Source organism: Ruegeria sp. CDSC051, assembly GCF_059610665.1.
Window position 1 is genome coordinate 1013827 of record NZ_JBXWOC010000001.1, and the last position, 56410, is coordinate 1070236.

Genomic DNA, 56410 nt, shown 5'->3' on the forward strand with positions numbered 1-56410 from the left:
TGACCTCAAAGAAAAACTGCGCGAACCAGTCGCGCAGTAAACTTTCAGCATGTCACGGCAGTCAGCCGCTGGCAGCCGCACAAAGCTGATCTTTGACCATGGGCCCAACTTTCCCAAAGTCCATCTGGCCAGTATAGCGTGTCTTGAGCTCGCCCATGACCTTGCCCATATCCCGGATCGACCCGGCACCAGTGGCCGTAATCGCTGATTGGATGGCTTTCGTCACCTCATCGTCGTCCAGTTGCTCGGGCAGGAATTCTTCTATGACTTCTATCTCGCGCAGTTCACGCTCCGCCAGATCGAGGCGTCCACCCTCTTCGTAAGCACGCGCACTTTCCTTACGCTGCTTGGACATTTTCCCTAGAATTTCAAGAACTTCGGCATCACCGCAACCCTTGGCTTCCTCGTTGACCGCAGCACGAGACGCGATATCCCGGTCCTTGATTGCTGCATTGATCAGACGTAGGGTCGACAGACGCTCGGCGTTCTTGTCTTTCATTGCTTGCTTCAGGGCGGAATTCACCCGTGATCGCATATCCATTTAGTTTGTCCATCCCCATGACAAAAGGAACCCCGACCATATCGAAACAAAAAGCGTGATACAACCGGGGGCCTCAACATCTAAGTCATTGATATTACTCAATAGCCCAAAAATTGAACACACTTGACCCAAGCGCATAACCCCCTTAGGTATGCGCCGATTTACCCTGCAGGAGAGTCGCGCTATGGCCCAGAACGCCCCGTCCAAGCCCACCGCATGTCTGGCTTTGGCCGATGGAACACTGTTCTACGGGGTCGGTTTCGGCGCCACAGGCCAGACCGTGGCCGAGCTGTGTTTCAACACCGCAATGACCGGCTATCAAGAGATCATGACCGATCCTTCTTATGCCGGACAGATCGTAACCTTCACTTTCCCTCATATCGGAAATGTTGGTGTGAACCCCGAGGATGACGAAACCGGTGATCCTGTCGCGGCCGGAATGGTCGTCAAATGGGACCCAACCGAACCGTCCAGCTGGCGGTCTGCTGAAGAGCTGAAATCATGGCTTGCCCAGCGTGGGCGTATTGCCATTGGCGGTGTCGATACCCGCCGGTTGACCCGCGCAATTCGCCAGCAAGGCGCACCTCATGTGGCATTGGCCCATGATCCTGAGGGCAATTTTGACATCGAAGCTCTGGTTTCGGCTGCGCGTGGCTTTGCCGGGCTTGAAGGTATGGATTTGGCCAAGGAAGTGACTTGTGCGCAAAGCTATCGCTGGGATGAGATGCGTTGGGCCTGGCCAGATGGCTATAAACGGCAAGAGGCCCCAGTACATAAGGTTGTGGCACTGGATTTCGGGGCAAAGCGCAATATCCTGAGATGCCTTGCCTCGACCGGGTGCGATGTCACTGTGCTGCCCGCAACGGCCACCGCGGCTGAGGTTCTGGCCCATAGTCCCGACGGCGTATTCCTGTCCAATGGCCCCGGTGATCCAGCGGCTACGGGTGAATACGCAGTACCGATGATCAAAGAGGTATTGGACACCACCGACCTACCCGTATTCGGGATTTGCCTTGGTCATCAGATGCTTGCGCTGGCCCTTGGCGGTCAGACTGTCAAGATGAATCACGGCCACCACGGGGCGAACCACCCGGTAAAAGATCTCGAGACTGGGAAGGTGGAAATAACGTCTATGAACCATGGGTTTGCGGTAGACGCTCAAACCCTTCCCGACGGTGTCGTTGAGACTCATCGTTCGTTGTTTGATGGTTCAAACTGCGGAATTCGCATGACGAATAGACCGGTCTATTCGGTACAGTACCACCCAGAGGCATCTCCAGGTCCACAAGACAGCTTCTACCTGTTCGAGCGGTTCTCGCATGCGATGGCCGCCCGGAAGGCACAGGCATAATCATACAGCCTTAACGGCCTGTTAACCTTAATCGCTCCACCCTGACGCAGATTACCACGTCTGGGTTGATTGAATGGTTGAACTGAACCTGCAGCATTTCGCATCGGCCGCGCCGATTTCTACAACGGTGCGCAAGCCTTTGGGGGCTTGCCTGATCGACCGCGGGCTACTTTCGAACCATCAGTTGCAAAAAGCCCTGCACCTGCAATCCAGACAAAATGTTGCACTGGGCGAAATCCTGGTCGGCGAAGGCTGGGTAGATCGGTCCGAGGTTCTGACGGCGCTGTCTGAACAAACAGGATTGCAGATCGCGGACCTGGATCTGCATCCACCAAATCCGGACCTTTGCAAAACCCGCCCCGCCAGCTTTTGGCTGGATCACAACATCATTCCCTGGATGCGCATCGGTCCCATTCTGCTGGTCGCTACCGCCAATCCCGATCAATTCGACGCAGTTCGCAAGCAGTTGGCAAAGGAAAAGCAAACGATCATACCCGTGCTTGCCGATGCGGACCGGATCGACGGTGCAATCGCCAGCATTTTCTCGGAAAGCCTTGCTGAAAAGGCTGAAACCCGTGTGGCAATAGCTCAGAGTTGCCGGTCCTGGACTCGGCACTCGCGTATTGGGCCGATTGCCATAGTGCTTGGCCTCGCCACACTGTTCCTGGCGCAACCCATTCCGGGGCTGCTGGCTCTGGTCGTTTTGGCCGTTACGTCGCTTGTATTATTCCTGACATTGCGACTCGCGGGATTGCTCTCGTTTCTGTGTTACAAAGGAAAACGCCACAGTCAGACCGCCACCACGCTTCCTCTTCGACTGCCTCGCGTTTCCATCATGGTCCCTTTGTACAAAGAGCGAGAGATTGCTGGCGCTCTGATCCGCCGATTGCGACGTCTGACATATCCCAAAGCTCTTTTGGACGTCATTCTGGTTTTGGAAGAAACGGATATTGTAACCCGTGCAACCCTGGCCAAAATCGAGCTGCCCTGTTGGGTCCGCACGATCGAAGTACCGGCATTAAGCGGGCTGACGACAAAACCGCGCGCGATGAACTATGCGCTGGATTTCTGTCGTGGTGACATTTTGGGCGTTTGGGATGCCGAGGACGCCCCGCTTCCCGATCAAATCGAACGCGTCGTCGGACATTTCACCCAAGCCAGTGAAGACGTCGTCTGCTTGCAAGGCGTTCTGGACTATTACAACCCGCGCACCAACTGGCGGTCTCGCTGCTTTACCATCGAGTATAACAGTTGGTTTCGGGTCATCCTGCCTGGCATTGCCAGGTTGGGATTGGTGGTTCCACTTGGTGGTACAACCTTTTTCTTTCGTCGCGAAAAGCTGTTGGAACTGGGCGGTTGGGATGCCCATAATGTGACCGAAGACGCGGATCTGGGCGTCCGCCTCAGCCGCGCGGGTTATCGGACCGAGATGGTTGATACCGCCACTTTCGAAGAAGCAAACTTTCGGGCCTGGCCTTGGGTCAAACAGCGTTCACGATGGCTCAAGGGCTTTATGGTCACATATCTTGTCCACATGCGCGCGCCGATCCATCTGCTGAAAGAGCTGGGTGTGCTGCGCTTCCTTGGGCTTCAGGCGTTTTTTCTGGGCACCGTCGGACAATTCCTGCTGGCCCCGGTTTTGTGGCTGTTCTGGCTTACCACATTCGGATTGGCCAGCCCGCTGGATCCCGTCATTCCGGGCAAGGTCATGACCATACTGATAGCTCTATTCGTATTTGCAGAGATCACGAATGTGACCATCGGGATACTGGCTGTCTCTGCCCGTGAAAGACGGTTTCTGATGCCGTGGGTGCCGACAATGCCGTTGTATTTCCCCTTGGGTGTGCTGGCAGCTTACAAAGCCCTTTGGGAATTGGCTATCAACCCGTTCTTCTGGGACAAAACCCAACACGGTCAAGCTAGTGAAGAAGCCTTCGACATGTGACCGTCAGCTTTCGCGACGAACCGCATCCTGCTTGAGACGCGTCATGAAAGCGACCGAGATATGCTCTTTCAACGCACGTTCCGCGGCTTGCTCGTCACGGGCGGCAATAGCCTCGACGATGCCTTTGTGTTCACTTTGCGCGATCTCACCGCGCCCGGAAACCGCAAGCGATGTCGTTGCCATCAAGGCCATTGTACGGTGCACAAGGTTCAGCTGTTGCACCAAATAGCGGTTGTGCGAGGCCAGATGGATCTGTTCGTGAAACCGCCGGTTCGCCCGAGACAGGGCGTTTGGATTGTCCACCAGCGCATCATCTTCGGCAACCATTTCCTGCAGCACCTTGATCTCTTCCTCGGTCGCGTGCTTGGCGGCCAAACTTGCAGCGAGACCTTCAAGTTCACGGCGAACGACATATAGCTCTGCCATCTGATTGTGGTCCAATGAGGCCACAATCAGCGAACGCCCGTCGCGTTCAAGCAAGGATTGGGTCTCTAACCGCTGCAATGCCTCGCGGATTGGCGTGCGCGAAACACCGAACCTTTCGGCCAGCTCGCTTTCGACCAGCCTGTCACCGGGCTTGTAGATGCCCACATCAATCGCTTCGAGAATAAGGCTGTAGGCGTCGCTGTTGGACTGCTTGGATTGGGGCATCTTTTGTTTTTCTCCTCGTTCGGACATGTCTATCCGTCTGCAGTGCGCACAATCAAGTACTGCATTGAAAACCTGCGCTGCGCGGCTTAAACGGCAGGCATGGTCAAACCTGCCTTCAGCCATGTCTCCCAATGGGTGTTCGATCTGGACAACACCCTGTACCCGCCGCATATGCGCCTGTTCGATCAGATCGAGGTGCTGATGACGGATTATGTGGTCCAGGCCATCGGCGTCGACCGGGCCGAGGCCGACCGGCTGCGATCCCATTACTGGCGCGAATATGGCACCACGCTGGCCGGGCTGATGGCCGAACATGATCTGGATCCCGACCCTTACCTGCATGCCGTGCATCAGGTGGATATGAGCCATATGGACCCGGACGTGGATCTGGCGGCACATATTCGTGCTCTGCCCGGGCGCCGCATTGTCTACACCAATGGCAGCGCGCCCTATGCCGAACGCGTCCTTGCGGCGCGTGGCCTCAGCGGTTTGTTCGATGCCATCTATGGGGTTGAGCATGCGGGATACCGTCCTAAACCCGAAAAGGCCGCATTCCAGGCCATCTTTGCGCAAGACGGAATCAAGGCAGAAAAAGCGGCCATGTTCGAAGACGATCCGCGCAATCTGGCGGCCCCGCATGAGATGGGGATGCGCACGGTTCATGTCGCGCCCGAACCGCACATGGCCGATCACATCCACCATCATACAGACGACCTGACCGCCTTTCTGGCCCGCCTGCGATAGGCTGTCACACTGCGACGATCTGCACGTACTGCGACCCGGGCGCCGCCCCTATATCCCAACTGCGACGAACAGAACGGAGACCCAGATGTCCGCAATCGAAATGCCCCCGCGCTCACCCATCTGGCAGCGCCTGCTATTTGCTGTTCCTCTGTTTGGCTGGATGGCGCGCGATGCGGCCGATGCAGATGGGGACGACTGGTATTACACCGCCGCCGCCATCTTCAGCATGTGGGGCTGTTCAGTGATGCTGTTTGGCTTGCCGGGCCTGTATATCCCCGCCGTCGTGATGGTGCCCGTGATATTCCTAATCCTCATCCTGATCTCGCGCGGCTGACCTGCGAGACAGGATGTCACTTGGCGCAGGCAGCGGAACCGCTCTAGGGTCGGCTCAGAACCAAAGAGGGCGCCATGAACGACCAGTGTGACATCCTGATATCCGGCGGCGGAATTGCCGGTTTGACCGCAGCGGCGGCCTTTGGCGCGGCTGGATTCAATGTGGTCTGCGTTGATCCCACCCCTCCTGTGACCCAGCGGGACGTGGACGGATCGGATTTACGGACTACCGCGTTTTTGCAACCAGCCCACGGTCTTTTGGAACAATGCGGGCTGTGGGAAAAACTCGACGCGCATGCCGCCCCTCTTCAGATCATGCGGATTGTGGATGCAGGCGGAGATGTGCCCGAGCCGCGCGTGGTGCGCGACTTCAATGCCGCGGATATCTCGGATCAGCCCTTTGGTTGGAACCTGCCAAACTGGCTCTTGCGGCGCGAAATGGTGGCCCGTCTCGCTGAACTGCCCAATGTCGATTTTCGCCCCGGAACGGGCACGGTCAGCTTGTTCACCCGTACAGCCGAAGCCCGCGTTGGCCTGAGCGACGGGACGCGCATCCGCTGTCAACTGGTGATCGCCGCAGATGGTCGCAACTCGCCCATGCGAGAGGCCGCCGGGATCAACGTGCACACCACGCGCTATGGACAAAAGGCGTTGGCCTTCGCGGTTACACACTCGATCCCGCATCAGAACGTCTCGACCGAGATTCACAGGTCCGGCGGCCCGTTCACGCTCGTTCCCCTGCCCGACTGGCAGAGTCAGCCCTCGTCCGCGATTGTTTGGATGGAGCGTGGCCCGCGCGCAGTAGAGCTGTTGAACACCGATCCGGAAAGCTTTGAAGCGCTGATGACCGAACGGTCCTGCGGGTTGTTCGGTCCGTTGAAACTGGCTTCACGCCGAACAATCTGGCCGATCATCAGCCAATCGGCAGAGCGCCTTTCGGGCGAACGCGTGGCCCTGATGGCCGAAGCCGCCCATGTCGTGCCCCCCATCGGTGCGCAGGGGCTGAACATGTCCTTGGGTGATCTGCGATGCCTGCTGGATTTGGCACAGGCCCGTCCCGAGGGCCTGGGTGACGCGCAGATGTTGGATGCCTATCACAAAGCGCGTCATGCCGAGATCGAGGCCCGGGTCAAGGGTATCGACTTGCTGAACCGCGCCTCGATGATCGAAGCGCGGCCTTTACGGGACATACGTGCAATGGGGTTGAACGCGCTGTACTCGCTGCCGACCGTGCGCAAGACGCTGATGCAGATGGGCCTCGGCGTCCGCTAAAGCCCGATCGTCACAAAACCTGGTCCAGCACGCGCTTTAGACGCGCGATTGTGCCGTCAACATCGTACAGCTTGTCCAGACCGAACAGGCCCAGACGGAAGGTGCTGAACCCGTCTGGCTCATCACATTGCAAGGGTACACCAGCAGCGATCTGCATGCCCAAGGCGGCGAATTTGCTGCCGTTCTGGATATTGGGATCCGAGGTATAGCTGACCACCACACCCGGCGCACCAAACCCATCGGCAGCGACAGAAACAATGCCCTTCTCTTTCAGCATTGCCCGTACACCGTCCCCCAATGCCCACTGGGCGTCACGCAGTTTGTCAAAGCCATAGTCTCGAGTCTCAGCCATCGTGTCGCGGAAGGCTTTCAGCGCATCTGTTGGCATCGTGGCGTGATAGGCGTGACCGCCATTTTCATAGGCTTGCATGATCTGACGCCATTTCTTCAGGTCGACGGCAAAACTGTCCGAAGTCGTCTCCTTCAGCCTTGCCTCAGCCTGTTCGGACAGCATGACAAGACCCGCGCAAGGCGATGCGCTCCACCCTTTCTGAGGGGCCGAGATCAGGACATCCACACCCGTCGCCTTCATGTCCACCCATGCGCAGCCCGAAGCGATGCAATCCAGAACCATCAGCGCCCCAACCTCGTGGGCTGCGGCTGCCATCGCCGAAATATAGTCGTCGGGCAGAATGACCCCGGCCGCCGTTTCGACATGCGGCGCAAAGACCACATCCGGGCGCCCATCGCGGATCGTTTCGATTACTTCCTCGATCGGAGCAGGCGCAAATGGGGACGTTGCCGAGTTGCCGGTCTGGCGCGCCTTCAGAACTGTTGCCGACGCCGTCAACCCACCGGACTCGATGATCTGGCTCCACCGATAGGAAAACCAGCCATTCCTGACCACCAGAACATTGGCATTGCGGGCAAACTGGCGCGCGACTGCTTCCATTGCATAGGTACCACCGCCCGGGATAACGGCCACACCGTCAGCGTTGTAAACGCCTTTCAGCATCTCAGAGATGTCGCGCATCACATGCTGAAACTGAACCGACATGTGATTAAGCGAGCGATCGGTGAAGACGACCGAAAACTCCTCTAACCCATTGGGGTCAATTTTGTCCAAAAGCGGGGGCATTGGTATTCCTTTCAAATTTCACGAAACGAGCGGGTGTTCGCAACTTCGCTCACTGCCTCTCAGTTATTACTGAAAATTGACCCGACGGAACCCGGTTTCCTAAGAAAATTTTAACGCCTCAAAGGCCCTATCGACAACTAATGACGCCAAACAGTGTCAGCAACCCTTTACACCCCTACGTGTTTCTGACCAGATACATACACTTTGGAGAAGAAAGGTATTTTCACTCGTGACTGCGCATAAGCGGATCAGTTTTCAGTTTGTACGTGACGAAGTAAAACGACGAATAGAAACCAGAGTTTGGCCACAGGGGTCGGTGCTGCCGACAGAAACCCAGTTGGCAGAAGAATTTAATTGTGCCCGTGCCACGGTAAATCGTGCTTTGCGGGAACTGGCAGATCAGGGCTTCGTTGAAAGAAAACGTAAAAGCGGAACGCGGGTCAAAAAAGAACCCAGCAAACACGCAAAACTGGAATTTTCCCTGACCCGACTGGATGTCGAGGGGCAGAACTCCACCTATCGTTATGCGCTGGTCGAGCGTAATATCGTCTCCAGCCCCGGATGGCTTGCCTCTCAGTTAAGCGTCTCGCAAGAAGCGCGTGTTTTGCATATTGTCTGCATGCACTATGCAGACAACCGGCCGTTTCAACTGGAAGAGCGCTGGATCAATATCGACGCAGTTCCTGAAGTGGAACATGCTGACCTCGACACCAAAGGCCCGCATGAGTGGCTGTTGCACGCCGCCCCCTTCACCGATGCTGAAGTCGCCTTTTGCGCGATTTCGGCAGATGGACGGCTGGCTGAATTCATGGGGACAACCTCGGGGACGTCCATGATCCAATTAGAGCGCACGACATGGAAAGACGGGCAGCCAATTACCTTTGCGCGCATGACACATCATCCCGGATATTACATCCGCACTAGGTACTGAAACGGACCTAGCCGATAGGCCCGGGTAACCTCTCTTCGCTCAGCAATACATTGGCTTCGACATCTCCGGCCCCGGGCAAAGTCATTATCCGGCGGCGCAGAACACGTTCAAAGTCCGAGAGATCCCGTGCCACGACGCGCAAACGGTAATCATATAGGCCCAACACATGTTCAACGGTTTGAACCTCGGGGATCGCACTGACGGCGCGTTCGAAATCTTCAAGGCTGACCTGACCTTTCCGCGCTAACTTGACCCCCAGAAAGACTGTCACCCCAAACCCCAACGCTTCTGCATTCAAACGCAGGTGGCGCCCCTTTATGATCCCCGTCGTTTCAAGCCTCCGGATACGGCGCCACATCGCGGGCTGAGACAGGCCGAATTTACGCCCCAAGGCACCCGCGCTTTGCGTTGCATCCTGGATCAGAGCGCGCAGAATTTTGCGGTCGAGCTCATCCAATTCGGTCATAGCGGCAGCACCTCATCGCTTTTGACCCGCGCGATATGCATCAATGCCTCGATATCTGCGATATGCGGTAAAGTCAGGATACGGTCACGATACAGCTGCTGGTAATGTGCCATATCCTTGGCAAGCACAGATAAGCGCACATCCACACGGCCCAAAAAGGTCTGAATCTCGATCACCTCGGGAACCTCACGCGCGACACCCATGAACTCGTCGAATGCACGCGGTTGGGTCTTATCCAGCGTCACCCGCAATGAAACCTCGACCGCATATCCCAATGCGGCCCAGTCAATGATCGCCCCTTGGGCTTGAATAATCCCGGCCTCTTGCATTTTTTCGATTCGCCGCCAGCAGACACTTGTGCTGATACGGCAAAGCTCGGCCAGCTCAGCGGTTGTCAGCGTCGGGTCGGCCTGGAAATGACGCAGAAGCCTGCGGTCAACATCATCAAGCATGATTTTTTCTTTTTTACTATAATTTAAGAATAGATACTCGAGTTATCCTTGATAATTCAAGGATAACAGTATCGCTATCCTTGGAAAACCGCCTTAAAACCCACAGCAATCGAAACAGAAAGGACCAGCATCATGCGCGTCTATTACGATCGCGATTGCGACATCAACCTGATCAAAGACAAAAAAGTGGCCATCCTGGGTTATGGCAGCCAGGGTCATGCACACGCGCTGAACCTGCGCGACTCGGGCGCGAAGAATCTGGTCGTTGCCCTACGCGAAGGCTCGCCTTCGGCTAGGAAAGCCGAAGCCGAAGGCCTGGCGGTCATGGGCATTGCAGAAGCGGCAGCCTGGTGTGATGTCATCATGTTCACCATGCCCGATGAATTGCAGGCCGAAACTTACAAGAAATACGTGCATGACAACATCAAGCCGGGTGCTGCGATTGCGTTCGCCCACGGCCTGAATGTTCACTTTGGCCTGATCGAACCGAAAGCAGGCGTAGACGTCATCATGATGGCCCCCAAAGGCCCCGGCCACACCGTCCGTGGTGAATACACCAAAGGTGGCGGCGTTCCCTGCCTTGTGGCTGTTGACACTGACGCAACCGGCAAAGCGCTGGAAATCGGTCTGTCCTATTGCTCGGCCATCGGTGGCGGCCGTTCGGGCATCATCGAGACCAACTTCCGCGAAGAATGCGAAACCGACCTATTCGGTGAACAGGCGGTTCTGTGTGGTGGTATCGTCGAGCTGATCCGCTGCGGCTTTGAAACTCTGGTCGAGGCTGGTTATGCACCCGAAATGGCCTATTTCGAGTGTCTGCACGAAACCAAGCTGATCGTGGACCTCATCTATGAAGGCGGAATCGCCAACATGGATTACTCGATCTCGAACACTGCTGAATACGGTCAGTACGTCACTGGTCCGCGCATTCTGCCTTATGAGCAGACCAAGAAGGCAATGAAAGAGACCCTGTCGGACATCCAGAGCGGCAAGTTCGTACGCGACTTCATGCTGGAAAATGCTGTGGGTCAACCCACCATCAAAGCCTCGCGCCGTTCCAATGACGAGCACCAGATCGAAGTGGTCGGCAAAAAGCTGCGGGACATGATGCCCTGGATTTCGGCCGGTAAACTGGTCGATCAGGAAAAGAACTGATCCTATCGTGACGCCGCCCCCCGGGGCGGCGTCATTCATTTAATGGGCGTCAAAAATTTCTATCGACGGCCCGCCAACAATATCCACATGGGTATACATCGGGTTCGAATGCTGCTCGAACCGCACCGGCTTGTCGACAACCACCGAGGGCCATTTCCCGGGCTTCTGACAGAGGAAGATGTTGAGCAGCAAATGGCTGGGATTGATCCCCTGCGGATTGGCGATAACCAACATGGGCTCGACCCCTGGATTACCAACCGTGACAATGCCCGTCACAATCAACCTAGCGGGCCCCGGAGGCATCTTGTTGTTCCAAGCATACCAATCTCGTGAAGCCACATCGTCTCCGGGCTGGCAAACAGCATTCACTTCTTTGTAGTCCATAATTTGTCTCCAAATTCTTTTTCCAATACCCCTACAATACCACACTCGCAGCTAATTGTGACGAAGCAGGCAATACCATGAGCGAACCCTCTGAAATCACCAACAAAAACTGGCTTATGGTCGCTGTACTTGGCTTCATCTGGGGCGGCACATTTATGGTCGTAGCCATCGCACTCGAAGGGTACGGGCCCGTCACAGTAGCAACAGCGCGCACGACTCTGGGCGCGCTCACCCTTATACTGCTGATGGGGGCGACGGGTCGCAAATTGCCAACATCCACGCGGGGCCTTTGGCCCTCAATCATCGTGATCGGCATTCTGTCGACGGCCCTACCTTTTTTGCTTCTCAGCTGGGGCCAGCAATATGTTCCGTCCGCCTTTGCGGGCCTTTCGATGGCGGCCATCCCGTTGATGGTGTTGCCACTGGCACATTTCTTTTCGGATGAGCCCCTCAACGCGCGGCGTTTTGTTGGCGTATCACTTGGATTTGCAGGCGCGCTGGTGCTGATTGGCCCTGGCCTTGCACAGCTTGGTCAAGGTGCGGAACCACTGGCACAGCTGGCCTGTATTGGTGCTGCACTGTGCTATTCCTGCGCTTCTATATTCACGCGCAGATGCCCTCCGGTCGATCCGGTTGTTCTGGCTGCGCTCACTTTGCTGGTCGGCGCGGCGATCTTGTTGCCCATCATGCTGGTAACCGAAGGGGTGCCAAATTGGCATGGCGCACGGCCTAGCCTCGCCATAATCGCATTGGGCCTTGTTCCGACCGCCTTTGCCACGTTGTTGCGCGTCTCGATTATTCGCAGCGCCGGGTCTGTTTTTCTGACGCTGGTCAACTACCAAGTACCGATATGGTCGATGGTATTTGGCGCGTGGATTCTGTCCGAGGCATTGCCGATACGGTTTTACGTTGCTCTGGCGATGATCCTGACCGGACTAGCGATCAGCCAGTGGTTCAGCCTGCGCAGAATGCTGGCCGGTCGCTAGCCTGCAACCGCCGCGACCTCAGCAACGATACTGTCAACGACTTGGGCCAACAGCTGATCATCTTCACACTCCGCCATGACGCGGATCAGAGGTTCAGTGCCGGATTTACGGATCAGTAATCGGCCTTTTCCTTTTAGACGCTCTTCGGCATCCGAGATTGCGGCTTTCACACCAGCTGTTTCCAGCGGGGCCTGCCCCTCGCCATAGCGCACGTTCTTCAACAGTTGCGGTACTGTTTCGAACTGAACCGACAGTTCGGATGCGTTGCGCCCGGAATGTACCATTTCAGCCAGGAAATGCAGGCCCGCCATGAGGCCATCGCCTGTGGTCGCATAGTCGCTCATGACGATGTGGCCAGATTGTTCACCACCCAGGTTGAAATCTCCTTCACGCATCCGCTCGACTACATAGCGGTCGCCTACGGCCGTTCGTTCAAGCCTGAGCCCCTGCGAACCGAGATGGCGTTCGAGACCAAGGTTGGACATAACTGTCGCGACCAAGGCGCCGCCGCGCAGGCGGTCGGCCTTGGCCCAAGAGGTCGCCAACAACGCCATCAACTGATCGCCGTCGGCCACGTGTCCGTGCTCATCCACGATCACAACCCGATCGGCATCACCATCCAGGCAGATCCCGACATCGGCCCCGTGCGCCACCACTGTTTCAGCTGCAAGCTGAGGTCTGGTCGAACCGCAATTCAGGTTGATATTCTTACCGTTAGGAGATGTGCCTACAGGAATGACCTCGGCCCCAAGTTCCCACAAAACTTCGGGCGCAGTGCGGTGCGCGGCGCCATTGGCGCAATCCACCACCACTTTGAGACCGTCCAGTCTAAGATCGCGGGATAGCGAAGATTTCACCCGCTCGCCATAGCGAAACCGCGCATCGTCTACCCGGCGGGCCCGACCGATATTTTGCGCCTGCGCAGGCTTAACCCCTTCTTCGATCAGCCGTTCGATTTCAATTTCCGCCTGATCCGACAGCTTGAAGCCATCAGGCCCGAAAAACTTGATCCCGTTGTCTTCGGCGGGGTTGTGACTGGCCGAGATCATCACGCCCAGATCGGCGCGCATTGACCGCGTCATCAGGCCGACAGCCGGCGTTGGGACCGGTCCCAGCAGCAAAACATTCATCCCGGTCGAGGTCAGCCCCGCCGTCAGCGCGTTTTCCAGCATATACCCAGACAGGCGCGTATCCTTGCCAATAACAACACGGTGCACGCCGGATTGGTCACGTCGGAAGTACCGCCCAACCGCGGCCCCCATGCGCAGGGCCATCTCAGCCGTGATCGGATGCGTATTGGCGGTGCCACGCACCCCATCGGTTCCGAACAGCTTGCGCATTGGTATCTCTCCGTAAATTCTTGCTTGTTGTGACCGGATTACCGGACGGCGGCCCATAGACGCAAGGCCTGAGCGGTTTCAGCGACGTCATGAACACGCAGGATCTGCACACCCTGTGCCAATCCGGCCAGCCCCACGGCGATGGATCCCGGCGCACGCGCGTCTTTGCGGGGCTCTTTGCCTATCTGCCCGATAAACCCCTTTCGGGATACGCCCAGCAGGATCGGACACCCCAAACAGTGAAACAGGCTGAGATTCTGCAGAAGGATAAGATTGTGCTTTTCGGTTTTGCCAAATCCTATGCCAGGGTCGATAATGATCTGGTCCCGGCTCATGCCGAGGTCTTCAAGAAAACCAACCTGCCCATGTAGGAAGTCATAAACATCCAGCAAAACACTGTCGTAAGTCGGGTCGTCCTGCATCGAACCGGGATCGCCCTGCATGTGCATCACGCAGACAGGGGCCCCAACCTGGGCACAGAACGGCGCAAGGTCCGGGTCGAAGGTAAAGCCCGAGACGTCATTGATCAGCCCTGCCCCGGCTTTCCAGGCGGCTTTGGCGACGGCGGCTTTGCGGGTGTCTATGGAAATCAGCGCATCGGTGGCCGATCTGATCGCTTTGATCAGCGGTTCGGTACGGGCGATTTCCTCGTCTTCAGGAACAAAACTTGCGCCGGGGCGTGTCGACTCGCCTCCGATATCAAGAATACTGGCGTCCTGCGCGACCATGTCCCGCGCCGCAGCCTGTGCCGCCTCGACCGAGTTATGCACCCCGCCATCCGAGAAACTGTCCGGCGTGGCATTGAGGATGCCCATGATCTGGGGCCGATCCATCGCAACGCCAGAAATAGCGGCCCGTGGACGTGTCAGCCGATCCAGCACATCGCCGGGAACCTGCGCAGCCGGGAGGATGCGCGCGGCTGCGGTCCGGCTGAGGCGTTCGACATGGGTGAACCACAGCCCCTGACCGGCCAAGGCGACCGCCCCCTCGGGGCGCGCCTCACCATGCTGAACCAAAGGGCGGTAGTAAGCAGTCACAGGGTCGCCTGATCCACCGGCACAGCGCGCAGCGGAATCTGCGGCGAGTCCGGCAGGGCGCCTCCGAAAACCAACAGCTCACTTGCTTCGAAAGTCGCGGCAAACCATGCCGCCAAAGCGACCGCGTCAGAGGGTGCGGCAGATGGCCCATCCACCGCATCAAGAACGATCTTGGACGGTGCCCAAACGCAAATCTGTCCGTTCTTCATGGCCCAATCCAATTCAGTCCGCGTGGAAACGACGACACAGCGCAGGTCACGCGCGGCCAATACCCAGGCGTTTTGCTCGATGGCTAAAAGGTCGATCCGGCGTTGTGTCATGGCGTGCCCAGTTTGTGAAACGGCCATCTCCGCCGCCCCAACGCATAGGATCAAGGGGCGTTTCCGATTCTCCAACTGGTCGATCCAACCGGTCAGATTGTCCGAAGCGATTGCTTCGTTTGACAGGAAGGCCAAACGCGGGTGCGGACGCTCTTCCTCGACCAGATCGTGGTGAGATGCATCTTTACCGCGCACGATCTCGACGCCCAAAGCGCCGGGTCCTCGGTCCAGCTTTTCTATTCTGACAAAAGCCCTTACGGCCTGAGGCTCAAGCAAAATTCTTTCCGCAATCCGATCTGCCAGAGTTTCCAGCAGGTTCAACCGCTCGGCTGACAGTTCAAAGGCGATAGCCTCGGTCACACGATCATATGACAAAATGCGATCAACATCGTCGTCAATCGGATCGGTCAAAGGGCGCACCTCGACAACGATATTAAAGCAAATGCGTTGCGTCGTTCCGCGCTCGGCCTGAAAAGCGCCAATTTCGACCTCGACAATATGGTCCCGCAGAGAAATGCGATCCAGAGGTCCCCGCGTGGCTGTCGCTTCGGACCGCTCGGAGGGGTGCGCAAAGGCAAGACGGATTTCAGAACTCATGCGGTTGACCCTTTGGGCTTGGTGGACTTTTCGGACCTATTTACACATTGCAGGCCCTATAACACTGCAACAAGCGCCATTCCAGTCTTCGAATGCGGCGTCAGCTGACGCGAAACCAGCTCATCATTCCCGATGCTGAATGACCCAGCATGTGGCAGTGTAACAACCAGTCGCCTGGATTGTCAGCAATCAGCGCGATTTTACGGGTCTGACCCCGCCCTATCAGTATCGTGTCGCGCCAGGGGCCCAGCGTGCCGTCATCCAGGATGATGCGGAAATGGTGCCCATGCAGGTGCATAGCGTGGGGAAACGCCGTTTCATTGACAAACTCAATCTGATGAGCACTTCCCAATCGCGCATCCAGAAACGGCTCATCCGGTCGATCAGAATAGCCATTCAATGCCCAAAACCTCCCGAGTTGGGCCAATTCACGGCCTGATAGCTCGGTCTCGCCCAAATTGGCGGAATCCAGCCAGCGCATGGCCCCGCCTTGCAGCGTCATGCGATGGATCAGTGCGTCGTCCAGCCGAACCTTAGGCATCTCATTTGCTGGCAAAGGGCGGATTCCAGTCCTGTTTGCCGCCGCCTGACCGGCCACCGCAAGCCGAACCAGACCGAAGCTGTCACCGCGTTCTTGACTTACAAGCCCGGCAATCTGACCCTCATCACTTTGCACATCCACGATCAGATCCATCCGCTGAGCAGGTGCAAGCGGGACGTTCCCGGAAACCGGCAAAGGGTCAACCAGAGGCATTCCATCCAAAGCGACGATCCAACCTGTCAGACCATCAAGCCCCAGATCGAATATCCTGGCATTTGCCGCATTGATCAGCCGCAGCCTCAGGCGCGCGCCGCGCGCCACTGCATATTCTGGATCAAACTGGCCATTAACTGTGACGAGATTACCCAAACGCCCGGCGTGGCTGAGGTCGTGCTGGTTATCAAAATCTTCTACGATCTGCCCGGTTTCCGGGGTCAACCGCCAGTCGTCCAGGACAAGGGTCAAATCCTGATCCACATCAGGCAGATTATCTTCTTCGACAATCAATGGGCCGTAGAGGCCACGCGCAACCTGCTCCATGGATCGGTTATGGGCATGATACCAATATGTTCCCGCATCCGGGACCACAAAGTCATAGGTAAAACTGTGGCCAGGCTGAACAGCGTCCTGCGTCAGACCCGGGACTCCGTCCATTGCATTGACAATCCGAATGCCATGCCAGTGGATCGTAGCGGGTTGGGGTAAATCGTTTACCAATCTGCGCCGGACGCTTTGCCCTTTGCGCAGGCGAATTTCTGAACCGGGCACATTTCCACCAAAGGACCAAACCGAGGTCTCGGGGTACCCGTCAGGGGCCAGCTGTCGGGAGACGATCTGGGCAACCAAATCATCTATTGCGGCATGCACTGCCTTGGGCAACAGCAACATTGCTGTACCGGATTGCAAAATCTGTCTGCGTGATAACACCAATACGGGCCTCCTGGACCCGCAATCTAAACCGATTTTCGTCCCGCGCCAGTAGGGTTCCAGCGCGGGTGCGTCAATCAGTTACTCGCCGTCTGATAGTTGTGACGGTAGAAAATATGGACACCGATACGCGCGGTTTCCTTGTAGACCTTGGCCCAAGACGGGCGCACTGCAGTCGTGTGATAATGCGTAGCCCCTTCGGTGAGCTTTTTGGCAGCCCCGTCGATGGCTGTACGCGCGACTTTCGCTACACGCTCATAGGCCTTCTTTTCACGGATCACTTCCTCTTGACCGTCACAGGTATAGGTGAACTGGCACTGGTATTTCTTACCTGTGCCCTGATTGATCACACCACACAGCGTGTCGGGAAAGCGGCTGCTGGCAACACGGTTGAGGATTACTTCCGCCACAGCAAACTGACCGCGCACGCCTTCGCCGCGCGCTTCAAAGTACAACGCCTCGGCCAGGCACTTGAACTGTTCGCCTCCGGTGGCGGTGGGTTGCTCGTCCAACCAGCTCTTGGAGTAGGACACTTCTTTCGGCTCAGGCTCCTGTCGGGGCTTGAACAAATTCAGATAATCGCGAAAATTCTGACCGGGCAGTTCGCTACGGGCGACCAGCTCACGTTTCGCAGTATCGGTTGCTTCCCTCTCAGCGAAGGACACACTAGGCAGCATGGTTGTCGCCATAACGGCAACAGCCAGAATATATCTTAGCATCAGATAACCTCGCACAGGCACATTCTGCGCCATACCCTCCCCCGGCGGGCGCGATGAGGCTCATACCGAATTGAATCGGAAACGTCCAGATCAGAAGAAGATGCAAGTGGAAAATCGCCGTAACGTCAAAATAAGTTGACGACGGCTACCTTCTTTTCCCACTAATCCTTGGGTCGGCCGTTACTGTCAACCCCCAAGTCTGGACGAAATCGCCAGTTGAGCGGCAGCCAGCCGAGCGACAGGTACCCGGAAGGGTGAACATGACACATAGTCGAACCCCAAATCCCGACAAATTGCGATTGATTCGGGGTTTCCGCCATGTTCACCACAGACCGACAGGGTCACGTCCGGCTGAACCCGGCGTCCGCGTTCAGACCCCAGCTTCAGCAATTCCCCTACACCATCGGGATCTAGCACGTGGAACGGGTCCTCGGCGAAAACACCCTGACGCACATAAGCAGACATGAAACGACCAGCATCATCACGAGACAATCCGTAGGTCATTTGGGTCAAATCATTGGTGCCGAAGCTAAGGAACGCAGTTTGTGGAGCGATTTCGTCCGCCCGCAGGCAGGCACGCGGCGTTTCCACCATGACCCCCAGCCGATATTCGAACTCTTGCCCTCGTTCAGCGGCTACCGACGCCGCAACCGTGTCTATCCGAGATTTGACAAGCTCAACCTCGCGCTTGGCCGAAACCAGCGGTATCATCACCTCGGGGACCACCAGAGCGCCCTCTTTGCTGGCCTCAAGCGTCGCCTCAAAGATTGCCCGGGCCTGCATATCATAGATTTCCGGCACCGTGATGCCCAGCCTGACGCCGCGCAATCCCAACATCGGATTATATTCGGTCATCTCAGCGACACGGCGTTCCACATCCGAAACCGGCAGATCAAGTGCCTCTGCTAATTCACGCTGGCCACTGCGAGTCGTGGGCAGGAACTCATGCAACGGCGGATCGAACAGGCGGATACAGACCGGTTGACCTTCCATAATTCGAAAGAGTTGCACGAAATCTGCGCGTTGCATCGGAAGCAGACGTTCCAGAACCGCCGCACGACCGGAAGAGGTTTGGGCAAAGATCATTTCGCGCATCACGATCAGGCGGCCGGGATCAAAGAACATATGTTCCGTCCGGCACAGGCCGATCCCTTGTGCCGAAAAGTTCCGAGCGGTCTGCGCATCCGCAGGCGTATCGGCATTGGCGCGGATCTCAATATCACGTTCGGCGTCTGCCCAGCTCATAAGCGTCTGAAAACAATCGTCTAACGCCGCCTCAAGCATCGCGGGCTGCCCCGCCAGAACCTGCCCCGAAGTTCCGTCTATCGTCAGCTTGTCGCCCGTTTTGAAAACGCGGCCATCCTGAGCTGTCAACATCTTCTCTTTGGTCTGAAACCGCATTTCAGAGGCGCCAACGATGCAAGGCAGGCCCAAGCCGCGACCGATCACGGCCGCATGGCTGGTCATCCCACCCTTTTCGGTCAGAACAGCCACTGCGGCGTGCATTCCCCGGACATCTTCCGGGGACGTCTCTCGGCGCACCAGAATACAGGGCTCGCCCCGCGCGGCACTGGCCTGCGCCTCGGCCGCAGTAAACACAAGCTTTCCGGTTGCCGCCCCTGGACTGGCTGCAATGCCTGTGGTCAGCACATCGCGGCGCGCGTCGGGGTGAACCTGCCGGTGCAGCAACTCGTTCAGAGAATGCGGATCGACCCGCATCACCGCCTCTTGCTGAGGAATGATGCCATCCTCGGCCAACCGAACGGCAATCCGCATGGCAGCACGGGCACTGCGCTGCACGCGCACACCGTCCAGAATGTGAACGTGCCCATTTTCGATGACGAATTCGACCTGCATTTCCTCACGCAGCTTTTCGCGCATGATTGCAGCATGTGCCTTGAGTTCCGCGAATGCCTTGGGCGCAACTTCCTCAAGCGACTTACCGCGCGGATCCTTTTCCAGATACAGCGCCGCGACCCCCTCGCCCAACGCGTCCCGCCCCTGGCTTTGGCTGAGGTAACGACCGGTTATCTGCTGCAGCCCTGTTGTCGGATCAATCAGTTGCAGAACGCCGGACCCGCATTCACCCTGCCCCACACCCGGGACCATCTCCTGAATGACCAGGCCCAGACCTGCATCCGCTGGCGCACCTTTTGCCTGGCGTAACAGCCGGGCTGAGGTTCCATCCCAAGCCCGCGCCATCGAACGCAGAACCGCGACCAGCTGCTCACCACGATCCTGTGGGAAGGGCTCGTCGGTCTCATCCTCATAGGCCCGCAACGACTGGCGCAAACCTTCCAGCCCATCGGCCTCGATGTCGTCAAACACATCCGCATCCAGACGCGCCACATGAATGGCATAGCTTTGAACAAAGCGCAGCGACAGTGCAGCCGCGGCCTCGTTCCCCATCTCGTCTGACAGATCCACATAGCGCGCATCATTCATACCGATGTTGAGGATTGCCCCAGGCCCGCCCCAATCGGGGTCCTCGGAACTTGGACGAACACATAGCAGCGCCGCCTCGTCGAACTGTTCGAGAATGGCCGCAATGTCGGGCACCTGCCCGTCGGCGATCCGCTGCACTGCATCAAAGGACAATGCAACCGTTCGTGGTACGGGAAAATCCAGCCGAACCAGGCGCTGCAGGCATTTCGCGCGCCCGCCATGAGTATTCGCCGCTACGGGCGCTTCGGCTGTGATCAGAGTGGTATGCGGATTATTCTGCACTGCGGCACCTTTTGATTTCACCGCAGCATAAGCCCCTGCGCCCTTGGCGCAAGGGCGTTATCCTTCGATCCGGGTCAGATCGGCGACGCTGGAACAGACCTTGCGGATCTGGCTTAGCAGGTTCAGACGGTTGCGGCGCAGGATGTCATTGTCGGTATTGACCTGCACATCCTCAAAGAACGCATCCACCGGCCCGCGCAGCGCGGACATAGCCGTCATCGCGGCCGGGAAATCTTCGGACGCCAGCGCTGTGCCGATCTGTGCCTGAGCCTGATCCAATGCTGCAAACAGCGCTTTCTCGCTGTCTGTTTCGGCAAATTTCACATCTGCACCATAGGAGTATTCCACCCCATCCTTCTCTTCCGCCTGAGACAGGATATTGTTGGCCCGCTTGAACCCCTGCACGAGGTTTTCCCCATCCTCGGTCGCGATCACCGCATTCAGCGCGCGCGCACGTTTGACCAGCAGGTTGAGGTCGTCATTCCCCTCCATCGCGATGCAGGCGTCGATGATGTCGTGGCGGATGCCCTCGTCGCGGAGGAAGGTTTTGAGGCGGTCGTGGAAGAACGAGAGGAGGTCGCGAGTTGTGGCATGGTCACGCACGATCCACTCTTTGAGGTTTTCTTGAAGATTGGATTGAAGGTCAGCAAAGAAGTCTTTCACACCTTCTTTGGGTAAGCCTTCAAGCCCAAATCGTTTGAGGGTATCTGCATCCGCCTGAATTTGGTTTCTAAAGATTTTTTCAAGATGCTCTAGTTCTCTGTCGGTTCCGCATTTCTTAACGCATTTCCAAGCTGTCGAAAGAAATCCAAATCGAAGATTATTCTCCAGAACCAACCGAATAACCCCCAACGCCGCCCGGCGCAGGGCAAACGGGTCTTTCGACCCGGTCGGTTTCTCATCAATCGCCCAGAACCCAGTCAGCGTGTCCAGCTTATCGGCTAGCGCCACGGTCACTGAAAGCGGTGCTGTTGGCACATCGTCAGACGGACCCAGAGGCGAATAATGCTCCTGCGCCACGGCGGCGACAGCGGCGTCTTCACCTGCGGCTTCGATGTAATAGCGCCCCATAAGCCCCTGAAGTTCGGGGAATTCATAGACCATTTCCGAGCTCAGGTCGGCTTTGGCCAGACGCGCGGCTTTCTCGGCCTGATCTGCGTCCGCTCCGACCACTGGGGCCAGTTCGCGGGCTAGTGCTGCGATGCGGTCGATCCGTTCCGCCTGTGTGCCCAGTTTGTTGTGGAAGGTCACGTTCTCTAATGCGCGGGTCCATTGGGTCATATCCGACTTGGCAACGCGCAGGTCATTCTCCCAAAAGAACTTGGCATCCGCCAGACGGGCCGACAGCACCTTCTGGTTCCCCGCCAGAATGGTCGCGCCATTATCGGCGGTCTCGCGGTTGGCGACGGTGATAAAGCGTTCAATCCGGCCGGTTTTGGGGTTCTTCACAGAAAAGAATTTCTGGTGTTCCTTCATCGAGGTCTGCAGCACCTCGGGCGGCAGTTCCAGGAATTCCTCGTCGATCTGCCCCATGAGCACCACGGGCCATTCGACCAGCCCGGCGACCTCGGCCAGCAGGCCCTTGTCATCGACCACTTCCAGACCGGCGGCAAACGCCATGTTCTGCGCGTCGTTCCAGATGTGTTCGGCGCGTTCCTCAGGCGATAGCACAACAAAGGCGCGTTTCAGCTTGGCGGCATAATCCTCGAACGACGTGACAGAAAACCGGTTCGGGGCCATAAAACGGTGGCCCTCGGTCGTGTCGCCGGATTTGATCCCTTCGACCTCAAGAGGCACGACCTGCGCGCCTGCCTCATCGCTGAGGAGGCACAGGATCGAATGCAGCGGACGTACCCAGCGCATCGGTCCACTGCCCCAGCGCATCGACTTGGGCCAGGGGAAGTTCCTAATGGTCGCCTCAAGCACGTCGGCCACGATATCAGCCGCCGGGCGACCAGGCTTTTCGATCATCGCGAAATAGACCGCACCTTTGGGCGTTTCACGCTCTTCCAACTGATCGCGGGTCAGGCCGGCGCCGCGCAGGAAGCCTTCGATGGCCTTATCGGGTGCGCCCACTTTCGGGCCTTTGCGTTCCTCGCGGATGGACGGGCTTTCGGCCAGCAAGCCTTCGACCGCCAAAGTCAGACGACGGGGCGTGGTCAGAGAGGCGGCCCCGGCATAGGTCAGACCGGCCTCGACCAGACCATCGGTGATCCGCTTTTTCAGGTCTTCACCGGCACGGGTTTGCATGCGTGCAGGGATTTCCTCGGAAAACAGTTCGATCAGCAGGTCGGGCATAGTCGGTCCTTAGAAATTGACGATCGTCTGGATGACGATGGCATTAGCGATATCCACAAAAAAGGCGGATACAAGGGGCAGTACGATAAAGGCAATAGGTGAAGGGCCATATCGCTTGGTTACAGCGGTCATATTGGCAATGGCGGTCGGAGTTGCGCCCAGCGCAAACCCACCGAACCCGGCGGCCAGAACTGCAGCGCGATATCCTGACCCCATCACCGGAAACAACACGTAGATAACGAAGATTACCGTAAAGGCGGTTTGTGCCGCCAGTACGACCAAAATGGTCACACCAAGTTCCGCAATCGTCCACAACTGCAGGCTCATCAGCGACATGGCCAGAAAGGTACCCAACGCAAGCTCTGAAACCAGCCCAAGCGCGGATGTGCGGCTGACGGGAACTGCATTTGGCCGCAACCAGCTGCGCAGGTTGCCGATCAAAATGGCAATGATCAGACAAGGTACAAACAGGGGAAGTTTCAGGCCGGCCTCTGCGATCAGGACATTCACACCGTAGCCAACGATAATGGCAAGATGGAGGTACAGCATGACCCGCATCAGTCCAAGCGGCGTAATATCGGGATAACGCTGTTCTTCGGTTGCGACACCAACTGTCAGTTCTTCGTTGGGGCGGTCGGGGGTCAGATTATAGCGTTCGACAAGATACTTGGCCACAGGACCGCCAACCACCGCGGCCAACACCAGACCCAATGTCGCCACTGCGACCCCCAACTCGGTCGCGCCTTCCAACCCAGTTACGGCACCAACGTCCGGCGCCCATGCAATGGCGGTTCCATGCCCTCCGATCAGGGCAGCTGATCCGAATAACACTCCGGATTGGGCAGGAAAGCCAAATGCAACCGCCCCGACGGCACCAATGCCGTTTTGCATGATGATGGTGATCAGTGTCAGAACCAACAGCAAGAACAGAGGTTTGCCGCCGGTAAGCAGATCCAGGAACCGGGCATTCAGGCCGATTGCCGCAAAAAACAGCACCAGCATGTAATCCCGCGTGGCCATCTCAAAATCGAATGAGATGCCTGTGGCCATGTATAATCCCAACATCACCAGCGCTGCGACCAACCCGCCGCTGACCGGTTCGGGTATGTTGAAGCGCTGAAGCAGCTTCACCTGCGTGTTCAACTCCGCCCCCAAAAGATATACAGCCAGACCCAACGTGGCGGCGATCATATCCGGGATGAGATAAGTCATTGCCCCGTTTCCGGTTGCTGCGGGCATTCCTCTCCGACGACCGTGCCGTCATAGGCCTTTTCCCCGCAGTTGTTCAGCGCGTGCCAAACATAGCCTTTTCCATCCTGGGTTACAGCGACGATCCGGTCCACGCCAAAGTGTATATTCTTAGCCCCGATAAAGGCCTGCGCCTGACCGGTCTGCAACGCGTTGGCAATCTCGATGGCATCGTAGCACTCAAACCATCCGGGCGCCGTCAACGGTTCGGGGTCATTGGCGGTCTGATAACCAGCCAGATCTGCTGGCGTCAGGTCAGTTTCAAAGCAGGCGCGGTATCGAATCGGAGAGCTGTCCGCATCAATCGCCTGAAAGTCCGTATAGGCGATGGTCTCGGGCTCATCTGCGCCGATTGCTAGCAAACGGACATCCTGTCCCGGCTTTGAGACCACTTCATAATAAAAGCCGTAAACTTGGAGATAGTACATGGCCCCACCAGCTAGAACAGCCGACCCAAGAAGGAGAATAGCAAGTAGTTTTCCGGTCATCGTTCGAGCATCCTATTCACGTGGCCTCTTTCATTGAGGTCAAAAATGGGCCAGTTTCCAACCTGATACAGGCTGACATTAGGGTAATGAAAATGGACACGACTCTCGCCGCAGGTTTTTTCGGCGCGCTTTTTGCGATCATGAACCCGATCACCAACTTGCCCGTTTTTCTGAGCGTGACTGATGGTCTGACCCCCGCAGATCAACGCAAGGTTGCGGTGAAAACCGTCACCTACTGTCTGATCCTGGGCGGTGCTTTTGCAGCCATTGGCAGCAAGACATTGGGACTGTTCGGCATCAGCGTCAATGATCTGCGCGTTGCGGGCGGTCTTGTTGTCCTGATGATCGGCCTGAACATGCTGAGCGGCACCGAGAGCACGGCGCATCACGGAACCGAAGGCGAAAAGAAATCTTATCCCGAGCCCGACACCGTCGCCTTTTATCCGTTGGCCTTTCCCATCCTCGTTGGGCCTGGCACAATCACAACGTTGATCCTCTATGCACATCAAATGTCCAAACCTATGGACGTCATACTCTATGCGGGCGTTTTTCTGGCAGTGCTGTTTTTGCTGTTCGTCACATTCTGGAACGCCGCGGCGCTGTCCAAGCGGCTTTCGGACAACGCTCGGGTGATCATGAGCCGCTTTATGGGTATGATCCTGTCTGCCATCGCAATCAGCATGATCGCGGACGGACTTAAAGTTCTGCTTCCCGGTTTGGCGTAACTGCCGCATCAGACCTCGTACCCGGCGGCATCGGTCTGAACGAAGGCGTCGGCGCATTGCTTTGCCAAGGTCCGCACGCGCCCAATATAGGCCTGCCGTTCCGTCACCGAGATCACGCCACGCGCATCCAACAGGTTAAAGATATGTGATGCCTTGATGCACTGATCATAGGCCGGGTGCGCCATTACGATACGCTTACCGGTTTTTGGATCGTCATGCTCTTGCGCCAGAATATTGGCGCATTCGGACTCGGCCTCTTCGAAATGGCGCAGTAGGACTTCGGTGTTGGCCACGTCAAAGTTCCAGCGGGCATATTCTTCTTCGGTCTGCTTGAATATGTCACCATAGGTCAGCGGGCTGGGTGACTGCGGATCGTTGAAGGGCATGTCCATCACGTGATCAACACCCAGCACATACATCGCCAGCCGCTCCAACCCATAGGTCAATTCACCTGAAACCGGCGCGCAGTCATGGCCTCCGACCTGTTGGAAATAGGTGAACTGGCTGACTTCCATGCCGTCGCACCAGACCTCCCAGCCCAGGCCCCAGGCGCCCAGCGTTGGGCTTTCCCAGTCATCCTCGACAAACCGGATGTCATGCAGGTCCATGTCGATGCCGATTGCCTCAAGGCTGCCCAGATACAACGCCTGCAGGTCCGGCGGGCTAGGCTTGATCAACACCTGATACTGGTAATAGTGCTGCAAGCGATTGGGGTTCTCGCCATAACGCCCATCTGTTGGGCGGCGCGAGGGTTGCACATAAGCTGCGGCCCAGGACTTGGACCCCAAAGCGCGCAAAGTAGTCGCTGGATGGAATGTCCCTGCCCCGACCTCCATGTCATAGGGCTGCAGAATGGCGCAGCCTTTTGACGCCCAATAGGTCTGAAGGCGCAGGATGATCTCCTGAAAAGAGCGAGGTGCGTTGGACTTAACGGTCATCACATTCCCTTTGGACGCCATTGCGCCCTGTTCCGGTGGGTTTTGCCCTTCCTATGCAAGGGGCCAAGGGGCGTCAACGGGACAGTGTGCCCGGGAAGCCACTGAGCGGCCAAACTGGAAATTCCCCGTATTCCAGGCATGGTGTTTCAACCCGCATATCGCGTACTCTTCATCGCAGAAAAACACCGCGGACACAGGCACACAATGAGACGCATATTAACGGTAATTTCAGTTCTTTTCCTTTTCGGCGTGCGAGCATCATTTGCGCAGCAAGACGGAGGTGTTTGGGTCCAGGTCGAGGCGCAGCCTTCGCTGCGTGAAGCCCAGGAACGCGCACAAACCTATTCTGGCGCGTTGCCAGACGTAAATGGATTTCGCCTGAATTCGGGCTGGTATGCCATTGTGATCGGCCCGTATCTGCGCGGCGATGCCGAGCAAGTTCTGCGGGTGTACCGCGCAGAGGGGCAAATTCCAGCCGACAGCTTTATCGCCTTCTCGAACACACTGGGGCAGCAGTTCTGGCCGGTCAGTGCGAATACTCAGGACCAGGCCGCTGTGACAGCGCCGGTCGCATCTGAACCGGAACAACCAGTGGCCGAGGCAACCCCGCAAATTGCCGATGAAACCAGATCACAGGCGCTGCAAAGCGAACGATTGCTGAGCGCGCAGGAGCGTATGGGCCTTCAAACCGCACTTCAGGCAGCCGGTTTCTACAATTCGACGATTGACGGTGCCTTTGGTCAGGGGACACGCCGCTCGATGGGCGACTGGCAAAGTTTCAACGGATACGAGGCGACCGGGGTTTTGACCACGGCACAGCGCAAGGCCTTGATGGATGACTATAACGCGCCATTAATCAGCGCGGGAATGCAGCTCTACACAGACCCACAGGCAGGTATCGAGATGGCCATGCCGCTGGGTGTTGTTGCATTCGACCGTTACGAGGCCCCCTTCGTGCATTTCAACGGCTCGACCGACCTGAATGCTCAGGCCCTGCTGATCAGTCAGGATGGCACCAAAGCAACCCTGCGGGCCCTTTTTGAAGTCATGCAGTCGCTGGAAATCGTTCCGCTTGAAGGCCCTCGCCAGCTGCGCGGTGACAGCTTTACGCTGGAAGGTCGCGGCAATGACATTGTATCCTATACCGAGGCCAAGCTGAAAGATGGTCAGATTAAAGGTTTTACCCTGGTCTGGCCCGAAGGGGACGAGGCGCGCCGTACCCGCGTTCTTGCCGCCATGAAAGCGGGCTTTAGCACCACTGATGCGGTTCTTGACGCCGCCGCCGGATCGGACGCTGCTCAAAGCATTGATCTTGTATCCGGCCTGCAGGTTCGCAAACCGCGCCTGTCACGCTCGGGGTTCTTTGCGGATGCCAAAGGCACCGTCCTGACCGTGACCGAGGCGGCAGATAGCTGCTCGCGGATCACGCTGGACGGCGCGCACGAGCTTGAGGTCGCCTCGACCGATCCCAATCTCGGCATCGCCGTTCTGCGGCCAAGCCGCGACCTTTCCCCGATCAGCGTGGCCGAGTTCAGCAGCACCAAGCCGCGGATTCAGTCCGAGGTTGCGGTCTCCGGATTCTCGTATCAGGGCGTATTGGGCGGTCCGACGCTATCATATGGGCAGATCGCCGACCTGCGCGGCCTGAACGGTGAGGATGGCGTGAAGCGTCTGGCGCTGGCCACCCAACCCGGCGATGCAGGAGGCCCCGTGTTTGACGGCAACGGTCAGGTGGTCGGGATGCTTTTGCCGACCCCGACGGATGGGCGGACCCTGCCCGCCTCGGTCAGCCTGTCTGCCAATACAGAGAGCCTGAACAAGGCGCTGAGCAAGGCTGGGCTGGCAGGTCAATCCAGCGCCACCGCCGCCACGCAGGTCTCACCCAATGAGCTTAGCCGCCGGGCAAATGGGATGACTGTTCTGGTACAATGCTGGGATTGAGTTCGTAAAATCGCGCATTAACGCCGCCCATCCGGGCGGCGTTTTTTATTCTGCGCGCCATATGTCCGGAGTGATCCGGATCAATGTCGGCCCCTTAGCGGTAAACGCTTTTCGCACCGCAGACTGCATGTCTTCCAGTGTTGAGGGCGCGGCAGACAAGGCGCCGAATGCCTCGGCCAGTTTGCAAAAGTCAGGGTTACGCGCAACGACAGCATTCGGGGCGATCTGACTGCCCACCATGCTGTCTTCGATCTCTTTCAGCTTGCCATTGTCCCAAAGAATGATCGGCAGGGGCAAACCCAGCTCTACCGCCACGCCCAATTCCATCATCGTGTAGTGAAAGCCATAATCCCCAGCAATCACAGCAGTCGGCCTGCCCGGCCGCGCGATAGCGCCACCTATTCCAGCCGGCAACGCATAGCCCAGCGTGCCAAAGCCGTTCGGGTGGTGCCAATGATAGGGGAAAGGCATTTCCCACACCCCCTTGGCAACATAGGCGAACTGGGTCATGTCCGAATACACCATCACATCCGCTGGCATTGCCTTACGCAAGGCATCCAACACCGGGACAATTCCGGGCCGTTCTGCGTCAATCTCGGCGCGCCATTTACTGCGGGCTTCGGAGACCTCATCCGAGGACCAGCCATTTGCCGGTTTGACATGGTCAATAGACGCCCACATCGCGTGGGCAAAGCTTTCGCCATCCGCCTGCAACTTGACCGAGGCCCGATGATGGTCCGACAGGACCTGAGGGTCCAGATCAATGCGGATCATATTGGCCGTATGCCCCAGCGCATCGCGCCACAGATCGACCTCACCCAGCTCGGCTCCGACGACCACCACAAGATCGGCGGAGGCGATGATCTGGGCGCTTTCGGGGCGAGACAAGGCAGCGCCAAAATCCAACGCATAATCCAACCCCACCATTCCACGCCCCGCATAGGTGGTGAAACAGGCCGCTCCGATCTGTGTCAGAATCTGCCGCCACAGGTTTGATCTTGCACCGCCTCCCAGAATGAACAGCGGCCTGCGCGCGATGTTCAGCATCGACAAGACCGGCGCGACGTCCGGCGGCAGAGCCTTTGTCCGCAAACCCGGCTGGTTCGGGAATGGGGCTGGGTCAGCCTGTGCCTTAAGTTGCGAAATCGGCACCTGTATGTGCTTGGGTCTGGGGCGGCTCAACGCGAACTCTTCGAAAGCACGTTCAACCAGGCCATAGGCGGCCGAAGCTGTATTAGCCTGCAACGACCAATCCGCGACCGTTTCTCCGGCGGCACGTTGATCCTTCATCTGATGAAGCTGTCCCTGCAGCGCCTGATCATCATCAAGGCAGGAGGACAGCACCAGCATTGGCACCGAATCCGAATACCCCTGCCCCATGGGTGTCATGATGTTGCACAGCCCAGGCCCTGTGATCACATAGGCCACGCCAGGATTGCCGCTTGCCCGCGCATATCCGTCCGCCATGAAACCGGCCCCCTGCTCGTGACGCGCAAGAACATGGGTGATGCCGGCTTCTTCGATCCCGCGATACATCTCTTGATTATGGACGCCGGGGATACCAAAAATCACATCAACACCCCGATCCCGGAGCATGTGCGAGATTTGAGCGCCAAGTGGTCTTTTCATCAACTTCTCCAGAAATGGACTGTGAACAGCGCATAGACCGCGAGCAGTTCAAGCCGACCGACCAGCATCCCCGCAGATAGTAACCATTTGGCTGTATCGCTGAGCCCGCTGAAATTACCCGCTGGTCCGATCTGATCCCCAAGGCCCGGACCAACATTGGCCAACGCTGTTGCTGCACCCGAGACAGAGGTAATGAAATCCAGCCCGGTCAGCGCCAGCGCCCATGCCAGAAAACCCAAAGACAATACGAAGAACATGAAAAAGCTCATGACCGAAGTCAGGACATCCGTTCCGATGGGACGCCCGTCATAGAGAGGCATGAACACCCCATGCGGTGAACGGATACGCCGGATTTGAGTTTTGATGGATGCAAACAGCAGTTGATAGCGGAAAATCTTGATCGAACAGGCAGTTGATCCCGCACACCCTCCGATCAGGCCAATCAGGAAGAACACCATGATCGGAAAACTGCCCCAACCCATATAATCGACGCTGGCATATCCGGTACCTGAAATGATCGATGTGATGTTGAACAGCGATTCCCGCACCGCCTGCTCCCAGTGATGCGGAAAGACAGAGGTCAAAAACACCGCCATGACGGCTACAAGAATCAGGATCGTGGCCAAAAACGCCCGAATCTGACTGTCGCGGAACAGGGAGCCGGTGCTGCCATTGGCAAACTGAACATAACGCACAAATGGCAGGGCAGCGAGGATCATGAAAATCGACGCCGCATATTCCGCCGGACCCGAGAAGGTACCGAACGATGCATCATAGTTTGAAAACCCACCGGTCGAGATTGTGGTCATAGAATGAACCACGGCGTCAAAAAAGCTCATGCCAAGACCGGTGTAAACAAGCGCGCAGACCACGGTCAGGAACACGTAGATCAGGGAAATCTGGCCTGCGATTTCTTGCGCCCGCGGCAGGATCTTACCCATGGTTTCGAAACCTTCCGAACGGAAGATCTGCATTCCTCCGACCCGAAGCTCGGGCAGAAAAACCATTGCAACAACGATGATCCCGATACCGCCCAGCCATTGCAGCACACCGCGCCACAAAAGCAACCCCTGCGGCAGCCCGTCGAGCCCGGAAATCACGGTCGATCCCGTGGTCGTAAGGCCAGACATGGCCTCGAAATAGGCATCTACAAAGCGCAGCTCGGTTTCCCCGAACAGGAAAGGAATTGCCCCAAATAAAGGCAAAGCCACCCAAACGCCGGTCGTGAGCAGAAAGGTCTGGCGGATCGTCAACCCTTCGCCAACGCCATTTGAGCAGCTCATAGAAAGGACAGCGCCGGTCAGAATGGTAATAACGCTGCTTTCAAGGAAAACATGCCATTCGCCGCGGCCCTCGATAAGGTCCGCAAGCATGGGCAACATCATGGTCGCCCCAAGAATGGCGACCAACAGGCCAATCACATATCCTACCGGGCGCATGTCCGTCATGAGGCGCAGCGTTGGCGCGCCTGCACGACTGTGTCAAGCGGATGTCCCGATTACTTTTCGGTTTTGCCGCTCGAGACGGGCATCACGGGCGGTTTCGAAGGCGCGCGTGACCGGCGTGCAGCTGCCGCCTGTCCCGCCTGTGTCTTCGACGCGGCCGGATTTGCGGGTGCAGGTTTGGCGGTTGCGACCCGATCTGCCTTCACCTTGGACGCTACGGGTTTAACAGCTGCGGTTTTTGCAACAGCAGCGTCGATCGCAGCGGCGGGAGCAGCAGATTTTACCACTGCAGGCCTAACTGCAGCAGGTTTAGCGGCTTCTACTTTGGGCGTTTCAGATTTGGCAGTTACGGTTTTGGTAACAGCAGGCTTTGCCGTAGCGGCTTTGGGGGCAGCGGGCCTAGCTGCGACTTTTGGGGCTGCGGCTTTTGCCACTGCAGGTTTTGCCGCGGATTTGGTCTGTGCCTTTTTCGCACCCCCCGACGCTCTGGCTTTTGTCACAGGTTTCGCCAGGGCGGGCTTGGGCGATTCGGCCTTTGCCTTGACTTCTACCTTTTTCTGGACGGCCACTTTGACCTTTGCCGCAGGTTGCGGATCAGCATTGACCACAGGCATCGCCTGAGATTTGAACTCAGGTGCCTTCACGTCAGCAACAGTCTTTTCGGAGGCGACACGCAGGGCCTGAACCTGGGCGAAGGGCAGTTCAATCGCAGAGTTAGTCAGAATTTGCATGATTTTCAAATGGTTGGTCATTGCCTCACCGGCAAATCGAATTGCTGCTGCCTGAAATTCAAATGGCTGGGTAAACGGGTTCATGAGGTTGTTCTCCTGTGAAAGTGATGCAACCCGCGAATGAGTAAAGAACCCTGCCCGCCCTGACTAAACGGGCGGATTACGTTGCCTTGCAGTCCTTGGCGTCGCACGTGCCGGCTTCCTGATTGAGTGAAATGATCACCAGAACAGTGACCACGAGATGGCTGCATTCAAGGATAGTTTACAGCAAGAACTTCGCGCTTGCAGCATTTATCGCTGCAATGCGGCGAAATTTCACCGCATCGACACTTAATCAAGGTTTTACAAAAGTTTAGCGCCTATCCGACGTGAAACAATGTCGTAAACAGTCTCGGATCCAGGCTAGAGGACACAAAGGTCGGGCCCTCAGTCAGAACAGAAACGGCATCATGGCTGTGCAGGCTTTCTTGATGGCTGGCGATCACGCGGAAATCGCCGATATGATGGTCGGCCAAAAGTTCGGCACAAAACAGGCGTGCCGCGTCTTCGACAAAAATCGGGTTTGCGGCGTTCAGCTCGGCAAATGCCTGCTCATCTTCACGTTTGACCATGACCTGCGTCTCGGTCGGCACCGCCCTGCGACACAGCGCAATCAGATCTTCGAACCAGAGGCAATCGGCATCGCAATCGACCGCAACCGATATCCGCGCAACCGAGCGCTGCGAATGCGGCGTCGCCAGTTGCCCTCGTGTAGACCGCGCATGCTCGCTGAGCTCCAGAGAACATGGGCACGTCGAGGAATACACATAATCCAGATGCATGATCTTTTGGCGCACGCCATTCTGTTCAACCAGTTCCAGCGCGATATCGTAATATTGATAGCCTTCCAGACCCGAACGCAGGCTTTGAGTCCTGTCCGGGTAAGAGAACCGCATCTGGATACGTGCGTCAAAGCTGTCCAGATCGGTCATATAGTCGTTCAGCGCAGCCTCGATCACCTCAAAGCTGAACGTGCGCTCAGCATGTTTGTAGAACGAACGCATGATACGGGACATGTTGATGCCCTTCTTTTCCGCATCAAGGCTGACAGTGCCAGTCACTGAGGTCTCCAGCGTCAGGTCGTCGCCCTGCTTGCGGTGAAACCGGATCGGCAGGCGGAAATTCGATATGCCAACATGTTGAATCTGTTGCTTTGCCCCACGGATCAGGCTGGAAGGTCCATTCTGAAGGTCAGGCAACGAGGCGCGGTAGGCCTCATCCACAGCAAACCCCTCGGGGTAATGCCGCGACAGGGATGGGTAGTTGACCGGCAGGAGCCCCGGCACAAGCCGCGCGACAGCAGGATCAAGCTGACCGATATCTGCCTCGGTCGCGTTCTCGGCCCATTTCCGCAGGGTTTTCAACGCTGCCGCGGCCTCATCATTGTTGGGGGCGTCATCAATGTCACGGGGATACACGTTCATCGATCAGGGCTCCTCGGGTTGGTCGCCGGACTATATATATGTTCGACGCGATTTCCAGTCTAATGGTATACGCGCCGAAACACAGCCCGGATCGAAACTTCGTGATGGGCGCATCATGCGCACAAGTCACAAACCGTTTTCGAACTATGCCTAACAGTCCAGCAGACACCCCTATTGCTGAGAAACGTCCAATGCGCGCTTGATATCGGCAAGAAGATCATCGGCGTCTTCCAAACCTACCGAGAACCGGATGAGGCCCGGAGCAATGCCCAGCTCAACTTTTTGGTCGTCACTCAATCTTTGATGTGTGGTGGTTGCCGGGTGGGTCGCAATCGACTTGGCATCGCCCAGATTGTTCGAAATCACCGGAATCGTCAGGGCGTTAAGGAAGGAAAATGCCGCCTCTTTTCCGCCCTTGATATCCAACGACAGCACTGTCCCGCCTTTGCCGCCAAGCTGCGTTTGTATCAGATCATTCTGCGCATGAGACTTCAGACCGGGGTAAAGCGTCCGCTCCAACGCCGGATGGCCCTCTAGCGCCTCGGCAATCCTCTGGGCGGTTTCGGCCTGTGCGTTGACCCGCAAGGCCATGGTCTCAAGCCCTTTCAGCATGATCCACGCGTTGAAGGGGCTAAGCGCGCCTCCGGTGTGTTTCATATAGGGCTCGACCGTACCACGGATGAACTCTTTGGTGCCGATGATGACACCACCCAGGGCGCGGCCCTGCCCGTCAATATGCTTGGTCGCCGAGTAGACAACCACGTCAGCCCCCTGAGCGATCGCGCGCGAGAAAACTGGGGTCGAAAACACATTGTCCACGATGACCGTTGCACCAACCGCATGGGCCAGAAGGGAAACGGCTGAGATGTCGATGACCTCAAGCGTCGGGTTGGACATGGATTCGAAGAAAACCGCTTTGGTGTCCGGGCGGATCGCAGCCTCCCATGCGTCAAGATCGGTACCGTCCACAAAGGTCACTTCAACCCCGAACCGGGTCAGCACGTTTTCCAGAATATACAGGCACGACCCGAACAGAGCCTTGGCAGAAACAACGTGGTCACCGGCTTGCAACATCGAAGTCAGTGCCGCATTCACCGCAGCCATTCCAGAGGCGGTGGCAAAAGCGTCTTCGCCCCCTTCCAGAACCGCGATACGCTGTTCGAACATCGAAACTGTCGGGTTGCCATACCGAGCGTAAATGAACTCATCAGGGCCGGTTTCGATGAACCGCGCCTCGGCCTGCTCGGCAGTATCATAGACAAATCCCTGGGTCAGAAAGATCGCCTCGCTCACTTCGTTGTATTGACTGCGGCGGGTGCCGCCATGGACGGCTTGTGTGCGTTTGTTCCAGCTCTCGCTCATGTCATTCCTTTCAGCCCCGCTTGGGAGGCAAACAAAAAACCCCAGACGCGGCCAAGCGAAAGGGGTCTTTCATCCTGACCTTTTAGCGGTGTTGTTTAACGTGGCCCGCAATCCGGTAACAAATCGCCACTTGATGAGGATGCATTTACGCCCCGTCCCAGATCACGTCAAGACCGGCTGCACCAAGGTCACGCTTTCGTAACACACCTGCGCGCCCTCTTGCCGAACGCGCTGAAACCTCCATGATCGCGTCCAGTTTGAGGAGATGACATGATCGATCTATATTTCTGGCCCACGCCCAACGGCTGGAAAGTGTCCATCGCTTTGGAAGAGATGGAGCTGCCCTATAAAACCCACCTGATCAACATCGGCCAAGGCGACCAGTTCGACCCCGAGTTCCTTAAGATCGCCCCCAATAACCGGATGCCCGCGATCGTCGATCCGAACGGACCCGGAGGGACGCCGGTATCTGTATTCGAAAGCGGCGCGATCCTGATGTATCTCGCCCGAAAAACCGGACGCTTCTATGGTGAAACTGAACGTGACCGGATCGCTGTCGAAGAATGGCTGATGTGGCAGATGGGCGGCATCGGCCCGATGGCGGGACAAGCACACCATTTCCTGAAATACGCACCTCAGCTGGACCCGCCGCAAGACCTGCCCTACCCCAAGGATCGCTACCGTGCCGAAGTCGGACGTCTTTACGGCGTTCTGGATCGCAGGCTGGCCGAGAACGAATATGTGGCCGGCAATTTCTATTCCATCGCCGACATGTCGATCTGGGGCTGGGCGAGCTTGTGGGAAGGGCAACAACAGGTGTTGGAAAACAAGCCTCACTTTACCCGCTGGTTGGAAACCGTAAGCTCTCGCCGCGGTGTGCAAGCGGGCCGCGCCTTGCATGCCGAGTTGCGCGGAGATCACCGTGACAGGCAATCGCAGGGCGTTTTGTTTAAACGATAAGCGAGGGTATTGTTTACACGGTATGTCGCATTTTCTGGATGCCAGAATCAGGAGTGAATTTTGACCGTCCTAGTACAACCGGCCTCCAAATCTGTTCCACCCGAGGCTCTCGCCGATCTTCTATGGAGCACAGATCCAAAACTAAACGGTTACATATTTGGAAAAATGGATGTCTTGCTTAAGATCATCGGAACAGAATGGCCCGCGCAACTAGGTTTGTATTCGTTCAAACATGCCTTCACGGCCATGCACCGTGGCAAAGTCGCCGGCCTCCTTATTGGGCATACAGAAGAAGAATATGCTGCGAATTTCGATTTTTCCGTCGATCATCAAGCTAATGCTCTTGGCGAAGATGAAGCCCGTCATCTAAAATCTGCCTTGCATTGGATGGATCGGTTGTTTCCCGCCCCGCGTCAAAACTCTTACTACATTCTCGAATTCGCTGTGAACCCAGACATGCAGGGTACAGGCATTGCCAGCCAACTCTTTGCAATAGCAACGAAACGGGCTTTGGCGGGTGGGTGCAATCAAATATGCCTTGATGTAGCGCCAACAATGAAGCCGTTAGTTTTTATGAACATATTGGATTTAGCGTCGAAATTGAATCGCGCGTGCCCGTTTTGGACGACGAGCATGGAATAGGAATGCACCTGCACATGGTTCTAGAGATCGGTCAAAGCGACTGACATCGGTGCAGGCTCGATTGCAATATTGTCGATAAGAATATTCAGCCGCGACCGTTCATGTCGCAATTCCCACTGGAAACAGGCAACGCCCTTCACTAAGGAAGAAATCGACAATCGAAAAAGGAAGACGCACGCAATGGCAAAGATCACCTATGTCGAGCATGGCGGTACCGAGCACACTGTCGAGGTCGCCAACGGACTAACCGTCATGGAAGGAGCCCGTGACAACAACATTCCCGGCATCGAAGCGGATTGCGGCGGCGCCTGTGCCTGTTCGACCTGCCATGTCTATATCCACCCCGACTGGGTTGAGAAAATTCCCGGCAAGGATGACATGGAAGAAGACATGCTGGACTTTGCCTATGAGCCCGACCCTGCCCGTTCGCGCCTGACCTGCCAGATCAAAGTCACAGAAGAGATGGATGGCCTGATCGTTCAGATGCCGGAAAAACAGATCTGATGCCCTGCAAAGCGCCGCGCCTACCCTACCGAACTTGGCAGGGTCAGGCCCGCGGCGCAGCGCTGACGTTGTGCTTCTGGCTGCCCGGCCATGTCCCGCTGGCACTGGCAGAGACCGTCCCAGCCGCTCGTTTCACCGAGCCGACTACACGTTACGCCCACGGAGTTCTGGGTGATAACATCGAATATGGCGCGTTGGAGCTGACTATCCAAAGCAGAAATGTGACCATCCGTCTTCCATCTGATCGCGTATTTGAAGATCTCGCTCCACGGCTTGTGGACGTGGATCAGGATGGGACCCCCGAGGCCATTGTCGTTGAATCTCAGGACCAAGCGGGCGCTCAGTTGGCCATCTATGATGCCAGAGGCGATAAAATCGCCGCAACTCCGCATATCGGTACCCGCTTTCGATGGCTTGCTCCGGTCGGGGCGGCGGATCTGGATGGGGATGGCAATATCGAAATCGCCTATGTCGACCGCCCTCATCTGGCCAAGACATTGCGCATTTGGCGCTTTGTCGACGGAGAATTAATCCAGATTGCCGCCCTACCAAGGCTGACAAATCATCGGATCGGCGAAGATTTCATCACAGGGGGTCTGCGCGACTGTGGCAATGGCCCGGAACTGGTTGTCGCGTCTGCGGACTGGCGCGAAATTGTCAGCATCCGCTTTGACAATGGCTGGGTGCAGCATCTGGTCGCCCCCTTTAGCCCGAAAGCAATGACCTCTGCGCTTAACTGCGTACCCTCGCCCTGACTGCAGCCCGCGTCAGAGGGCTGCCCGGCCCAAGCCCATTGACGCTGCATCTCTGATGCAGTGGCTGGGCGCGGGAGCCGTCGCGATTACAGCGCCCGCCATCCGATATCCCGGCGAAAGAACCCCTCTGGCCAGTTGATCCCGTCGATCAGCTCATAGGCGCGGTCACGCGCTTCCTGCAGGTTCTGGCCGCGTGCGGTGACATTCAATACCCGGCCACCACTAGAGACGATCTGACCGTCGGATTCTTTGGTTCCTGCGTGAAACACCATATTACCGCTATCTTCAGATACGTCATCCAGCCCTTTAATCACGCTGCCTTTTTGGTAGGCGCCCGGATAACCATTTGCGGCCATGACTACCGTCAAGGCGTGATCATCCGCCCAGTTTACACGCGCCTCGGCCAACCGGCCTTCTGCTGCGGCGTGCATCAGGTCCATCGCCTGCGCGCCCAGGCGCATCATCAGCACCTGACATTCCGGGTCGCCGAAACGCACGTTATATTCAACCAACCGTGGCTGGCCGTCTTTGATCATCAAACCAACATAAAGAACGCCCTGAAACGGCGTTCCGCGCCGCTTCATCTCTGCCATGGTGGGGCGCACAATCTCGTTCATCGCGCGCTCTTCGATTACAGCGCTTAACACAGGAGCCGGAGAATACGCGCCCATGCCGCCGGTGTTCAGACCGGTATCGCCCTCGCCTACCCGTTTATGGTCTTGCGCCGTGCCAATGGACAGGATGCTTTCCCCGTCGCACAGCACGAACAGAGATGCCTCTTCACCTTCCATGAACTCTTCGACCACAACTTCGGCACCGGCACCACCAAAGGCTCCGCCAAACATGTCATCGATCGCATCCAAGGCCGTCGCTTCGTCCATCGCAACGATCACACCCTTGCCCGCGGCCAAGCCATCAGCCTTGACGACGATAGGTGCGCCCTTCTTTTTGATATAGGCTTTGGCTGGCTCGGCCTCGGTAAACCGGGCGTATCCTGCGGTTGGAGCATTGGCGGCGTCGCAGATCTCTTTAGTAAAGCTCTTGGACGCCTCGAGACGTGCAGCCGCGGCCGAGGGGCCAAAAACCAGGACACCGGCCTCGCGCAAACGATCCGCAACCCCCGCAGCCAATGGCGCCTCGGGGCCGACGATCACAAAGTCGATCGCGTTCTCATCCGCAAACCTGACCACCTCACCGCCGTTTTCGATATCCAGCGCTGCACATTCGGCAATCTGGGCGATCCCGGCATTGCCCGGCGCCACAATCAGGCGGTCGCATTTCGGGTTTTGCATCACCGCCCAGGCCAGGCTGTGTTCGCGCCCACCACTGCCGAGAATGAGGATGTTCATGACTGCTCTCCGATCTGCTTGGCCTTGCCTTCCGCGCGTTCTAAGCTGGCCGGGCATTTGACACAAGGCGCTGAAATGTCCGACCTGCTTGACGACCCCATTCCCGGCCAAAATACCCCAGAATACACTGTTTCCGACATCTCGGGCGAGGTGAAGCGGACGCTGGAAGGCAGTTTCGGCCGAATCCGTGTTCGGGGTGAAGTCGGTCGCGTGTTCGAAGCCAGATCTGGTCATCTGTACTATGACATCAAGGACGACAAGAACGTACTGGCCTGCACCACTTGGAAAGGCCAGGTTGCTGCCCTGTCCGTGGTTCCCGAGGAAGGTCTGGAAGTGGTCGTCACAGGCCGCCTGACCGCTTTTGGAGCGCAGTCCAAATACAATCTGAACGTGGATGAGGTTTCGGTGGCCGGACAGGGTGCCCTGATGGCCCTGCTTGAAAAGCGAAAGAAACAGTTGGAATCCGAGGGCCTGTTCGCACCCGAGCGTAAAAAGCCTCTGCCCTATCTTCCTCAGATCATCGGCGTGGTGACTTCACCCTCGGGCGCGGTGATCCGCGATATCCTGCACCGGTTGCGTGACCGATTTCCGCGCAAAGTGTTGATCTGGCCTGTCGCCGTGCAAGGTTCGAATTGCGCGCCTGAGGTGGCGAACGCGATTACTGGTTTCAACCAACTGACTCCTGGCGGTGCGCTGCCACGACCGGACCTGATCATCGTCGCCCGTGGTGGCGGGTCAATCGAGGACCTCTGGGGGTTCAACGAAGAGATCGTGGCCCGCGCTACGGCGGCATCAGAGATCCCGGTGATCTCGGCCGTTGGGCACGAGACCGACACGACCCTGATTGATTTTGTGTCGGACCGCAGGGCCCCAACCCCCACAGCCGCAGCCGAACTTGCGGTGCCTGTCCGCATGGAACTTCTGGCCTGGACCGGAGAGCAAGGCGCCCGCCTGTCCCGTGCAGCCACGGACGCTGTGCAAAGACGGTCGCAACGGTTGCGGGATTTATCCCGCGCATTACCACGCCCGGATAGCTTGTTGAACAACCCGCGACAACGCCTTGATTTAATTGCGGACCGACTGACACCAGCACTTGAGCGCGGCGTACAAAACCGCCGCCTTCAAGTTGTGAAACTGTCCGCCCATCTGCGCCCGTCCACATTACGCTCACTGGTCGGAACCCGACAGGAAACACTGCGCAGCCTTTCGTCGCGCCTGTCTGTCCGGCCGATCCAGCGCGAAATCGACAGCCAACGGCAAAACATCAACCGCCTAGCCGAACGCTTGAGTACAGCGCAAGCCGCGCGTCTGGACCGGATGCGTCAATCCCTGGAAACCGCAGACCGGCTGCGGGAAACGCTAAGCTACAAGGCAACGCTGCAACGTGGATATGCGGTCGTACGCGCCGAAGGACAGGTGCTGACGACTCGTAAACAGGCGGCAAAGCACCAATCCTTTGACATTGAATTTGCAGATGGCGAATTGAAGACCGGCCCGTCTACCGCGTCACCGTCAACTTCGAAAAAGCCGCCGAAAAAGGATGCGCCGGATCAGGGGTCGTTGTTCTGACCCCTGCACAGGCTAGACACCGACTTCAGGACCGTAACAGACCATCTCGGCGTCTGTGTCTTCGTTCTCATATAGTTCGGTCATCTCAGGATTTCCCTCGAACTGAGCGATCAGACCGCCGCCAGATTCGGTGAATACCCAGCATTGCGGGTCATGCCGGTCTTCATAGACGAAACAGATCTGTCCTTCCTGCTCGTACCAGAGCCCTTCTTTGCAGTTCCCATCCAGAAAAGACCAAATCACGCGGCGATCCGGCAGATAACGCTCGACCCCATAAATCCTGCCTTCAAAGCCATAGAACAGGGTTTTTCCCAGCGTATAGCGGTCAAATTCGGCGCCGGACAGGGATGTGTCGGCACAAACCGCCGGGGCAGCCAACGACAACAGAATCGCAATTCGTTTCAGCATGGGTTCATTCTGTCAGATGGCAGGCCGCTAGGCCAATTCCCTTTTCATTCCAACCGGGTGCCTTCACGTCACCGATTGAGTTTTGCGGTTATGCGCTGCGAAAGTGTTCAGTACATGCTGCGGAGATAACTCTATGACCAATGCCCTCTTTCTGATTGCGACAGCTTGCGCTCTGGCTTACCTGCCATTGACCTCGCGTGGCGCTGGCGCTGTTCGGTCAATCCTAAAGACCTTATCCGTCGCAGTTCTGGCGGTCATTGCCGCCCAAAGTGGCGCTCCATTTCTGTTGATCCTTGCGCTGGCATTCTGTGCGCTGGGGGACGCCCTTCTGTCCCGGGAAAGTGATGCCACCTTCATGGCCGGGATCGGTGCCTTTGCAACTGGTCATCTGGCCTATATCGGGCTGTTCTTGTCCCATTCGGCCAGCGACGCCGCGCTTATTCTGGAGAAGCCCGGATATTTCTGGTCTTTGATCCTCCTCGGTATTGTCGTTGTCACCCTATTACCGCCGCGTGCCGGAGACCTGAAATGGCCCGTTCTCGGGTATATTCCGATCATTCTGGGCATGGGTATCACGGTCCTGGCCCTGCCCGCGACAGGCGCGCTGCGTTGGGCTTTACCTGCGGCGTTGTCCTTTATCGCGTCCGACCTGATCCTGGCGACTGAGAAGTTTCTTCTGCCAGCGGACCATCCCAGCCGCCGTTTCACCTCCTATCTGGTTTGGGTATTGTATTGGGGGGCGCAAGCCGGTCTTCTGATCGCCTTCCTCTGACCCTTTGCAACTGCTGCAATTCCGCATTAGGTGAGAGGAACACCTGCGGAGACCAAAAATGGCGCTATTCTCAAAGCTCAAGGACAAGCTGTTCAAATCCTCATCCCGCCTTGAACAGGGGTTGGATGCCATCGTTGAAGATGGGGGCGAGGAAACAACTGCACCGGATCCAATCCCACCAGCGCCGCATTCCGAACCGGAACCCGAAGTCGCGCAACCGGACATGGCACCGGAACAGGCAGTTGCCAAACCGGTGGCCACTACAGCCGAGTCTGCTCCGTCCAAATCCATGCTCGGGCGGCTTTTCGGGCGCGCCGAGACCGAGACAACAGTTCGCCGCACGCTGGATGACGACATGCTGGAACAGCTTGAAGAGCTGTTGATTGCATCCGACATGGGTGTGGACACAGCGCTGCGCGTCACCGCCAATATGGCCGAGGGCCGTTATGGCCGCAAACTTTCGACACAAGAGATCAAGCAGCTTCTGGCGCAGGAAGTCGCCCGGGTTATGGAACCCGTTGCAAAGCCCATGCCGCTCTATTCCAAACGCCCACAGGTGGTACTGGTCGTTGGCGTCAACGGATCGGGCAAGACCACCACGATCGGCAAACTAGCCAGCCAGTTCAGGGCGGCCGGCAAGAACGTAGTGATCGCAGCTGGAGACACCTTCCGCGCAGCCGCCGTAGAACAGCTGCAGGTCTGGGGCGACCGCGCAGGCGTTCCGGTCCTGACAGCCCCCGAAGGCTCGGACCCCGCCTCCCTGGCCTTCGACGCGTTGACCCGCGCACAAGAGGATGGCGCCGATCTGTTGATGATCGACACCGCCGGTCGTCTGCAAAATCGTGCCGACCTGATGGAGGAATTGGCCAAGATCGTCCGGGTGATCCGCAAAGTCGACGAAACCGCACCGCACAATACCCTTTTGGTTTTGGACGCCACCACCGGTCAGAATGCACTCAGCCAGGTTGATACTTTTCAAAAACTGGCCGATGTCTCCGGCCTGGTGATGACCAAGCTGGACGGCACCGCAAAAGGCGGCGTGCTGGTGGCACTGGCCGACAAGTTCGGCCTGCCCATTCACGCAATCGGCGTCGGAGAACAGATCGATGATCTCGCCCCTTTCGATCCCGAAGAATTCGCCGCTGCTCTAACCGGCCTCGATCAACGCTGATCCGAACTTCAACTGGCTAAAAATATCTTCGGGGGGTGTGGGGGGCAGACAGTCCCCCACCCTCTCCACCCGCGAAAGGTCGATGTCTTGAGCGACTGGCTCATCTCTCTGGAAGGCACGCCCAAGGGCCATGACCTTGCCCTCGGGCTCGCGCTGATGGCCGCCTTCTTGCACGCGGTGTTCGGAGCCTTGCAAAAAGGCCGTCACGACCCGTGGCTGTCCCGCGGGGCCATAGACGCCAGCTACTGTCTTCTGGCTGCACCTTTCGCGTTTTTTGTGGTGCCCTGGCCCGAACCCTATATGTGGCCAATCTTCGCCACCGTCTGGCTGATCCACATCGCCTATAAGACCCTGCAGGCAATGGCCTATACCAAGGGCTCTTACACGGTGGTCTATCCCGTCGTGCGCGGCACCGGACCACTGTTCACCGTTTTCGGCGCCTATCTTTTGTTTGGCGAGACCTTCTCTGCCACGCAATGGTTTGGTGTCGCGGTCTTGCTGGCCGGGATATTCGGGCTTGCGGCCTATAATCTGCGGTTTCTCGAAACCAATCGCGAAACGCTTGGGATCGCCCTAGCCTTGGCCCTCGCAACCGGCCTGTTTGTGGCGTTATATACCACCTATGACGCCTATGGCATTCGTGCGACGGCCGATCCGTTCACCTTTCTGGCCTGGTTCTTCATGATCGACGGGGCGACGATGCCGATCTATGCGTTCTTTCGCTGGCGCGCGATGGCCCATCGCCCGGCCTTGGGACCCTTGGCGCTGCGCGGCATCGCCGGCGGGATCATCGCCCCTCTATCTTTCGGAGCCATCATGCTGGCCACGCGGTTGGACAAGGTCGGCGAAGCCGCCGTTCTGCGGGAAACCTCCACCGTCTTTGCCGCCCTGATCGGCTGGCTGGTTCTGAAAGAAACCGTCGGCCCAAGGCGGATCGCGCTGATGGCATTGATTGCACTCGGCGCTGTAATAGTTGAAATGGGCGGGTAAGCAGCAGGACAAGAGACATGACAGGCAAGACCGACATAAATCCATTTCTGAAACAGGTGCTGGAACTGGGGCCTCCGCTAGCCTTTTTCTTCATCTACCTGCGCTTGCGCGATGACAGCTTTATGATCGGCGGCATCGAGTATTCCGGCTTTATCATTGCCACGATCATTTTTGTGCCGCTGATGCTGGGGGCAATGGGCATCCTGTGGTACTTGACCGGCAAGCTAAGCCGGATGCAGATATTTACAGCTTTCATGGTCATTTTCTTCGGCGGCCTGACCGCCTGGTTCAATGACGAGCGGTTCTTCAAGATGAAAACCACGCTTGTTTATGGCCTGTTTGCTCTGATCCTGGGGATCGGGCTGCTGCAAAAGAAATCCTATCTTGCCTATGTTCTGGACGAGATGCTGCCCATGAAACACGAAGGCTGGATGATCCTGACCCGTCGTCTGTGTGCGTGTTTTGCTGTTCTGGCCGTCGCAAATGAATTCGTGTGGCGCACGATGTCGACCGACCTGTGGGTCAAGATTGAGACCTTCGGATTCCCCATTGCCCTTATGGCGTTCCTCATGCTGCAGTTCAGCCTGTTGCAAAGCTATATGGATGATCCCGATCATCAATGACGGCTAAATTCTCAACCGCCCTTCGGATGACTTTTCCGTGAAGCGCGAGAGCCCTAAAACCTAACAAAATCCTTGGCTAAACGCTTGGGCTATGAAAAGTTGTGTCACCACTCACCTTTTCCCGCCGGAGCACCACACCAAATGACGGCTTTCCCAAATAGTGGCTTTCTATCCGAAGCTTCAGACCGGCTGAGATCAATGCTCTCGGCACAGGCGACAGAGATTTCTCTCGAACCTGGTGATATCCTTTTCGAACAAGGGGATGAAGGGGATGCCCTCTATGCCATTCTTGCCGGCACGCTAGAGGTGTCCTTCTTGGCGATGAGCGGTCGAAAACTCTCGTTGACATTGATGAAGCCTGGCGAGGTCTTTGGTGAAATCGGCTTGTTCGACAATGGCCCCCGCACCGCAACCGTGGCCGCGGCCGAGGCCTCTCGGGTGCTGCGTGTGCGTAGGTCCGATGTCATGAACCAGATCCGCCAACATCCTGACCTTGCGGTGGATATGATCCGACTGGCCGGTTTGCGCATGCGGTGGATGGGGTCGCAACTGAATGAACAGGTCTTTTTGCCGATGCCTATCCGGCTTGCGCGCAAACTGCTGCATCTGTCCAACCTTCAAGACGATCCAACCACCCGCATTACCCTGTCCCAAAGCGAGCTGGCCGAATTCGTTGGTGCCACGCGCGAAGCTGTCTCAAAGACAATTTCAACCTGGAAACGCGACAAGGTTGTCGAAGCTTCGCGGGGCGGCCTGATGATCCATGATTTTGAGGCACTGCGGGAACTGGCGGATTCCGACCTCATTTGACCTGTTGTGACCTGCTTCACATACGACGGATCGCATTAAGATTACGTTAGGAACTGTTACCGTAGGAGGTCAGAGAATCATCCCCGATATCTGTCCACTGACCTCTCCCTGTACCAGAGCCATACGCCTTCCCCGGCGTGTGGCTCATCTTTTTTCAGCACAGAAAAAAGGCCAGAGCAGGTGCCCTGGCCTTTCTGTTTGTTCAACCTAAGAGATCACTCTTCAAGGCTCAGCGCGACAAAGCGTGGATCTCCACCGCGCCGCACCAAAAGCAGCAGTGACTTCCGCCCGGCCGTGCGGGCTTCTTCCATCCGGTCCTCCAGATCAGAAATCGCAGTGACCTTCTGCTGGCCAGCCTCGGTGATCAGATCACCGGCGCGCAAACCCTTGGCATAGGCTTCTGACGCCTCGTCCACTTCGGTCACAACCAGCCCCTCGGTATCCGGCTCCAGCCCCAGATCAGCACGCAGGGCTTCAGTCACGGGCGATATCGTCAGCCCCAGAATATCGGCATTTTCCTCAACCGGGGCTTCTTCGGCCTCACCCTCTTCGCTTTCGGCCCGCTCGGCATCTTCGCGGCGGCCCAGAGTCACAAGCACTGTCTGCGTGCTGCCATCTCGATGCACCACCACACGGACCGACTTGCCAACCGTTGTCTCACCAACCTGACGTACCAATCCACGGGTGTCATCGACCTCGACACCATCAAAGCTGAGGATCACGTCACCGGCCAACAGGCCAGCCTCTTTGGCCGGGCCCTCGGGTACATCGCTGATCAGTGCGCCACCCGGCTTGTCCAGGCCCATCGCCTCGGCCATATCCTCGGTCACGTCCTGAATGCGGACACCCAGCCAACCGCGGCGGGTCTCGCCGAACTCGCGCAGTTGGTCGACAACCTTGACCACCACATTCGAGGCCATCGAGAAGCCAATCCCGATCGAACCGCCATTCGGCGACAGGATCGCCGTATTCACGCCGATCACCTCGCCATCCATATTGAACAGCGGCCCGCCCGAGTTCCCCCGGTTAATCGCAGCATCGGTCTGAATATAGTCGTCATAAGATCCGCTGAGCGCGCGGTTCCGCGCCGAGACGATCCCCGCCGAAACCGAAAACCCTTGCCCCAGCGGGTTGCCCATCGCAATCACCCAGTCGCCAACGCGCGCAATGTCACTATCGCCGAACTTGACGTATTTCAGCGGCCCGGTGGCTTCGACCTTCAAAAGGGCGATATCGGTTTTTTCATCCGTACCGATCACTTTCGCAGGCAGTTCTTTCTTCGGTTGACCGTCGCCCGGGAAAAATTCGACCAGTATCTCATCAGCCTCGGCAATAACGTGGTTGTTAGTAACGATGAAACCATCCTCGGATATCACAAACCCCGAGCCCAGCGAATTGCTGCGGCGCGGGCGGTTGTCATCTTCCCCGTTACGGTCTTGAAACTCGCGAAAGAAATCTTCGAACGGAGAGCCCTCGGGAACGATCCCCTGCGGGCCGGTCTGTCCCTCAATCAGTGTCGAAGTGGTGATGTTGACCACCGCTGGGCTGATCTTATCGGCCAGCGGAGCCAGGCTTTCGCCCCGCGCCTGTGCGGCCACTGACTGCGCCAATACAAGCAGCATCCCGGCAAAGGCCAGCCACATCAACCGCATGAAACCAACAACGTCGTCCCGCCGGACGGATATACTGCGCGCTTGTGACTGCACGTGGGAACTCCTTGTCGTCAACACTATCTGGATCGCCCGCAGGCGGCCCTTCTTGATATCCAATGTAGCTGGTTTGTCCTTGCCCGCAACTGAGGATCGCGGGGAAATCACCATGAAGTGTAGCCGTTGTTCAAAACCCGACCTGATATGCACCCCATAGCAACACGAGACCTCCCACCATACATAACAATCCTGCAAGCCGACGTGCCTGCTCTGGCATAGACCGCAACGCCTCTAGCATACGTTCAATAAGCGAAGGGGCCAGCGCATAGGCCAGCCCCTCGACAATCAACACCAGCCCAAAGGCCAGAAGGATCATACCCATTATTCAGACGCCTGCCCCGCCGATTGGCCCCGGCCGGTGGGTGATTTGAGATAGTTGAAGAACTCGGAATCCGGGCTCAATACCATCGAGCTGTTACCGCCCTGCAAAGCATTCTGATAGGCGGTCAGCGAACGATAGAATTCGAAGAATTCAGGGTCCGCACCGTAAGCTTCGGCAAAGATCGCATTGCGTTCGGCGTCAGCCTCACCGCGAATGATCTCAGCCTCACGCCGCGCATCCGACACCAGTTCGACAACGGTCCTGTCGGCCTGGGCACGTACGCGCTGTGCCGCCTCATTACCACGGGCACGTTCGTCTGTAGCTTCCCGCTCCCGCTCGGCCTTCATCCGGTCAAACGTCGCTTCGAGGTTGGCCTGCGGCAGATCGGTCGCTTTCAGACGCACGTCAATGACGGTCACACCCAGCGCAAGTGCCTCGGCAATCGCACTATTGCGGATACGCAGCATCAGTGCAGCCCGGTCCGAGCTCAGGATGTCACGGGACGAAACTGAACCCAGAACTTCGCGGGTTTCAGCGCGCAAGATGCGGTCCAGACGATCCTCGGCAACCGGGATACCACCGACACCAACCGCCTGGCGGAACTGGTTCAGATCGGAAATCCGGTACCGTGCGAAGGCATCGACTACCAGACGACGATCATCCAACGGCGTCACTTCAAGCGGTTGAACGTCGATGGACAGGATACGGTCGTCATAACGGACAACTTCCTGAATAAGTGGAATTTTGAACGCCAGACCAGGCTCTTCCTTAACCGCGACCACACGGCCGAATTGCAGAACCAATGCGCGCTGGCGTTCGTCCACGATAAAGATCGATGACAGCGCAACAACGCCGAGGATCACCACAAGGATGAGGATAATGGGTGACTTACGCATCAGTTGCTCTCCCCCGATTGATTGCGGCGCAGTTCGTTCAGCGGCAGATACGGCACAATGCCCTGTCCCTGACCGGCCGAGTTTTCGTCCAGTATGATCTTGTCGACATCACCCAGAATCTGCTCCATCCGCTCCAGATACAAACGTTTGCGCGTTACATCCGGCGCTTTGGAGTATTCTTCCAGAACCGCGCTAAAGCGGCTGGCTTCACCTTGAGCACTGTTGATCTGCTGGGCGCGATATCCTTCGGCCTCTTCCACAACTTGCGCGGCTTCACCACGTGCTTCGGCCAGTACCTTATTGGCATAGGCGTCGGCGACGTTCTGCAGACGGTCACGTTCTTGTGCGGCGGCCTGAACGTCGCGGAAGGCCGCGATTACGTCCTGTGGCGGGTCGGCTTTGTCAAAGTTGACACGCACAATGTTCACGCCGGAATCATAGCTGTCCATCGTCGACTGAATCAATTCCTGCAAGCGATCAGCGATCACACCCCGATCTCGGTTCAGGATCGGTGCCAGCTCGCTTTGTGCAATGATCTCGCGCATGGCCGATTCCGACACGGCGCGGATCGTCTGGCGCGGGTCGCGCAAATTGAACAGATACTTGGCCGGGTCATTGATGTTCCAGACCACCTGATAGTCGATATCGACAACATTTTCGTCGCCTGTCAGCATCAAGCCATCATCGCTACCACGGGCTCCGCCCATGTCTTCGTTCTGCTCGCGGGTCACAGGAATGACCTCGGCAGTTACAAACGGCCAAGGCGCAAAGTTCAGACCGGGATTTCCAACGTTTGAAAATTCACCCAAAAACAGCTCTACCGACTGTTCTTCCGGCTTTACCGTATAAAAGCTGGCCGCCCCCCAAAGGACTGCACCCACCACCAACCCAATGGCAATAGTCCCTTTGGTAAAGATGGGACCACCCCCGCCACCGCCCGAACCATTGCTACCACGGCCGCCACCGCCGCCGCCCATCAGGACGCGCAGCTGTTCCTGGCCTTTTTTCATCAGCTCGTCGATCTCGGGGATCTGCGGGCCCTCGTTTTCAGGAGGCTTGCGCCCGTCTCCGTTATCACCCCGATTTCCTCCGCCGCCAGAAGAGCCTCCGCCCCCCCAGGGGCCGCCGCTGTTGCCCGCCATTTTTATCTATTCCCTTGTGTTGAACCGTGTGATCACGGGTTCCCTTGTAACTTGTGTGCGCGCGGTTGCAAATCAAGCCGTACGCACAGGATGACGCATTGTTACCAGTTCTTCCGCCATGACCGGATGAACCGCAACGGTGCGGTCGAAATCTTCCTTGGTTGCGCCCATTTTGACGGCAATGCCAGCCAGTTGAATCATCTCGCCAGCGCCCGGCGCCACAATGTGACAGCCCAGTACCTTACGCGTGGCCTGAGAGACGATCAGTTTCATCAAAACCCGCTGCGTGCCACCTGCGAATGCCTTTTGCATCGGCTTGAACGAGGTTGCATAGATCTCGACCGGCTCTTGGGCTGCAGCGTCTTCTTCACTCAACCCGACCGTGCCGAATTCCGGCTGCGTGAAAATCGCAGTTGGAATCAGGTCGTGATCCACAGGTGTCGGGTTGCCTTTGAATACGGTTTCGACAAAAGCCATCCCCTCGCGGATCGCAACCGGAGTCAGGTTTACCCGATCCGTCACGTCGCCAATCGCATAGATCGAGGGCACGCCGGTCTGGCTGTAATCATCCACGATGATCTCACCCTTGCGGCCGCGTTCAACGCCGATGGCCTCAAGCCCCAGATTGTCGGCATTGGGCGCGCGACCAGTGGCATACATGACCACGTCAAACAGCTGTTCCGTGCCATTGGTGGCCTTTACGCGAATCTTGTCGCCGTCCTTGGCCATCTCAAGCACATTGGTGCCCAGATGCAGATCGATGCCGTTCTGGCACATCTCTTCGCTGATCAGACCGCGCGCTTCTTCGTCAAAGCCCCGCAGGATTTGCGCACCGCGGTAGAACTGGGTGGTTTTCACGCCCATGCCGTTCATGATTCCTGCAAACTCGCTGGCGATATAACCGCCACCAACGATCAGGATGCTTCCGGGCAATTTTTCCAGATGGAAAATCTCGTTCGAGGTGATCGCCAGGTCCGAGCCCGGAAACTCGGGCACAACAGGGCGTCCGCCTGTGGCCACCAGAATATGCTTGGCCGTCATGCGGGTGCCATCGGCCAGCTCGACGGTATGTGCGTCCACCACGTGTGCACGCTGATCAAAGCTTTCGACGCCGTTGTTTTTCAGGATGTTGCGATAGATGCCTTCCAGCCGGTCCAGCTCGGCATGGAGTTTGCCGCGAAAGAAATCCCAGTCAAATGCACCGGGTTTGACGTCCCAGCCATAGGCCTGCGCATCTTCGACCATGCCAGAGAATTCGCTGGCAAAAACCATCAGCTTTTTGGGGACACATCCGCGGATCACGCAGGTCCCGCCATAGCGATCCTCTTCCGCCAACGCCACTTTGGCCCCGTTTTCGCCAGCCGCCACACGCGCCGCCCGGACCCCGCCCGAGCCGCCTCCGATGACGAAAAGATCATAGTCAAAGCTCATTTACAGTGCCTCTTTCAGTTTTCTGACAACGCTATCGAGCCATCATCAATGATGTACCCGGTCACTCATGACGGCCCAGACTGGACCACTGGGACAGTTGATCTTGCCAAGACGCATACAGATTTGGTCGATAATGCTCAATCGTCTCTACGAAACACTCAGATATGGGTTTCGGCATGGATTGCAACGGAAGGGGTAAACACTCATGCCCGCCATCTGACTTGTTGAAGCTAACAAAAAAAATAGGGCGTCGTTTTTGCTCGGTTTCGTCCAACGCATCAATGTAGCGTACATCAGGCCAAACAATGTCTTGGATCATTCCTCTACGCGTGCGTAGCTTCAATCCACCAGAGTCCACTAGGGCCACAAGCGACGGCATATTGAGTGAGACTAGATAGTTCATGAACAACACGACGGAAGTAAGGACAACGAGCACCAATGTGAAAAGCGTGCCACCTGTCCACCCCGCGGAAACAAAACCCCACGCCGCCACCACAGCCGCAATCCCGATCTTTATCAGGTTGCGTTTTAGCGTCCTGGCTCGCGCAGCCAAATCTGCTTCAGTTTCGCGGTATTCAGCAACCGGAGAGGTGCTCATACCTTAATCCGCCAAATCCGTGAACAGGTTGTCTTTGCCGCCATCGAACAACTCGTCCAGTTCCACCGTTCCCTCGTTGATGTCGCGCAGTTCGACCCGGCCATCTCCATAACCGATCACGACCTTGTCGCAAATGTCGATGAACAACCCGTTCTCGACCACGCCGGGTACCTGGTTCAGCACCAGCGCCATCTGCCTTGGGTTTCCGATCCGTTGCAAATGCAGGTCCAGCACGTGATTGCCTTCATCCGTGACAAACGGCGCTTCTCCGTTCATGCGAAGCGCCGAGCGGGTACCGAGAACATCCATGGTATCCAGCACCTCTTCGATCAGGGTGCGTGTGGTCTGCCAGCCAAAGGGGATCACCTCGACCGGCAATGGGAAGGCACCCAGAGTCTCGACCTCTTTGCCGGCATCGGCGATGACCACCATCTGGTCGCTGGCCGTGGCTACGATCTTTTCCTGCAGGTGCGCGCCGCCGCCGCCCTTGATCAGATTAAGCTCTCTGTCGAATTCGTCCGCACCGTCGATAGTGATGTCCAGCCATCCCGCCTGATCCAGGGAAACAACCTCAATGCCCAGTTCACGGGCCAGTTGGGCCGTCCGGGTCGATGTCGGAACACCCTTGATCGCCAGACCTTCTTCTCTGACCCGTTCCCCCAACCGACGCACCATCCATGCAGCGGTCGATCCGGTTCCCAGGCCGACTCGCATCCCATTCTGCACCATGTCAGCCGCACGGCGTGCTGCGACGTATTTTGCAGTGTCGATGGGCGACAGATCACCGGCCATTTCAGCATCCCCCTAATTTGCTGCGGAACTTATACGGAATGCCTACGACAACTGCGAGAGAGAATTGTCCGGATCGGTAGACCAACATGTCGCGAAACTACGCGTTTCCTATGGGAAACGTCGCAATCAGGTCTGTTGAAAACATACGTGAGGTATACATAGTTCGCATGAACACGCCTTACTGCCTGCACTATGCCCCGGACAATGCTTCGCTGGTCATCCGGCTGGCGCTGGAAGAGATGTGCCTGCCCTATGAAACGGTTCTGGTAGACCGCCGCCAAAGCGCACAGGACAGCCCGGAATATCGCGTGCTGAACCCCAATGGGCTGATCCCGGTATTGGAAACACCACAGGGGCCGATCTTCGAAACCGCTGCTATCTTGTTGTGGCTGGCGGATACGCATGGCCGGCTGGCCCCTACCCCCATGGACAGCAACCGCGCCGCGTTTCTGAAGTGGCTGTTCTTTGCCTCCAATACGCTGCACGCTGATCTGCGTATTCTGTTTTACGCCGAAAAATATATAGACGCAGCGCAGGTCAATCCTTTGCGCGCCGGTATCCGCCCTCGTTTGCGCCAGCACTTGCGCCAGCTTGAAGAAGTTGCGAAAAGCGCGCCGCCCTGGCTGAGCCCGGACATACCATCGGTCCTGAGTTATTATCTGGCCTGTCAGATGCGCTGGATGGCGCTCTATCCTGCGAAGGCTGATCGCAGCTGGTTTCAGATCGCTGACACGCCGCATCTGCAGCGAATGCTGATGCAGTTGGAGACGCGCCCCGCCACACGCGCCGCAATCGCGGCCGAGGGTTTAGGGGTTACACCCTTTACCTCACCAACCTATGCTAACCCACCGGAAGGCTTTGCTACCTGATATGTTTCTGTCTGTCTTCGATATGTTCAAAGTGGGCATTGGCCCGTCCTCGTCCCATACGATGGGACCAATGGTTGCTGCCGCGCGGTTTCTGGACATGATGCGCGCCTCTCCGTTCGAATTTTCAGGGCTGCGCGGGTCGCTGCACGGGTCGCTGGCCTTTACCGGTGTCGGCCACGCAACCGATCGCGCCACGATCCTGGGCCTGGCCGGATTTGTGCCCGACACATATGATCACGAACGGGCCGAGGCCGCACTGGCTGGCATAAGTGAGACCCACAGCGTGACCCCCGAAGGATTGCCCACGCTGCAGTTCGATCCCAAGGCCGATCTGGTTTTCGACTATGAAAACAATCTGCCGGGCCATGCTAACGGTATGGTCCTGATGGCCACGGACGCACAGGGCGACGTGATCCTGCGGCAGGTCTATTACTCGATCGGTGGCGGCTTTGTTCTGACCGAGGAAGAACTGGCCCAGGGCAAGGCAACAGATGAAGGCGCACCGGTGCCCTTTCCTTTCAAATCGGCGGTCGAGATGTTGGACATGGCCAAAACCAGCGGCAAAAGCATCGCCGAGATGAAGCGCGCCAACGAGATCGCGCGCGGCTGTGCAGACAGTTTTGCCAAAGGCACCGCGCGCCTATGGCAGGTCATGAACGACTGTATCGAGCGCGGTCTGACCACCGACGGCATTCTGCCAGGCGGTTTGAACGTGCGTCGTCGCGCCAAAGGCATCTATGACGCGTTGATGGCCGAACGTGGCATGAATCTGAACGCCCCCCACACGATCAACGACTGGATGAGCGTTTACGCCATGGCCGTAAACGAAGAAAACGCAGCTGGCGGTCAGGTGGTGACCGCCCCCACCAATGGTGCTGCCGGGGTTCTTCCAGCGGTAATGCGCTATTATCTGGACCATGTACCCGGTGCTTCAGAGAACCACATCGAAGATTTCATGCTAACTGCGGCCGCTATTGGCGGGCTGGTCAAATACAACGCCTCGATCTCGGGCGCCGAGGCCGGGTGTCAGGCTGAAGTCGGCAGCGCCGCAGCCATGGCTGCAGCCGGGCTGTGCGCGGTTATGGGCGGCACGCCGGAACAGGTGGAAAATGCCGCTGAGATCGCGCTCGAGCATCATCTGGGCATGACCTGTGATCCTGTCGCCGGGCTGGTTCAAGTACCCTGTATCGAACGCAACGGGCTGGGTGCGATCAAGGCGGTGTCGGCAGCCTCTTTGGCCCTGCGTGGAGATGGTCACCATTTCGTACCGCTGGACGCTGTCATCGAAACCATGCGGCAGACCGGGCACGACATGCACGAAAAGTATAAGGAAACGTCTTTGGGCGGTTTGGCGGTGAACGTGCCGAATTGCTGAGGCAACGCGGGGAAGCGAAATGGAAGGCCATTGTCTTTGCGGTAAGGTTTCATTTCGGGTGGACTCGCCCGTTCTGTCCTGTGTGATCTGCCACTGCGACAGTTGCCGCAGACAATGCGCGGCCCCGATGACAGCTTATTTCGGGGTCCGCGACGGACAGTTGAAATGGACGGGCCAGGAACCAAAGACATTCGCATCCTCACCCGGCGTAGAACGCAGCTTTTGTCCTGATTGCGGCTCGCCGATCTCATTCCGGTCCGACACGATGTCCGGCGTGATGCATCTGTATGTGGCCCTTCTGGACGACCCTAACCAACTGCAGCCTACGCTGCATGTCGCGCATGAAGAGCAGCTGGGCTGGCTGAAACTGGATGACGGGCTGCCGATCTGCATCGGCCCGGACTACACCAAAGTACAACCGCTGCCCGACCCCTAGCTTTCGCCTTTCCCCTGTTCAGCCAAAGCGCTTGCGTCGCTGCATGACACAGGATCGTCCCGTTTTTGGCATCGTGCTGATGCTTGGCTTTTGTGCGCTCGCACCGTTGGGGGACGCGGTCGCCAAATTACTGGGTGAAACCGTGCCGCTTGGAATGCTGGTCTTTGTCCGGTTTGCCATTCAAGCCATGTTGTTGGTTCCGCTGGTCGCCTGGACTGGCAGGCCCTGGCGCATGCAGGGGCGTATATTTCGCCTGGCTGTCATAAGAACCCTGCTGCACATCGTCGGCATCGCCGCGATGTTCTCTGCCCTGCAATACCTGCCGCTGGCCGACGCTGTGGCCATCGCCTTTGTTATGCCGTTTATCATGTTGCTTCTTGGCAAACTGGTACTAAAGGAAGAAGTCGGCAAACGACGCCTGATTGCGTGCCTTGTGGGCTTTGGTGGTACATTGCTTGTCATTCAACCCAGCTTTGCCGAGGTCGGATATGCGGCTTTGCTTCCACTTGTCGTCGCGGTGGTGTTTGCCCTGTTCATGCTCGTGACCCGGCAAATTGCAAAAGCTACAGATCCCATTGCGCTTCAGGCCGTGTCGGGCGTCATAGCTTCTGTCATCCTACTGCCTGCCCTGTTGGTGGGAACACCCGCCGGAATCTGGGAGCTGTCCCTGATTGCTCCGAATTTGGGCGATATCTGGCTTTTGCTTGCAATCGGGCTTCTCGGCACGGTCGCACATCTGTTCATGACCTGGTCGCTGCGATATGCACCCTCTGCAACATTGGCCCCGATGCAGTATCTCGAAATCCCGGTCGCCACGGTGTTTGGCTGGCTGATCTTTCGCGACCTGCCCGACGGTGTCGCCGCTTTGGGCATCTGCATCACCATCGCCGCCGGCCTCTATGTCATTCTGCGTGAGCGGGCCAGCGCCCGGACGGCCCCGACAGAAGCGCCTGCATGACCTGATCCAGCATCGCCCTGGGAAACATTACCAAAAGGCCCGGCCCATCCATACGCAATTCAACCGAGCCCAATGCGCGGTTGGACGTTCCGACAGCGCCGTTCGGCTCCATCACCAACCCGTCGATTGGCCATTCAAGGCCGCGGCTTTGCCCTGATACACGCTGTAATGGAAACAATGAGACGACATCTCGAGGCGCCATCGAAACCGAGATTTGGGGGGGTGCGTGAAAGATAATCTCACTTTCGCCAATCAGAATACAGGGCTGATCTTGCCTGCGAACCAAGACATTGAGTGCTGCTAACTGGTGATCCAGACGCCCCCCGAGAAAACCAACCCCAATCACCAGCGGCGCCTCGGTACTGCGCAGGGCCTTGTCGAAATCCGTGCTATTTTGTTCGCCAATTGGAAACAGTCGATCCAGCGGAATCTGATCTTTGTGATCCGGATCGAGCGAATCAAAATCACCGATAACAGCGTCTGGAATGCGCCCAATTTCCAACA

56 protein-coding genes and 1 riboswitch (2 of these 57 running past the window's edge) are annotated in these 56410 nt (G+C 57.3%); of the genes, 25 read left to right on the forward strand and 31 right to left on the reverse strand.

What is annotated here, in order from left to right; translation table 11 throughout:
* Positions 1-40, forward strand: partial view of a DUF2244 domain-containing protein gene (locus AC2FH0_RS05130; RefSeq protein WP_496695061.1) — the 3' end only. It extends 452 nt beyond the left edge of the window; 40 of the gene's 492 nt are visible here — the last part of the coding sequence; its start codon lies beyond the left edge, outside the window; its stop codon occupies positions 38-40.
* 21 nt (positions 41-61) lie between these two features.
* Here AC2FH0_RS05130 and AC2FH0_RS05135 read toward each other — a convergent pair whose 3' ends face one another.
* Positions 62-541, reverse strand: coding sequence for a GatB/YqeY domain-containing protein (locus tag AC2FH0_RS05135; protein WP_142634482.1), 480 nt, complete (start codon positions 539-541; stop codon positions 62-64).
* Between the two features lie 184 nt (positions 542-725).
* On the opposite strand from AC2FH0_RS05135, the gene carA reads away from it, so the two are divergent.
* The gene (gene carA, locus AC2FH0_RS05140; RefSeq protein ID WP_496788730.1) at positions 726-1892 is read left to right on the forward strand and encodes a glutamine-hydrolyzing carbamoyl-phosphate synthase small subunit; all 1167 of its coding nucleotides are present in this window, start codon (positions 726-728) and stop codon (positions 1890-1892) included.
* Positions 1893-1965: 73 nt separating this feature from the next.
* Positions 1966-3837, forward strand: a complete 1872-nt coding sequence (locus tag AC2FH0_RS05145; RefSeq protein WP_496788731.1) for a glycosyltransferase — start codon at positions 1966-1968, stop codon at positions 3835-3837.
* 3 nt (positions 3838-3840) lie between these two features.
* Here AC2FH0_RS05145 and AC2FH0_RS05150 read toward each other — a convergent pair whose 3' ends face one another.
* The gene (locus AC2FH0_RS05150; protein WP_142634488.1) at positions 3841-4488 is read right to left on the reverse strand and encodes a GntR family transcriptional regulator; all 648 of its coding nucleotides are present in this window, start codon (positions 4486-4488) and stop codon (positions 3841-3843) included.
* Positions 4489-4587: 99 nt separating this feature from the next.
* Between AC2FH0_RS05150 and AC2FH0_RS05155 the strand changes: the two genes are divergently transcribed.
* From AC2FH0_RS05155 to AC2FH0_RS05165, 3 genes are all read left to right on the forward strand, one after another.
* A complete protein-coding gene (locus AC2FH0_RS05155; protein WP_142634490.1) occupies positions 4588-5232 on the forward strand; it encodes a pyrimidine 5'-nucleotidase in 645 nt (214 codons plus the stop codon).
* An 85-nt stretch (positions 5233-5317) separates the two neighbouring features.
* Positions 5318-5566: a hypothetical protein gene (locus tag AC2FH0_RS05160; RefSeq protein WP_271946430.1), complete on the forward strand. Its 249-nt coding sequence runs from the start codon at positions 5318-5320 to the stop codon at positions 5564-5566.
* 74 nt (positions 5567-5640) lie between these two features.
* The gene (locus AC2FH0_RS05165; protein WP_496788733.1) at positions 5641-6837 is read left to right on the forward strand and encodes a UbiH/UbiF family hydroxylase; all 1197 of its coding nucleotides are present in this window, start codon (positions 5641-5643) and stop codon (positions 6835-6837) included.
* A 10-nt stretch (positions 6838-6847) separates the two neighbouring features.
* Here the strand turns inward: AC2FH0_RS05165 and AC2FH0_RS05170 are convergent, their stop codons facing one another.
* Positions 6848-7975 (reverse strand): aminotransferase class V-fold PLP-dependent enzyme, encoded by a 1128-nt coding sequence (locus AC2FH0_RS05170; RefSeq protein ID WP_496788734.1) that lies wholly within the window; start codon positions 7973-7975, stop codon positions 6848-6850.
* A 229-nt stretch (positions 7976-8204) separates the two neighbouring features.
* Here AC2FH0_RS05170 and hutC point away from each other — a divergent pair, with 229 nt between their 5' ends.
* The gene (gene hutC / locus AC2FH0_RS05175; protein ID WP_142634498.1) at positions 8205-8906 is read left to right on the forward strand and encodes a histidine utilization transcriptional repressor HutC; all 702 of its coding nucleotides are present in this window, start codon (positions 8205-8207) and stop codon (positions 8904-8906) included.
* 7 nt (positions 8907-8913) lie between these two features.
* On the opposite strand, the gene AC2FH0_RS05180 is transcribed toward hutC, so the two are convergent.
* Together AC2FH0_RS05180 and AC2FH0_RS05185 are read right to left on the reverse strand one after the other, a co-directional pair.
* Positions 8914-9372, reverse strand: a complete 459-nt coding sequence (locus AC2FH0_RS05180; RefSeq protein WP_496700067.1) for an Lrp/AsnC family transcriptional regulator — start codon at positions 9370-9372, stop codon at positions 8914-8916.
* Positions 9369-9824 (reverse strand): Lrp/AsnC family transcriptional regulator, encoded by a 456-nt coding sequence (locus tag AC2FH0_RS05185; protein ID WP_496788735.1) that lies wholly within the window; start codon positions 9822-9824, stop codon positions 9369-9371. The genes AC2FH0_RS05180 and AC2FH0_RS05185 overlap by 4 nt, the downstream gene beginning before the upstream one ends.
* 132 nt (positions 9825-9956) lie before the next feature.
* On the opposite strand from AC2FH0_RS05185, the gene ilvC reads away from it, so the two are divergent.
* The gene (gene ilvC, locus AC2FH0_RS05190) at positions 9957-10979 is read left to right on the forward strand and encodes a ketol-acid reductoisomerase (protein ID WP_142634504.1); all 1023 of its coding nucleotides are present in this window, start codon (positions 9957-9959) and stop codon (positions 10977-10979) included.
* Positions 10980-11018: 39 nt separating this feature from the next.
* Here the strand turns inward: ilvC and AC2FH0_RS05195 are convergent, their stop codons facing one another.
* Positions 11019-11363, reverse strand: a complete 345-nt coding sequence (locus AC2FH0_RS05195; RefSeq protein WP_142634506.1) for a hypothetical protein — start codon at positions 11361-11363, stop codon at positions 11019-11021.
* Positions 11364-11440: 77 nt separating this feature from the next.
* Between AC2FH0_RS05195 and AC2FH0_RS05200 the strand changes: the two genes are divergently transcribed.
* Complete coding sequence (locus AC2FH0_RS05200) at positions 11441-12349, forward strand: DMT family transporter (protein WP_496709293.1); 909 nt, start codon at positions 11441-11443, stop codon at positions 12347-12349.
* Here AC2FH0_RS05200 and glmM read toward each other — a convergent pair.
* From glmM to AC2FH0_RS05245, 9 genes are all read right to left on the reverse strand, one after another.
* A complete protein-coding gene (gene glmM / locus AC2FH0_RS05205) occupies positions 12346-13689 on the reverse strand; it encodes a phosphoglucosamine mutase (protein ID WP_281994791.1) in 1344 nt (447 codons plus the stop codon). The genes AC2FH0_RS05200 and glmM overlap by 4 nt on opposite strands.
* Positions 13690-13727: 38 nt before the next feature.
* Positions 13728-14726: a dihydropteroate synthase gene (folP, locus tag AC2FH0_RS05210; protein WP_142634513.1), complete on the reverse strand. Its 999-nt coding sequence runs from the start codon at positions 14724-14726 to the stop codon at positions 13728-13730.
* On the reverse strand, positions 14723-15643 hold the full coding sequence (locus AC2FH0_RS05215) for a dihydroneopterin aldolase (RefSeq protein WP_496788737.1): 921 nt from the start codon (positions 15641-15643) through the stop codon (positions 14723-14725). Before AC2FH0_RS05215 ends, folP begins: the two co-directional genes overlap by 4 nt.
* A 100-nt stretch (positions 15644-15743) precedes the next feature.
* The gene (locus tag AC2FH0_RS05220) at positions 15744-17072 is read right to left on the reverse strand and encodes a multicopper oxidase family protein (RefSeq protein ID WP_496788739.1); all 1329 of its coding nucleotides are present in this window, start codon (positions 17070-17072) and stop codon (positions 15744-15746) included.
* 116 nt (positions 17073-17188) lie between these two features.
* On the reverse strand, positions 17189-17863 hold the full coding sequence (locus AC2FH0_RS05225) for a cell wall hydrolase (RefSeq protein WP_271946407.1): 675 nt from the start codon (positions 17861-17863) through the stop codon (positions 17189-17191).
* Positions 17864-18016: 153 nt separating this feature from the next.
* Positions 18017-20578 (reverse strand): putative PEP-binding protein, encoded by a 2562-nt coding sequence (locus AC2FH0_RS05230; RefSeq protein WP_282021365.1) that lies wholly within the window; start codon positions 20576-20578, stop codon positions 18017-18019.
* A gap of 36 nt (positions 20579-20614) precedes the next feature.
* On the reverse strand, positions 20615-22855 hold the full coding sequence (gene glyS / locus AC2FH0_RS05235; RefSeq protein ID WP_271946404.1) for a glycine--tRNA ligase subunit beta: 2241 nt from the start codon (positions 22853-22855) through the stop codon (positions 20615-20617).
* Positions 22856-22864: 9 nt separating this feature from the next.
* On the reverse strand, positions 22865-24067 hold the full coding sequence (gene gltS / locus AC2FH0_RS05240; RefSeq protein ID WP_496687541.1) for a sodium/glutamate symporter: 1203 nt from the start codon (positions 24065-24067) through the stop codon (positions 22865-22867).
* Positions 24064-24591, reverse strand: a complete 528-nt coding sequence (locus tag AC2FH0_RS05245; protein ID WP_496690757.1) for a DUF6446 family protein — start codon at positions 24589-24591, stop codon at positions 24064-24066. The genes gltS and AC2FH0_RS05245 overlap by 4 nt, the downstream gene beginning before the upstream one ends.
* Positions 24592-24683: 92 nt before the next feature.
* On the opposite strand from AC2FH0_RS05245, the gene AC2FH0_RS05250 reads away from it, so the two are divergent.
* Positions 24684-25316: a MarC family protein gene (locus AC2FH0_RS05250; protein ID WP_496690758.1), complete on the forward strand. Its 633-nt coding sequence runs from the start codon at positions 24684-24686 to the stop codon at positions 25314-25316.
* An 8-nt stretch (positions 25317-25324) separates the two neighbouring features.
* Here AC2FH0_RS05250 and AC2FH0_RS05255 read toward each other — a convergent pair whose 3' ends face one another.
* Positions 25325-26254, reverse strand: a complete 930-nt coding sequence (locus tag AC2FH0_RS05255; RefSeq protein WP_496690759.1) for a glycine--tRNA ligase subunit alpha — start codon at positions 26252-26254, stop codon at positions 25325-25327.
* Between the two features lie 204 nt (positions 26255-26458).
* Here AC2FH0_RS05255 and AC2FH0_RS05260 point away from each other — a divergent pair, with 204 nt between their 5' ends.
* Positions 26459-28195: a serine protease gene (locus AC2FH0_RS05260; RefSeq protein ID WP_496788740.1), complete on the forward strand. Its 1737-nt coding sequence runs from the start codon at positions 26459-26461 to the stop codon at positions 28193-28195.
* Between the two features lie 45 nt (positions 28196-28240).
* Here AC2FH0_RS05260 and AC2FH0_RS05265 read toward each other — a convergent pair whose 3' ends face one another.
* The 5 genes from AC2FH0_RS05265 to metZ all read right to left on the reverse strand — a co-directional run bounded on the left by AC2FH0_RS05265 (position 28241) and on the right by metZ (position 34825).
* On the reverse strand, positions 28241-29824 hold the full coding sequence (locus AC2FH0_RS05265) for a thiamine pyrophosphate-binding protein (protein ID WP_496788741.1): 1584 nt from the start codon (positions 29822-29824) through the stop codon (positions 28241-28243).
* A complete protein-coding gene (locus AC2FH0_RS05270; RefSeq protein WP_142634535.1) occupies positions 29824-31272 on the reverse strand; it encodes a TrkH family potassium uptake protein in 1449 nt (482 codons plus the stop codon). Before AC2FH0_RS05270 ends, AC2FH0_RS05265 begins: the two co-directional genes overlap by 1 nt.
* Before the next feature lie 50 nt (positions 31273-31322).
* Entirely contained in the window at positions 31323-32084 is a 762-nt protein-coding gene (locus tag AC2FH0_RS05275; RefSeq protein WP_496690762.1) for a hypothetical protein, read from the reverse strand.
* Between the two features lie 275 nt (positions 32085-32359).
* The gene (gene folE2 / locus AC2FH0_RS05280) at positions 32360-33463 is read right to left on the reverse strand and encodes a GTP cyclohydrolase FolE2 (protein WP_496678170.1); all 1104 of its coding nucleotides are present in this window, start codon (positions 33461-33463) and stop codon (positions 32360-32362) included.
* 171 nt (positions 33464-33634) lie between these two features.
* Entirely contained in the window at positions 33635-34825 is a 1191-nt protein-coding gene (gene metZ, locus AC2FH0_RS05285; protein WP_496788742.1) for an O-succinylhomoserine sulfhydrylase, read from the reverse strand.
* A gap of 62 nt (positions 34826-34887) precedes the next feature.
* Positions 34888-34965, reverse strand: a riboswitch (SAM riboswitch).
* Positions 34966-35095: 130 nt separating this feature from the next.
* On the opposite strand from metZ, the gene AC2FH0_RS05290 reads away from it, so the two are divergent.
* The 4 genes from AC2FH0_RS05290 to AC2FH0_RS05305 all read left to right on the forward strand — a co-directional run bounded on the left by AC2FH0_RS05290 (position 35096) and on the right by AC2FH0_RS05305 (position 37686).
* Positions 35096-35785, forward strand: a complete 690-nt coding sequence (locus AC2FH0_RS05290; protein WP_271946383.1) for a glutathione S-transferase N-terminal domain-containing protein — start codon at positions 35096-35098, stop codon at positions 35783-35785.
* Positions 35786-35845: 60 nt separating this feature from the next.
* Positions 35846-36427, forward strand: a complete 582-nt coding sequence (locus AC2FH0_RS05295) for a GNAT family N-acetyltransferase (RefSeq protein ID WP_496788744.1) — start codon at positions 35846-35848, stop codon at positions 36425-36427.
* Positions 36428-36607: 180 nt separating this feature from the next.
* The gene (locus tag AC2FH0_RS05300; protein ID WP_496713476.1) at positions 36608-36931 is read left to right on the forward strand and encodes a 2Fe-2S iron-sulfur cluster-binding protein; all 324 of its coding nucleotides are present in this window, start codon (positions 36608-36610) and stop codon (positions 36929-36931) included.
* Positions 36931-37686 carry an FG-GAP repeat domain-containing protein gene (locus AC2FH0_RS05305; RefSeq protein WP_496788745.1) on the forward strand — a complete coding sequence of 252 codons (756 nt, stop codon included), beginning with the start codon at positions 36931-36933 and terminating at the stop codon, positions 37684-37686. The genes AC2FH0_RS05300 and AC2FH0_RS05305 overlap by 1 nt, the downstream gene beginning before the upstream one ends.
* A gap of 86 nt (positions 37687-37772) precedes the next feature.
* Here AC2FH0_RS05305 and purD read toward each other — a convergent pair whose 3' ends face one another.
* Entirely contained in the window at positions 37773-39035 is a 1263-nt protein-coding gene (gene purD / locus AC2FH0_RS05310) for a phosphoribosylamine--glycine ligase (protein ID WP_496788746.1), read from the reverse strand.
* 75 nt (positions 39036-39110) lie between these two features.
* On the opposite strand from purD, the gene xseA reads away from it, so the two are divergent.
* Complete coding sequence (gene xseA / locus AC2FH0_RS05315) at positions 39111-40604, forward strand: exodeoxyribonuclease VII large subunit (protein ID WP_496788748.1); 1494 nt, start codon at positions 39111-39113, stop codon at positions 40602-40604.
* A 12-nt stretch (positions 40605-40616) separates the two neighbouring features.
* Here the strand turns inward: xseA and AC2FH0_RS05320 are convergent, their stop codons facing one another.
* Entirely contained in the window at positions 40617-41012 is a 396-nt protein-coding gene (locus AC2FH0_RS05320) for a hypothetical protein (RefSeq protein ID WP_496690768.1), read from the reverse strand.
* Between the two features lie 133 nt (positions 41013-41145).
* Here AC2FH0_RS05320 and AC2FH0_RS05325 point away from each other — a divergent pair, with 133 nt between their 5' ends.
* From AC2FH0_RS05325 to AC2FH0_RS05345, 5 genes are all read left to right on the forward strand, one after another.
* Complete coding sequence (locus AC2FH0_RS05325; RefSeq protein WP_496690769.1) at positions 41146-41784, forward strand: lysoplasmalogenase family protein; 639 nt, start codon at positions 41146-41148, stop codon at positions 41782-41784.
* Positions 41785-41842: 58 nt separating this feature from the next.
* The gene (ftsY, locus tag AC2FH0_RS05330; protein WP_496690770.1) at positions 41843-42955 is read left to right on the forward strand and encodes a signal recognition particle-docking protein FtsY; all 1113 of its coding nucleotides are present in this window, start codon (positions 41843-41845) and stop codon (positions 42953-42955) included.
* Positions 42956-43042: 87 nt separating this feature from the next.
* Entirely contained in the window at positions 43043-43945 is a 903-nt protein-coding gene (locus tag AC2FH0_RS05335) for an EamA family transporter (protein WP_496709283.1), read from the forward strand.
* 17 nt (positions 43946-43962) lie between these two features.
* The gene (locus tag AC2FH0_RS05340) at positions 43963-44568 is read left to right on the forward strand and encodes an inner membrane-spanning protein YciB (protein ID WP_142634562.1); all 606 of its coding nucleotides are present in this window, start codon (positions 43963-43965) and stop codon (positions 44566-44568) included.
* 141 nt (positions 44569-44709) lie between these two features.
* The gene (locus AC2FH0_RS05345) at positions 44710-45378 is read left to right on the forward strand and encodes a Crp/Fnr family transcriptional regulator (protein ID WP_142634564.1); all 669 of its coding nucleotides are present in this window, start codon (positions 44710-44712) and stop codon (positions 45376-45378) included.
* A 215-nt stretch (positions 45379-45593) separates the two neighbouring features.
* Here AC2FH0_RS05345 and AC2FH0_RS05350 read toward each other — a convergent pair whose 3' ends face one another.
* The 7 genes from AC2FH0_RS05350 to rpiA form a co-directional block, all read right to left on the reverse strand.
* The gene (locus AC2FH0_RS05350) at positions 45594-47084 is read right to left on the reverse strand and encodes a Do family serine endopeptidase (RefSeq protein WP_496690773.1); all 1491 of its coding nucleotides are present in this window, start codon (positions 47082-47084) and stop codon (positions 45594-45596) included.
* A gap of 130 nt (positions 47085-47214) precedes the next feature.
* Positions 47215-47409, reverse strand: coding sequence for a DUF2065 domain-containing protein (locus tag AC2FH0_RS05355; RefSeq protein WP_142634568.1), 195 nt, complete (start codon positions 47407-47409; stop codon positions 47215-47217).
* Positions 47409-48305 (reverse strand): protease modulator HflC, encoded by an 897-nt coding sequence (gene hflC / locus AC2FH0_RS05360; RefSeq protein ID WP_496700039.1) that lies wholly within the window; start codon positions 48303-48305, stop codon positions 47409-47411. The genes AC2FH0_RS05355 and hflC overlap by 1 nt, the downstream gene beginning before the upstream one ends.
* Positions 48305-49447: an FtsH protease activity modulator HflK gene (gene hflK / locus AC2FH0_RS05365; protein ID WP_271946353.1), complete on the reverse strand. Its 1143-nt coding sequence runs from the start codon at positions 49445-49447 to the stop codon at positions 48305-48307. The genes hflC and hflK overlap by 1 nt, the downstream gene beginning before the upstream one ends.
* A 72-nt stretch (positions 49448-49519) precedes the next feature.
* Positions 49520-50878, reverse strand: a complete 1359-nt coding sequence (gene gor / locus AC2FH0_RS05370; RefSeq protein ID WP_496788749.1) for a glutathione-disulfide reductase — start codon at positions 50876-50878, stop codon at positions 49520-49522.
* 61 nt (positions 50879-50939) lie between these two features.
* Positions 50940-51476 carry a hypothetical protein gene (locus tag AC2FH0_RS05375; RefSeq protein WP_496788750.1) on the reverse strand — a complete coding sequence of 179 codons (537 nt, stop codon included), beginning with the start codon at positions 51474-51476 and terminating at the stop codon, positions 50940-50942.
* Positions 51477-51479: 3 nt separating this feature from the next.
* Positions 51480-52268: a ribose-5-phosphate isomerase RpiA gene (gene rpiA / locus AC2FH0_RS05380; protein WP_271946345.1), complete on the reverse strand. Its 789-nt coding sequence runs from the start codon at positions 52266-52268 to the stop codon at positions 51480-51482.
* Positions 52269-52435: 167 nt separating this feature from the next.
* On the opposite strand from rpiA, the gene AC2FH0_RS05385 reads away from it, so the two are divergent.
* From AC2FH0_RS05385 to AC2FH0_RS05400, 4 genes are read left to right on the forward strand one after another with little or no spacing between them, the layout of a single operon-like run.
* The gene (locus tag AC2FH0_RS05385) at positions 52436-53137 is read left to right on the forward strand and encodes a glutathione S-transferase family protein (protein ID WP_496788751.1); all 702 of its coding nucleotides are present in this window, start codon (positions 52436-52438) and stop codon (positions 53135-53137) included.
* A 1-nt stretch (position 53138) separates the two neighbouring features.
* On the forward strand, positions 53139-54512 hold the full coding sequence (locus AC2FH0_RS05390) for an L-serine ammonia-lyase (protein WP_142634582.1): 1374 nt from the start codon (positions 53139-53141) through the stop codon (positions 54510-54512).
* A gap of 19 nt (positions 54513-54531) precedes the next feature.
* Positions 54532-54948 (forward strand): GFA family protein, encoded by a 417-nt coding sequence (locus AC2FH0_RS05395; RefSeq protein ID WP_496700673.1) that lies wholly within the window; start codon positions 54532-54534, stop codon positions 54946-54948.
* 43 nt (positions 54949-54991) lie between these two features.
* The gene (locus AC2FH0_RS05400; protein ID WP_496690780.1) at positions 54992-55906 is read left to right on the forward strand and encodes a DMT family transporter; all 915 of its coding nucleotides are present in this window, start codon (positions 54992-54994) and stop codon (positions 55904-55906) included.
* Here AC2FH0_RS05400 and AC2FH0_RS05405 read toward each other — a convergent pair.
* Positions 55851-56410: the 3' portion of a thiamine diphosphokinase gene (locus AC2FH0_RS05405; RefSeq protein WP_496788753.1), read on the reverse strand. It continues 136 nt past the right edge of the window; only the last 560 of its 696 coding nucleotides appear in the window; its start codon lies beyond the right edge, outside the window; the stop codon is at positions 55851-55853. The genes AC2FH0_RS05400 and AC2FH0_RS05405 overlap by 56 nt on opposite strands.

Coding starts and splice junctions, on each gene's coding strand:
- AC2FH0_RS05160 (WP_271946430.1), top strand. CDS start 5,318: ATGTCCGCAATCGAAATGCCCCCGCGCTCACCCATCTGGCAGCGCCTG.
- gltS (WP_496687541.1), bottom strand. CDS start 24,067: ATGACTTATCTCATCCCGGATATGATCGCCGCCACGTTGGGTCTGGCT.
- AC2FH0_RS05355 (WP_142634568.1), bottom strand. CDS start 47,409: ATGGGTATGATCCTTCTGGCCTTTGGGCTGGTGTTGATTGTCGAGGGG.
- AC2FH0_RS05375 (WP_496788750.1), bottom strand. CDS start 51,476: ATGAGCACCTCTCCGGTTGCTGAATACCGCGAAACTGAAGCAGATTTG.
- AC2FH0_RS05150 (WP_142634488.1), bottom strand. CDS start 4,488: ATGCCCCAATCCAAGCAGTCCAACAGCGACGCCTACAGCCTTATTCTC.
- AC2FH0_RS05395 (WP_496700673.1), top strand. CDS start 54,532: ATGGAAGGCCATTGTCTTTGCGGTAAGGTTTCATTTCGGGTGGACTCG.
- AC2FH0_RS05320 (WP_496690768.1), bottom strand. CDS start 41,012: ATGCTGAAACGAATTGCGATTCTGTTGTCGTTGGCTGCCCCGGCGGTT.
- AC2FH0_RS05345 (WP_142634564.1), top strand. CDS start 44,710: ATGACGGCTTTCCCAAATAGTGGCTTTCTATCCGAAGCTTCAGACCGG.
- metZ (WP_496788742.1), bottom strand. CDS start 34,825: ATGAGCGAGAGCTGGAACAAACGCACACAAGCCGTCCATGGCGGCACC.
- AC2FH0_RS05155 (WP_142634490.1), top strand. CDS start 4,588: ATGGTCAAACCTGCCTTCAGCCATGTCTCCCAATGGGTGTTCGATCTG.
- AC2FH0_RS05170 (WP_496788734.1), bottom strand. CDS start 7,975: ATGCCCCCGCTTTTGGACAAAATTGACCCCAATGGGTTAGAGGAGTTT.
- gor (WP_496788749.1), bottom strand. CDS start 50,878: ATGAGCTTTGACTATGATCTTTTCGTCATCGGAGGCGGCTCGGGCGGG.
- AC2FH0_RS05270 (WP_142634535.1), bottom strand. CDS start 31,272: ATGACGGACATGCGCCCGGTAGGATATGTGATTGGCCTGTTGGTCGCC.
- AC2FH0_RS05300 (WP_496713476.1), top strand. CDS start 36,608: ATGGCAAAGATCACCTATGTCGAGCATGGCGGTACCGAGCACACTGTC.
- hflK (WP_271946353.1), bottom strand. CDS start 49,447: ATGGCGGGCAACAGCGGCGGCCCCTGGGGGGGCGGAGGCTCTTCTGGC.
- AC2FH0_RS05340 (WP_142634562.1), top strand. CDS start 43,963: ATGACAGGCAAGACCGACATAAATCCATTTCTGAAACAGGTGCTGGAA.
- AC2FH0_RS05225 (WP_271946407.1), bottom strand. CDS start 17,863: ATGGCGCAGAATGTGCCTGTGCGAGGTTATCTGATGCTAAGATATATT.
- AC2FH0_RS05305 (WP_496788745.1), top strand. CDS start 36,931: ATGCCCTGCAAAGCGCCGCGCCTACCCTACCGAACTTGGCAGGGTCAG.
- glmM (WP_281994791.1), bottom strand. CDS start 13,689: ATGCGCAAGCTGTTCGGAACCGATGGGGTGCGTGGCACCGCCAATACG.
- AC2FH0_RS05400 (WP_496690780.1), top strand. CDS start 54,992: ATGACACAGGATCGTCCCGTTTTTGGCATCGTGCTGATGCTTGGCTTT.
- AC2FH0_RS05255 (WP_496690759.1), bottom strand. CDS start 26,254: ATGACCGTTAAGTCCAACGCACCTCGCTCTTTTCAGGAGATCATCCTG.
- AC2FH0_RS05220 (WP_496788739.1), bottom strand. CDS start 17,072: ATGTTGCTGTTGCCCAAGGCAGTGCATGCCGCAATAGATGATTTGGTT.
- AC2FH0_RS05165 (WP_496788733.1), top strand. CDS start 5,641: ATGAACGACCAGTGTGACATCCTGATATCCGGCGGCGGAATTGCCGGT.
- AC2FH0_RS05260 (WP_496788740.1), top strand. CDS start 26,459: ATGAGACGCATATTAACGGTAATTTCAGTTCTTTTCCTTTTCGGCGTG.
- AC2FH0_RS05390 (WP_142634582.1), top strand. CDS start 53,139: ATGTTTCTGTCTGTCTTCGATATGTTCAAAGTGGGCATTGGCCCGTCC.
- AC2FH0_RS05185 (WP_496788735.1), bottom strand. CDS start 9,824: ATGCTTGATGATGTTGACCGCAGGCTTCTGCGTCATTTCCAGGCCGAC.
- AC2FH0_RS05215 (WP_496788737.1), bottom strand. CDS start 15,643: ATGAGTTCTGAAATCCGTCTTGCCTTTGCGCACCCCTCCGAGCGGTCC.
- ftsY (WP_496690770.1), top strand. CDS start 41,843: ATGGCGCTATTCTCAAAGCTCAAGGACAAGCTGTTCAAATCCTCATCC.
- hflC (WP_496700039.1), bottom strand. CDS start 48,305: ATGCGTAAGTCACCCATTATCCTCATCCTTGTGGTGATCCTCGGCGTT.
- AC2FH0_RS05325 (WP_496690769.1), top strand. CDS start 41,146: ATGACCAATGCCCTCTTTCTGATTGCGACAGCTTGCGCTCTGGCTTAC.
- AC2FH0_RS05200 (WP_496709293.1), top strand. CDS start 11,441: ATGAGCGAACCCTCTGAAATCACCAACAAAAACTGGCTTATGGTCGCT.
- ilvC (WP_142634504.1), top strand. CDS start 9,957: ATGCGCGTCTATTACGATCGCGATTGCGACATCAACCTGATCAAAGAC.
- purD (WP_496788746.1), bottom strand. CDS start 39,035: ATGAACATCCTCATTCTCGGCAGTGGTGGGCGCGAACACAGCCTGGCC.
- AC2FH0_RS05135 (WP_142634482.1), bottom strand. CDS start 541: ATGGATATGCGATCACGGGTGAATTCCGCCCTGAAGCAAGCAATGAAA.
- AC2FH0_RS05245 (WP_496690757.1), bottom strand. CDS start 24,591: ATGACCGGAAAACTACTTGCTATTCTCCTTCTTGGGTCGGCTGTTCTA.
- AC2FH0_RS05145 (WP_496788731.1), top strand. CDS start 1,966: ATGGTTGAACTGAACCTGCAGCATTTCGCATCGGCCGCGCCGATTTCT.
- AC2FH0_RS05385 (WP_496788751.1), top strand. CDS start 52,436: ATGAACACGCCTTACTGCCTGCACTATGCCCCGGACAATGCTTCGCTG.
- rpiA (WP_271946345.1), bottom strand. CDS start 52,268: ATGGCCGGTGATCTGTCGCCCATCGACACTGCAAAATACGTCGCAGCA.
- xseA (WP_496788748.1), top strand. CDS start 39,111: ATGTCCGACCTGCTTGACGACCCCATTCCCGGCCAAAATACCCCAGAA.
- AC2FH0_RS05195 (WP_142634506.1), bottom strand. CDS start 11,363: ATGGACTACAAAGAAGTGAATGCTGTTTGCCAGCCCGGAGACGATGTG.
- carA (WP_496788730.1), top strand. CDS start 726: ATGGCCCAGAACGCCCCGTCCAAGCCCACCGCATGTCTGGCTTTGGCC.
- AC2FH0_RS05265 (WP_496788741.1), bottom strand. CDS start 29,824: ATGAAAAGACCACTTGGCGCTCAAATCTCGCACATGCTCCGGGATCGG.
- AC2FH0_RS05290 (WP_271946383.1), top strand. CDS start 35,096: ATGATCGATCTATATTTCTGGCCCACGCCCAACGGCTGGAAAGTGTCC.
- AC2FH0_RS05180 (WP_496700067.1), bottom strand. CDS start 9,372: ATGACCGAATTGGATGAGCTCGACCGCAAAATTCTGCGCGCTCTGATC.
- AC2FH0_RS05275 (WP_496690762.1), bottom strand. CDS start 32,084: ATGAACCCGTTTACCCAGCCATTTGAATTTCAGGCAGCAGCAATTCGA.
- AC2FH0_RS05250 (WP_496690758.1), top strand. CDS start 24,684: ATGGACACGACTCTCGCCGCAGGTTTTTTCGGCGCGCTTTTTGCGATC.
- folE2 (WP_496678170.1), bottom strand. CDS start 33,463: ATGAACGTGTATCCCCGTGACATTGATGACGCCCCCAACAATGATGAG.
- glyS (WP_271946404.1), bottom strand. CDS start 22,855: ATGCCCGACCTGCTGATCGAACTGTTTTCCGAGGAAATCCCTGCACGC.